The 57,671-nt window shown below is 50.3% G+C and carries 42 protein-coding genes (2 of these 42 running past the window's edge); 26 read left to right on the top strand and 16 right to left on the bottom strand.

The window, feature by feature from the left end; genetic code table 11:
• The 4 genes from EG028_RS05220 to EG028_RS05205 all read right to left on the bottom strand — a co-directional run.
• Positions 1-2,778, bottom strand: the 5' portion of a protein-coding gene (locus EG028_RS05220) for a TonB-dependent receptor (RefSeq protein WP_162946281.1). It extends 369 nt beyond the left edge of the window; 2,778 of the gene's 3,147 nt are visible here — the first part of the coding sequence; it begins with the start codon at positions 2,776-2,778; the stop codon falls past the left edge of the window.
• A gap of 137 nt (positions 2,779-2,915) precedes the next feature.
• A complete protein-coding gene (locus EG028_RS05215; protein WP_120515265.1) occupies positions 2,916-4,067 on the bottom strand; it encodes a FecR domain-containing protein in 1,152 nt (383 codons plus the stop codon).
• A 164-nt stretch (positions 4,068-4,231) separates the two neighbouring features.
• Positions 4,232-5,134: an alpha/beta hydrolase gene (locus tag EG028_RS05210; RefSeq protein WP_241559063.1), complete on the bottom strand. Its 903-nt coding sequence runs from the start codon at positions 5,132-5,134 to the stop codon at positions 4,232-4,234.
• 74 nt (positions 5,135-5,208) lie between these two features.
• Entirely contained in the window at positions 5,209-6,117 is a 909-nt protein-coding gene (locus EG028_RS05205; RefSeq protein WP_120515267.1) for a helix-turn-helix domain-containing protein, read from the bottom strand.
• 111 nt (positions 6,118-6,228) lie between these two features.
• Between EG028_RS05205 and EG028_RS05200 the strand changes: the two genes are divergently transcribed.
• Complete coding sequence (locus tag EG028_RS05200) at positions 6,229-8,382, top strand: GH92 family glycosyl hydrolase (protein WP_120515268.1); 2,154 nt, start codon at positions 6,229-6,231, stop codon at positions 8,380-8,382.
• A gap of 58 nt (positions 8,383-8,440) precedes the next feature.
• Here the strand turns inward: EG028_RS05200 and EG028_RS05195 are convergent, their stop codons facing one another.
• A complete protein-coding gene (locus tag EG028_RS05195; RefSeq protein WP_120515269.1) occupies positions 8,441-9,214 on the bottom strand; it encodes a bifunctional hydroxymethylpyrimidine kinase/phosphomethylpyrimidine kinase in 774 nt (257 codons plus the stop codon).
• Between the two features lie 452 nt (positions 9,215-9,666).
• Between EG028_RS05195 and EG028_RS05190 the strand changes: the two genes are divergently transcribed.
• From EG028_RS05190 to EG028_RS05175, 4 genes are read left to right on the top strand one after another with little or no spacing between them, the layout of a single operon-like run.
• Positions 9,667-12,765: a SusC/RagA family TonB-linked outer membrane protein gene (locus EG028_RS05190; protein WP_162946283.1), complete on the top strand. Its 3,099-nt coding sequence runs from the start codon at positions 9,667-9,669 to the stop codon at positions 12,763-12,765.
• Between the two features lie 18 nt (positions 12,766-12,783).
• Positions 12,784-14,334, top strand: a complete 1,551-nt coding sequence (locus tag EG028_RS05185) for a RagB/SusD family nutrient uptake outer membrane protein (RefSeq protein ID WP_120515271.1) — start codon at positions 12,784-12,786, stop codon at positions 14,332-14,334.
• Between the two features lie 59 nt (positions 14,335-14,393).
• Entirely contained in the window at positions 14,394-15,287 is an 894-nt protein-coding gene (locus EG028_RS05180; protein WP_120515272.1) for a sugar phosphate isomerase/epimerase family protein, read from the top strand.
• 11 nt (positions 15,288-15,298) lie between these two features.
• Complete coding sequence (locus EG028_RS05175; protein WP_123864567.1) at positions 15,299-16,177, top strand: DUF6528 family protein; 879 nt, start codon at positions 15,299-15,301, stop codon at positions 16,175-16,177.
• Between the two features lie 101 nt (positions 16,178-16,278).
• Here the strand turns inward: EG028_RS05175 and EG028_RS05170 are convergent, their stop codons facing one another.
• The 3 genes from EG028_RS05170 to EG028_RS05160 all read right to left on the bottom strand — a co-directional run bounded on the left by EG028_RS05170 (position 16,279) and on the right by EG028_RS05160 (position 18,408).
• Positions 16,279-17,526: an RNA polymerase sigma factor gene (locus EG028_RS05170; protein ID WP_120515274.1), complete on the bottom strand. Its 1,248-nt coding sequence runs from the start codon at positions 17,524-17,526 to the stop codon at positions 16,279-16,281.
• A gap of 5 nt (positions 17,527-17,531) precedes the next feature.
• Entirely contained in the window at positions 17,532-17,876 is a 345-nt protein-coding gene (locus EG028_RS05165) for a YciI family protein (protein WP_120515275.1), read from the bottom strand.
• Between the two features lie 85 nt (positions 17,877-17,961).
• Positions 17,962-18,408 (bottom strand): DUF6756 family protein, encoded by a 447-nt coding sequence (locus tag EG028_RS05160; RefSeq protein ID WP_120515276.1) that lies wholly within the window; start codon positions 18,406-18,408, stop codon positions 17,962-17,964.
• A 112-nt stretch (positions 18,409-18,520) separates the two neighbouring features.
• Here EG028_RS05160 and EG028_RS05155 point away from each other — a divergent pair, with 112 nt between their 5' ends.
• Positions 18,521-19,273 (top strand): MerR family transcriptional regulator, encoded by a 753-nt coding sequence (locus EG028_RS05155; RefSeq protein ID WP_120515277.1) that lies wholly within the window; start codon positions 18,521-18,523, stop codon positions 19,271-19,273.
• A gap of 43 nt (positions 19,274-19,316) precedes the next feature.
• Here EG028_RS05155 and EG028_RS05150 read toward each other — a convergent pair whose 3' ends face one another.
• The 3 genes from EG028_RS05150 to EG028_RS05140 form a co-directional block, all read right to left on the bottom strand.
• A complete protein-coding gene (locus EG028_RS05150) occupies positions 19,317-19,823 on the bottom strand; it encodes a PPC domain-containing DNA-binding protein (protein WP_120515278.1) in 507 nt (168 codons plus the stop codon).
• Between the two features lie 67 nt (positions 19,824-19,890).
• The gene (locus EG028_RS05145) at positions 19,891-21,813 is read right to left on the bottom strand and encodes a hypothetical protein (protein WP_221198096.1); all 1,923 of its coding nucleotides are present in this window, start codon (positions 21,811-21,813) and stop codon (positions 19,891-19,893) included.
• A gap of 243 nt (positions 21,814-22,056) precedes the next feature.
• A complete protein-coding gene (locus EG028_RS05140) occupies positions 22,057-23,058 on the bottom strand; it encodes a LacI family DNA-binding transcriptional regulator (RefSeq protein WP_120515280.1) in 1,002 nt (333 codons plus the stop codon).
• Between the two features lie 155 nt (positions 23,059-23,213).
• On the opposite strand from EG028_RS05140, the gene EG028_RS05135 reads away from it, so the two are divergent.
• The 3 genes from EG028_RS05135 (at position 23,214) to EG028_RS05125 (ending at position 27,285) form a co-directional block, all read left to right on the top strand.
• On the top strand, positions 23,214-24,107 hold the full coding sequence (locus EG028_RS05135; RefSeq protein ID WP_120515281.1) for an inositol oxygenase family protein: 894 nt from the start codon (positions 23,214-23,216) through the stop codon (positions 24,105-24,107).
• A gap of 118 nt (positions 24,108-24,225) precedes the next feature.
• Entirely contained in the window at positions 24,226-25,863 is a 1,638-nt protein-coding gene (locus EG028_RS05130) for a sodium/sugar symporter (protein WP_120515282.1), read from the top strand.
• 321 nt (positions 25,864-26,184) lie between these two features.
• Complete coding sequence (locus EG028_RS05125) at positions 26,185-27,285, top strand: Fic family protein (RefSeq protein WP_120515283.1); 1,101 nt, start codon at positions 26,185-26,187, stop codon at positions 27,283-27,285.
• Between the two features lie 7 nt (positions 27,286-27,292).
• On the opposite strand, the gene EG028_RS05120 is transcribed toward EG028_RS05125, so the two are convergent.
• Positions 27,293-27,580: a SelT/SelW/SelH family protein gene (locus EG028_RS05120; protein WP_120515284.1), complete on the bottom strand. Its 288-nt coding sequence runs from the start codon at positions 27,578-27,580 to the stop codon at positions 27,293-27,295.
• 231 nt (positions 27,581-27,811) lie between these two features.
• Here EG028_RS05120 and EG028_RS05115 point away from each other — a divergent pair, with 231 nt between their 5' ends.
• The 15 genes from EG028_RS05115 to dapA all read left to right on the top strand — a co-directional run bounded on the left by EG028_RS05115 (position 27,812) and on the right by dapA (position 50,038).
• The gene (locus EG028_RS05115) at positions 27,812-31,204 is read left to right on the top strand and encodes a SusC/RagA family TonB-linked outer membrane protein (protein WP_120515285.1); all 3,393 of its coding nucleotides are present in this window, start codon (positions 27,812-27,814) and stop codon (positions 31,202-31,204) included.
• Positions 31,205-31,214: 10 nt separating this feature from the next.
• Positions 31,215-32,669, top strand: a complete 1,455-nt coding sequence (locus EG028_RS05110) for a RagB/SusD family nutrient uptake outer membrane protein (RefSeq protein ID WP_120515286.1) — start codon at positions 31,215-31,217, stop codon at positions 32,667-32,669.
• Between the two features lie 35 nt (positions 32,670-32,704).
• Positions 32,705-33,610 (top strand): zinc-binding metallopeptidase, encoded by a 906-nt coding sequence (locus EG028_RS05105; protein ID WP_120515287.1) that lies wholly within the window; start codon positions 32,705-32,707, stop codon positions 33,608-33,610.
• 29 nt (positions 33,611-33,639) lie between these two features.
• Positions 33,640-34,959 carry a DUF4302 domain-containing protein gene (locus EG028_RS05100; protein ID WP_162946285.1) on the top strand — a complete coding sequence of 440 codons (1,320 nt, stop codon included), beginning with the start codon at positions 33,640-33,642 and terminating at the stop codon, positions 34,957-34,959.
• A gap of 53 nt (positions 34,960-35,012) precedes the next feature.
• A complete protein-coding gene (locus EG028_RS05095; RefSeq protein ID WP_120515289.1) occupies positions 35,013-35,594 on the top strand; it encodes a hypothetical protein in 582 nt (193 codons plus the stop codon).
• A gap of 105 nt (positions 35,595-35,699) precedes the next feature.
• Positions 35,700-36,959: a kynureninase gene (kynU, locus tag EG028_RS05090; protein WP_120515290.1), complete on the top strand. Its 1,260-nt coding sequence runs from the start codon at positions 35,700-35,702 to the stop codon at positions 36,957-36,959.
• Position 36,960: 1 nt separating this feature from the next.
• Positions 36,961-37,563 carry an SGNH/GDSL hydrolase family protein gene (locus EG028_RS05085; protein ID WP_206614385.1) on the top strand — a complete coding sequence of 201 codons (603 nt, stop codon included), beginning with the start codon at positions 36,961-36,963 and terminating at the stop codon, positions 37,561-37,563.
• 117 nt (positions 37,564-37,680) lie between these two features.
• The gene (locus tag EG028_RS05080; protein ID WP_120515291.1) at positions 37,681-40,617 is read left to right on the top strand and encodes an RHS repeat domain-containing protein; all 2,937 of its coding nucleotides are present in this window, start codon (positions 37,681-37,683) and stop codon (positions 40,615-40,617) included.
• A 195-nt stretch (positions 40,618-40,812) separates the two neighbouring features.
• On the top strand, positions 40,813-45,315 hold the full coding sequence (locus EG028_RS05075; RefSeq protein WP_123864565.1) for a DUF6443 domain-containing protein: 4,503 nt from the start codon (positions 40,813-40,815) through the stop codon (positions 45,313-45,315).
• Between the two features lie 10 nt (positions 45,316-45,325).
• The gene (locus tag EG028_RS05070) at positions 45,326-45,952 is read left to right on the top strand and encodes a hypothetical protein (protein ID WP_162946286.1); all 627 of its coding nucleotides are present in this window, start codon (positions 45,326-45,328) and stop codon (positions 45,950-45,952) included.
• A 122-nt stretch (positions 45,953-46,074) separates the two neighbouring features.
• The gene (locus EG028_RS05065; RefSeq protein ID WP_120515293.1) at positions 46,075-46,722 is read left to right on the top strand and encodes a hypothetical protein; all 648 of its coding nucleotides are present in this window, start codon (positions 46,075-46,077) and stop codon (positions 46,720-46,722) included.
• A gap of 215 nt (positions 46,723-46,937) precedes the next feature.
• Complete coding sequence (locus tag EG028_RS05060) at positions 46,938-47,498, top strand: DUF6934 family protein (protein WP_123864563.1); 561 nt, start codon at positions 46,938-46,940, stop codon at positions 47,496-47,498.
• Positions 47,495-47,656: a hypothetical protein gene (locus EG028_RS27630; protein ID WP_162946287.1), complete on the top strand. Its 162-nt coding sequence runs from the start codon at positions 47,495-47,497 to the stop codon at positions 47,654-47,656. The genes EG028_RS05060 and EG028_RS27630 overlap by 4 nt, the downstream gene beginning before the upstream one ends.
• 431 nt (positions 47,657-48,087) lie before the next feature.
• Positions 48,088-49,041: an acetyl-CoA carboxylase carboxyltransferase subunit alpha gene (locus tag EG028_RS05055; RefSeq protein WP_120515295.1), complete on the top strand. Its 954-nt coding sequence runs from the start codon at positions 48,088-48,090 to the stop codon at positions 49,039-49,041.
• Between the two features lie 94 nt (positions 49,042-49,135).
• Positions 49,136-50,038: a 4-hydroxy-tetrahydrodipicolinate synthase gene (dapA, locus tag EG028_RS05050; protein WP_120515296.1), complete on the top strand. Its 903-nt coding sequence runs from the start codon at positions 49,136-49,138 to the stop codon at positions 50,036-50,038.
• On the opposite strand, the gene EG028_RS05045 is transcribed toward dapA, so the two are convergent.
• The 4 genes from EG028_RS05045 to EG028_RS05030 all read right to left on the bottom strand — a co-directional run bounded on the left by EG028_RS05045 (position 50,039) and on the right by EG028_RS05030 (position 54,063).
• Positions 50,039-50,779: a hypothetical protein gene (locus tag EG028_RS05045; RefSeq protein ID WP_123864562.1), complete on the bottom strand. Its 741-nt coding sequence runs from the start codon at positions 50,777-50,779 to the stop codon at positions 50,039-50,041.
• Between the two features lie 729 nt (positions 50,780-51,508).
• The gene (locus EG028_RS05040) at positions 51,509-52,375 is read right to left on the bottom strand and encodes a DUF3575 domain-containing protein (RefSeq protein WP_120515299.1); all 867 of its coding nucleotides are present in this window, start codon (positions 52,373-52,375) and stop codon (positions 51,509-51,511) included.
• Positions 52,376-52,762: 387 nt separating this feature from the next.
• Complete coding sequence (locus EG028_RS05035) at positions 52,763-53,671, bottom strand: ribonuclease Z (RefSeq protein ID WP_120515300.1); 909 nt, start codon at positions 53,669-53,671, stop codon at positions 52,763-52,765.
• A 17-nt stretch (positions 53,672-53,688) separates the two neighbouring features.
• Positions 53,689-54,063: an STAS domain-containing protein gene (locus tag EG028_RS05030; protein WP_123864561.1), complete on the bottom strand. Its 375-nt coding sequence runs from the start codon at positions 54,061-54,063 to the stop codon at positions 53,689-53,691.
• Between the two features lie 268 nt (positions 54,064-54,331).
• Between EG028_RS05030 and EG028_RS05025 the strand changes: the two genes are divergently transcribed.
• Entirely contained in the window at positions 54,332-56,863 is a 2,532-nt protein-coding gene (locus EG028_RS05025; protein WP_120515302.1) for an ATP-dependent Clp protease ATP-binding subunit, read from the top strand.
• A gap of 490 nt (positions 56,864-57,353) precedes the next feature.
• Positions 57,354-57,671: the 5' portion of a hypothetical protein gene (locus EG028_RS05020; RefSeq protein WP_123864560.1), read on the top strand. Its footprint extends 1,443 nt past the window's final position; only the first 318 of its 1,761 coding nucleotides appear in the window; it begins with the start codon at positions 57,354-57,356; the stop codon falls past the right edge of the window.

Raw genomic sequence — 57,671 nt, 5'->3', positions numbered from 1 at the left:
ATATACGCCTCTCAGGAAAAAGGAAAGGTTAAAACGTTTGTAGGCGAATGAGTTGAAGATGCCGTAGGTAAAGCGTGGGAGGGCCTGACCGATGTAGGTGTAATCGAGGCTGTTGATCTCCCCGTCTTTATTCAGGTCTTCAAAGATGAATTTACCGTTTTCGTCCAGCCCGTTTGATTTCCAGCCGTAAAAAGTACCTACTTCCCGGCCTTCTTCTATGATGTGACTGGTAAGATTACCCGAACCGCGAAGGGCGATGCCGCCGGTTTTGATATTTTCTGTCTGGTACAGGTCGTTCGAGAGCCTGTTCACCACGTTTTTGTTCGTGGCAAAATTCACGGAGCTGGTCCAGCGGAAATCTTTTGTACGAATGTTTTCTGTATTAATAGCCAGTTCAAAACCGGTATTGGTCATATCGCCCACATTGGCAAGGGTAGTGGGGAACAGGTTGGGTGGCACGGGCACGTTGTAGACGTACAGCAGATCGCTGGTTTTTTTCACGTAATAATCAAGGGTGCCGGAAATACGGCTGTTGAGGATCGCAAAGTCGATACCGGCATTCAGGGTGGAGGTTTCTTCCCATTTCAGGTTGGGGTTGTCATTCTGTACGTAACGGTAAGTGTTCCTCCAGCGCCCGTTGTCGTAATATTCATCGCCTCTGCCGTACAGCGCAATGGAACTGTATGGGCCGATGCCTTCCTGGTTGCCCACTACGCCGTAACCCACTCTCAGTTTCAGGTCATTCACCAAGGGGTTTCCTTTCATGAATGTTTCTTCGGAAAGGATCCAAGCGGCGGAGGCGGAAGGGAAGATCCCCCATTTGTTGTTGTTGCCGAATTTGGAAGAGCCGTCGCGGCGGAGCGTGGCGCTCACCGTGTATTTGCTGTTGTAGCTGTAGTTCACTCTCCCGAAGAACGAGATCAGTTTGCTCAGTTCTTTGGCGGAGCCAACGTCGTTGGGGAAAAGGCTTTCACCGGCGGCGAGGTTGTTGTATTCAAACTGGTCTGTAATAAAACCGCGGTTCGAGGCTTTCATATATTGCATGAAGTTTTCTTCATAAGAATAACCACCCAGTACTTTCAGGTGGTGCTGCTCGAAGGTTTTGTCGTATTCGCCGGTAAGCTCCATCAGGTTTTTGTCCCATACGCTGTTTTCGCGCAGGGCATAACCATGGTCCGTTCTGCCTGCCTGTGTGGTAATGGCGTTGTAGCGGCTGCCATCCTGTGTGCTCCGTTGTTTGAAGAGGTTTACGCTGGCGGTGAACCCTTCGAACAGCGTCGCCCTGATATTACCATTGCCATACAGCTGGCTGGTTTTGGTAAGATTGCGGTTTTCTGTGAGGTTGTGTACGGGGTTCCCCTGTTCCCAATCGTATTTTTCAAACCAGCTGCCATCGGGATTTTTGATGGTGTATACGGGCAGCATGGTATAAGCCAGCACGGAATTATAACTATTGGTGGGGGAGAAGTCGCTTTGCACGGCGCCCGCTACCAGCGAGAGGTTCACTCTTCCGTCCAGTATTTTCTGGTTCACGGAAAACAAAGCGTTGAACCTTTTCATATCGTTGTCGCTCATGATGCCCTCACGGTTCAGATAGTTCAGCGACGCGCGGTAATTACCTTTATCGTTGCCACCGGATACGGACAGGTTGTTGTTGTAGGAAACGCCGGTACGCATGATCTCTTTGAACCAGTCCGTATCGCCGCCTACATCCAGCCCGGTCACGTCCATGCCGTTTTCTTTGGTGTATGCGCGCCAGTCGGAGGCGGAGAGCAGTTCTGGTTTGTTGGATACCTGGTCTATGGCAATGTAGTTGTTGAACTGCACTTTGGCCTGCCCGCTTTTACCCTTTTTGGTGGTGATGAGTATCACGCCGCTGGCCGAGCGGGAGCCGTAAATGGCGGTGGCTGCGGCATCTTTCAGCACGCTGATGGATTCGATGTCCTGCGGGGATACGGAATTCATATCCATGCCGGGCACGCCGTCTATCACCACAAAAGGCGCGCTGGACGCGGTGAGGGACGAAGAACCTCTCAGGCGGATGGTCTGCTTGGCGGTCACGTCGCCGGTTTCCGTGGTCACGGTGAGGCCGGCTACTTTGCCCTGTAGCAGGTCTGCCGCAGTTTGTGTAACGCCTTTGTTAAAATCTTTTTCGGACACTACGGCGATGGAGCCGGAGATATCCTTTTTCTGCTGTGTGCCATAACCTACTACCACTACTTCGTTCAGGCTGGTTTCGGAGCGGACCAGTTTTACGTTGATAGCGGTTTTGCCGGCGGTGGTTATTTCCTGCGGGGAAAAGCCGGTGTAACTAAATACCAATACGCCATGCTGCGGGATGCTGATGGTATACTTACCGTTTACATCCGTGCTGGTGCCGCTGGACGTGCCTTTCAGCTGGATAGTGACGCCCGGTAAAGGCACGCCGGTATCATCCGTCACCGTGCCGCTGATCTCAACGGCGGAGACGGCCAGCAGCGAAGTTGCCGGGGCGGCGGTTTCCCGGGGGACCACCACGATCGTCTTTTTTACGATCTGGTATGTAAGGGGCTGTTCCTTAAATGCAAGGTCCAGCACCTGCTCCAGCGAGGCGTTTTTGACGGAGATGCTTACGCTGCGGGTGTTTTCCAGTTGTTTGCTGCTGCAGATGAATAAATACCCGCTTTGTTTTTTGATTTCGGTAAAGATCTGTTCGAGCGATACGTTTTTGTAGGAGAACGTAAGCGACTGGCTGTAGGTTTTGGCGTGTACCTGCAGGCTGAACAGGATTAAGAACATATAAACAAGCTTCCGGAAAGGAAAGGAAGGGATACGCGGTATCAGCCGGCCACCTGGGCCGCCATAGCGTGAAATTTCTTTGTTCATAAAGATGGAATTACGTGTTAGCTCGTTAAATAGTCTGGCTGTAAAAGAAACTACCGGTAGGGAGATACGATGATGGTGCTGCCTTCTCTTTTGAAACTTATTTCCTTTGTCATTGATAACATATTCAGCACGGTTTCCAGGTCGTTGTTCCGGGATATGGACCCGGAGAAGCGCCTGCCTTCCATGCCGCTTTCTATTTGTATATCTACATCATACCACCGCTCCAGTTGTTGCATTACCGTATGTATGTCTGAATTATTCAGTTTGATCATCCCGCTTTTCCAGGCCATGACAGCTTCTATGTCCGGCGTTTTATCCAGCCGGATAGGCCCCGCGGTTGCCGCACCCGCCTGCTGGCCGGGTTTCAGCAGCTGTGCGGCGGATGTGTTGCTCACCTTTACCGCGCCTTCCAGCAGGGTCACAAAAATGCCGCGCTGTTTTTCGAAAGTGTTGACGTTGAAGTGTGTGCCCAGCACCTGCGTAATCACACCTTCCGCATTCACCTGGAACGGTTTTTCGGCGGACTGGCTTACTTCAAAATATGCTTCGCCTGAAATGGTTACCTGCCTGCTGTCCGCAAACGCAGCCTGGTATTGGAGTGAACTTTCGGCATTCAGCCATACTTTGCTGCCGTCGGCCAGCGTAACGGTAAGGATGGCTCCGCCCCTGGGTACCCTGAGTGTGTTGGGCATCGGCGTTTGTTCGCCCCCCTCGTTTTTGTACAGGATTCCGCCGTCGGGCAGTTTGTGAATGCTGGTAGGGCCTTGTTGCGCCAGGAGACCGTCTTTTGCATTGTCCAGGCGGATAATGGAACCATCCGCAAGGGTAAGTGTGGCGGTGGCCGATGCGGGAGCTGTGGTCACTTTGCCGGCACCGGCGGAAATGCCTTGATTTTGGTGATCGTTTTGGTTGCTGAAAAGATAAAATGCGGCGCCGCCCAGGATGAGCAATATGGCTGCGGCGGCGGAGAGCCTGCGTATCAGGGGTGTGCGGCGGATGACCGGCTGTTCCGTTTCCAGCTGGTGAATAATGGATTGGAAGATCCTTTTCTTTAAACCTTCTTCCGTATCGTCTTTCAGCCATTGCTGGTCAAAACCCGGCTGGCTGTTGTACCAGGCTTCAAATTGCTGCTTCTCTTCTTCTGTTATGGTGCCGTTCAGCCATTTTTCCGCCAGGGAATTGATGTCGTGTTCTTTTTTCATACCGGTGGATAGTTACGCTCTATGGATATAGAGTGGGATTTGAACCGGTACCCTTAGTCGGATGAAAAATATTTTTTCCGGGGCATGAAGCCGGGCTTCCACCAGGAATCAGCTTTTGGGAAAATTGAGTATTTCGGCATATCCCGGGCCGGCCGGGCATCTTTCTAAAAACCGTTTTCGTGCAGCCAGTTCAGGCACCAGTCGAACCATCTCACATCCGGGCCGGGATGATCGTACTGGAACCCGTGGTTGCCGGATTGGAGGATATGCATGGAAGTCCTGACGTTGGCATCCAGCAGGGCGTTAAAAAACAACAGGCTGTTTTTCACCGGCACGGTATCGTCATCCGCCGCATGTACCAGGAATGTGGGGGGAGTATTGACGGAAACATGTTTTTCGCTGCTGTAAAGATCCAGTAATTCCTGCGGGGCGTCTTTGCCCACGAGCCGCTCCCGTACTCCGCTGGCGATGGCCGTATCAAAAAGGATAACAGGATACACCAGCACCATAAAATCAGGGCGGAGGCTGATGTGCTCTTTGTTTTCGATCACCGGCCTGCCGAACTGCGTGCCGGCCGTGCTTGCCAGGTGTCCGCCCGCCGAAATACCCACAAAACCGATTTTGTCAGGGTTGATGTTCCACTCTTTTGCCCTTTTGCGCAGGGTGAGCACCGCCATTTGCCCGTCCTGCAAGGGAGCGATGCTTTTATCGGTCATCACGGCATCGTTGGGAAGGCGGTATTTTAATACAAAGGCGGCAATTCCAGCCTTATTGAATTCACGGGCGAGGGCGGCGCTTTTCACCGCCGGAGCCAGCACGGCATAACCGCCGCCGGGGCAGATGATCACCGCTGTGCCGGTGGCTTTGTCTTTAGGGGGCAGGTAAGCCGTCAGGCTGGGCCAGGTGACGTTCCTCGTCAACCCGGAACTGTCCACCTGCTCTACATAATCCGCAGGCGCGGGTGTTGAATTGGGCACTTCTTTTTCGTACAGCATGATGACGTTCTGCTGTGCATGGGAAAAACAGGTAACCGATAGAAAAACAGCGGTTATGATTACACTTTTCAATTGTCCGGGTTTTATGGTACGGCCCGAAATTAGCGTTTGGGAAGAAGGGGAAATGTGCGGAAATGCTCAATTTGTCAGCATTGTTTTCGGTAGCCGAGCGGCTGAACGGCATACTCCGACTTAAACGCGCGGCAAAAGGCGCTGGTATTTTCAAACCCGCAGAGCCAGGCTATTTCATGCACCGGTTTGCCGGTATGCCGCAGCAGCTCAGCCGCCCGTTGCAGCCTGATCCGGATAAGGTACTGGTGGGGAGTGGTGCGGAATACGGCTTTGAACTGCCTTACCAGCTGCGGTACGGACAGGCAGGTGATGCTGCTGAGGGCGTCCAGGCCGGGGCTGTCCATGTAAGAGGATTGCAATACGTCTTTGGCGATGCAGAGGCGTTTGTATATTTCGGTCTGTGTGCTGGTTTTAAGCGCGTTCACCTTCCGGGCGCGGCCTGCTTCCGATTTCCAGGTACGGACGAGGTAATGCAGTAAAAAGACAAGATATTCATCCGCCACAGCGCCGGAATACCCCTCGCCGTCCAGCGTAGCAACGAGCGCGGACAGCTGCCGCTGCAATTCCGGGGTAATGTCATTGAGCGTCTGGAAAAATTCAGGGCTTTGGCCGCTGGTTAAAGGGTTGTCCAGCATCATTTCCTCGCTGTGCAGCGAATCGTAAAAAACAGACGATGCAAACTCTTTTTTAAAAAAGACAGACAGGGTCTTCACTTTTTCTCCTTTTTCGATGTTGCAGGAGTAGGTCTGATCGTCGTTCAGGATGAGGAAACGCCCGGGCCTGATGGCCAGCCGGTGATTGTTGACGCCATACCATTCCTCGCCGCTGAGCACCGTTTTAAAGGAAAGACAACCCACGTGTTCATCACAATGGCTGTGGCTGCTCAGGGCGTTGAAGATGATATTGTGTTTTTTGAATCTGCTGAAATGCAACGCTTCATCGAACCCTGGCCTGGTATGGTCCGGCAGGCTGGTAAAATACATAGTCTGCTAATATACTGGTTTTTGAGATTAGCACACCCCGAACTATGAACTATATCGATTTAGTATTATTTTTAACTGATCAGGTTTAGCTCACGAAACTTCTACAGTAAAATGAATTATCAGTTTAAGACCCTGCCGGCTTTAGTATGGCTGATATTGGCCGCTGTTACGGCAAAAAGCCAGTCTTCCACGTCCTATACAAAGTACGTCAACACGTTTATCGGCACCGCACCGCTCACCGACCCGAAGATCCTCGGTTATGAACTGCCCGACGGCTGGCGCTCATGGGCAGGGCTCACTTTCCCCGGCAGCTCTTTGCCCAATGCCATGGTGCAGCTCAGCCCGATGACGGAATACGGTTCCGGCGCGGGATATGAATACGAAGACAGCGTTATTTTCGGCTTTACGCATACCAACAAGGGCCATTGGAACCTTTGTAATATCCCCGTGCTACCGGTGTCCAAACCTGGAGAGAAGTTCGGCTCAAGGTTTACGCATAAAAAAGAAAGCGCCGCCCCGGGGTTTTACCAGGTATTCCTGGATGATTACAACGTGAATGTAAAACTAACCTCTACTTTAAGATGCGGTTATCATCAATACGAATACAAGGACAATACGGCCATGCAAATACTGTTCGACCTGGCAAGGTCCAATAACAGGGTGTCCGGCTGGAGCATTGAACAGGTGGGCACTTCCGTTTTGCAGGGCTATCAGCAGACCGGAGAGCGGATCTATTTTTACGCAGAGCTGAACACTAATATCGAAAGGCTTGAAAAAAAAGAAGAAGGTCAACGCACGGGCCACGCCATCGTACACCTGGCAGATGGTTCCAAAGGCCCGGTGGAGATGAAGATCGGCTTGTCTTTTGTGAGCGTTGAAAATGCAAAACAGAATCTTGAGCAGGAGATCGGCGGCAAAACTTTCACACAGATACGCAACGAGGCGACGCAGAAATGGGAAACGTTGTTGTCATCCATCCAGGTAAAAGGCGGCACGCCCAAACAAAAGGAAATGTTCTATTCCTGTTTGTACCGCTCCTTCCTCTGGCCAGCCCTGCGCAGCGATGTGAACGGCGAGTTCACCGACGCGCAGCGCAAAGTGGCGAAAGCTGATTTTAACTATTATACGGAGCCTTCCCTCTGGGATACTTACCGGAACAAAGATGTACTGCTGGGACTTGTTTCCCCGGCTGTAGGGCTGGATGTGATCAAATCCATGAAAGATGTGGGAGATAAAAAAGGATTTATCCCTACTTTTTTTCACGGCGATCATGGCGCATCATCCATTGCGGGGGCTTACCTGAGAGGGATGGATGATTTTGATGTGAAAGGCACGTATGAAATTTTATTAAAAAACGCCAATGTACCCGGCGGCGCCCGCCCGCATATACAGGAATACATCGAAAAAGGTTTTATCTCCGACCCGGACATCCCGGACCCGAAGGTGGAAACCAAAGCAAAAGCAGGCGTATCCAAGACCCTGGAGTATTCCTATGACGATTATTCACTGGCGCAGATGGCTAAGAAGCTGGGAGATACCGCGAATTACAGGATACTGATGGCCCGGTCAAAGAACTACAAAAATATGTTCGACCCTTCCACGCGGTTTATGCGGGGGCGGCTGGAGAACGGTGACTGGATCAAAAATTTTAACCCGGAGTTCCCGTATTACGAATACATGTACCGCGAAGCCAATGCCTGGCAGGTATCATTTTTTGCGCCGCATGACATGAAAGGGCTGATTGAGCTGTATGGCGGCGATAAAGGTTTTGAATCAAAACTGGATTCGTTGTTTACAGTTCCCTGGAACCCCAGTTACATAGCCAGGAACGTTGAAACGATGATCGGGCAGTACTGCCACGGCAACCAGCCGGACCATGAGGCGCCTTTTGCGTATTATTTTATCGGCAAACCGGAGAAGTCACAAAAGATCATCGATACGATCCTGAACAGTCTTTACGGCATCGGTGAAGAGGGACTGGCGCTCTGCGGGATGGACGATGCGGGTGAAATGTCCGCCTGGTATGTGTTCAGCGCATTGGGCCTGTATACGTTCTCCGCCACCGATCCGGAGTATATTGTCACGGTTCCGCTGTTTGACGAAGTGAAATGGAAAACGGCCGGCGGCAAATTGCTCACGATCACAAGATCGGGCAGGAGCAGGGATATGAAAGCTATAAAAGTGAATGGGAAAGAGATCCGGGGATATTTTGTGCCGCACGACCTGTTCAGGGATGGTGGCAAGATTGAGATAGTGACGAAGTAGCCGTATCAATTCAAATAATTCAAAAGCCTGTGCATTATGCATGGGCTTTTATATTTCCCTAAAAATCCAATACCAGCTCATCCGCGTCCAGCGAAATGGAATGTGCGATGTATGCGGAAGTCTGTTGCGCTGCCTCGGTCAGGGCGGCTTCTTTGGGCATTTTGTTGTAAAAGAAGTGAAGGATGAACAGTGCCAGGAAAGTATCCCCGGAGCCGCCGAAATTCCTCGACAGGTAAGGATGATAGAACGAAAACCGCCTGTCCCCATACATCTCCACCCCGATCTCTTCGGTATTCAGTAACATGCTGGTCACCACCAGTTCAGCATCCGGGTAACGGGAGCGGAACTGCCGGATATACTCCTCCGGTCCGCCTTCCGCCGCGGGATCATTACCGGTCAGGATCTTTATTTCCGAAAGATTGGGAAAGACCATATCGGACACGCGGATGAGCGCGGGCCATTTCTCCGCGATCTCGACGGGCACGTACATCCGCCCATGGTCCCCGCAGACGGGGTCGGTTACGACGCATTGAATGTTCGGTTTGTATTTCTGTATCAGCGTGGTGAGGATGTCTGCCTGCTCCGGTTTGCCCAGGTAACCGATGTAAAGGATGAGTTTTTGCCGCCGGTACACGGAAAGTTCAAATACCTCCGTCAGCAGTTTTTCAAACGGTACATCCAGCTTGGTAACGCTTTTCATATTCGTTAACCCGCTCAGCACCACGCTCGGGACGGGCAATACCCTGGAGCCGAGTATCCTGATCATCGCTTTCAGGCTTGCCGTGCCGTGTACCGCAAAACTGCCCACCGCCAATACCTTCAGACTTTCCATAATTATTCCATGTTGCGCCTAAATGTATGAATTATACTGTTAACCCATGCTAACGGTCTGTTTAAGATTTCTTAACAATAAGCTAAAACGAAACGATGCTTTTGTTTTCTACTTTTGGGAATTCTTTAACGTTATTTAATATTTACAAAGTCCCGTAAAATTCCTTCTTATGAAGGAAGCAGGCTCGTTTTGTGTATGATCAGGCAACAAGCCTTCCATAAAAAATAACTCCGTAAATCCCCGGCAGATCAGGCGCCGGACCTTCAGGACATGAGAAAAAACATCGTGCGAAAGCAGGAGAGGGATTGCCATGCCCATACCGTAATCAGCAATTCAAAATATAACAGTACCAACTCAGAAAACAGTCAAAACAAAGCCCGGCGCAACATTCCGAAAGACGCCGGGGCAAGGGGTGAAAATTAATGAATGTTTCAGTCAAAAAAATTAACAGTATGAAAAAAATCAGTCAGTCAGGCAGGCAGGGGACACCTTATCCCAAAGTACCCGGATTGCCGCGTTTCAGCGTTTTGCCCGGCAAAATGCTGTTGCTTCTTATTTTATTATTTACCGCCGGTTTTCAATCGGTTGTTGCACAACAGGCTACTGTAACCGGTAAAGTGACCGCTGGCAATGGCGACCCGCTTCCCGGCGCTACCGTGCGTTTAAAAGGCACCAATACAGGCGCCGCCACCAATGTTGACGGTGTTTATTCGCTGGCTGTACCCAATGGCGCCAACGGCGTCCTGGTATTTTCTTTCGCCGGTTATACCACGCAGGAGCTGCCCGTATCCGGGCGTTCCGTGCTGAACGTAACGCTCCAGGAAAGCGAGACGGGCTTAAATGAAGTGGTAGTGGTGGGTTATGGTACACAGAAAAAAGTGAACCTCACCGGCGCTCTTTCCATATTGGATATGAAAACAAAAGAAAACACGCCCATTACCAATGCCAGCCAGGCGCTGCACGGCGTTTCCGGCCTCTGGGTGAACCAGGCGGGCTCAAGGCCCGGCGCGGACAATGCCACCATCCGCATCCGCGGTGTGGGCACTACGAACAACAGCAACCCGTTGGTGCTCGTAAACGGTATGGAGTATGATATGAACGAGATCAACCCGAATGATATCGAAAGCATTACCGTGCTGAAAGATGCGTCCGCAGCCATCTACGGTTCCAGGGGAGCCAATGGCGTTGTATTGGTTACCACCAAAACCGGCAAGGAAGGCAAGATGAAGATCAACTACAACTTTTCTTACGGCATTCAGAGCCCGACCATGATGCCCGATGTAGTATGGGACCCGATCGAATATATGCAACTCAAAAACCAGTCCCTGCGCAACGAAGGTAAAACCGTGGTGGATTACACCGATGCACAGATCCAGCAATACAAAGACGGTATGGCTGCCAATCCTTACGCCTACCCGAACCTTGACTGGTTTGACCTCGTGATGGACAACGGGCAGATGCAGCAGCATCACCTGCAGTTCTCCGGTGGCACCGATAAAGTGACTTACAGCCTCTCCCTCGGTTATATGGACCAGAAAGGCGTGCTGATTGCGAACGACGAAGCACAACGTTATTCCATCGACCTGAACGTATCCGCGCAGGTGGCTAAACCGCTGCGTGTAGGCGCCAACATCATCGGCAACTACCGTAAATCTACCGAGCCCGCGGATGGTACCGCTTCTTACTTCGGCTCGCTGATGCGTGTATTGCCCATCTTCACACCTTATCTCCAGGATGGCCGTTATGGCAACACGGTATTCCGTACCCCCGGCCGCAACTCCATCGAAAACCCGATGAAGCTGGTGAAAGAAGGTTACCGCAAACCAGAAGCGCAGCGCCTGTTCACCAAAGTGTACGCAGACCTCCAGCTGCCCTTTAACATCAAATACAATGTGAACCTGGGCATCGACAAACAGGATAACTATGACAGGCGTTTCAACAACAGGGTGACCACCTACGATCCGCTCACCCTTGCACCGATGACGTACGGCCAGACGGTTGCCTACAACGGCAATACCAGCAACCTGAACATGACCTTCTACCAGACTTTCAACTGGGACAAGACCTTTAACAGAGCACACAATGTATCGCTGATGATCGGTTCCAGCTATAGCAGCTTCGGTACGTCCAACTTCAGCGCCAGCATTGAGAACGTGTCAGGCAACTCATTGAGCGCAATTGATGCCGGCTCTCTTAATCCGGCTGTAACAGGGGTTACTAACCAGGACAGGCTTGCTTCTTACTTCGGTCGCGCTAATTACAATTACAAAGACAAGTACCTGTTGGAATTTATATTCCGTTATGATGGTTCTTCCCGTTTTGCCCGTGGAAACCGCTGGGGTACATATCCCGGTGTTTCTGCAGGCTGGCGTATAGACAAGGAAGGGTTCTTTAATGTAAAGAACATCGACCTGCTGAAGCTGCGCGTTTCTTACGGCAAGCTGGGTAACCAGCAGGTGCCGTTGTACAGCTACGCAAACACGGTGAAGCTGGGGTATGACTATTCGTTTGGCAATACCATTGCTCCCGGCGCTGCCATCACTGCTTACAGCGATCCGACCATTGAGTGGGAAAGGACCAGCACCTACGATGCAGGCCTGGACGTATCGGCATGGGGAGGCAAACTAACGGCTGAAGCCGATGTATTTAAAAGACGTACTTCCGGCATCCTGCGCCAGGTAGCCATTCCCGGACAGGTGGGTAACCTGGCGGGCCCGCAGCGCAACATCGGTGTGGTGGACAATATCGGTTTCGAACTGAACCTGGGGCACCGCAACCGCATCGGTGATTTTACCTATGAACTGGGTGGAGCTATCAGTTATGTTAAAAATGAAGTAGTGGACCTGAACGGCGAAACGTTGATCAACGGCAGAAGGATATTAAAAGCAGGATATCCTATCGATGCTTATTATGTGCTGGAAGCTACTGGCATTTACCAGTCGCAGGATGAGATCGACAAAAGCGCGAAAGTAAGCAACGCAGTAAAACCCGGTTACCTGAAATATAAAAATCAGAATGGCGACAATGTGATCAATGGGGACGACAGGATCATCACCGGCTCATCCATCCCGAAATGGAACTACAGCTTCACGATCAATCTCGGTTACAAACGTTTTAGCCTGAATACATACCTCCAGGGCGTGCAGGGGATCAATATCTATCCCACTGCAAACCTGGCCTACCCGGTGAACAACGGCGCGGGTTTAACCAAAGAATGGGCAACCGATTCCTGGACGCCCCAAAACACAGGTGCCCGCCTGCCGATTTTGTCTACGCCGCAAGGCGCCTCTGAGAACTACCAGAACTCCACTTTCTGGTTCCGCAGCGGCAACTACCTGCGTATACAGAATGTCCAGCTGAACTATGTGGTGCCCGAAAGACTGCTGGCAAAAGCCGGTATCAGCAAGCTGAACCTGTTCGCCAACTTGCAGAACTTCTTCACATTCTCCGAATATAAAGATTCTGATCCCGAGCGCAACATTACAGGCGATAACCTCTATGATTATCCCCTGCTGAAAACTGTGAGTTTTGGTCTAAATCTTAATTTCTAATCTTAATCCGAAGAATCTATGAAAAAGATACTTTATATTTTTATAGCTGGCGTGATGCTGACGAGTTGTGGAAATAAAATACTGGACACCGAACCCACCGACCGTTATACAGAAGGGATCTTCTGGACCACCGAAGCCAATGCAAACATGGGCTTGATAGGCTGTTACAATACACTTCGTTCCGAAGGCGCCTTTGGCGGTACCGCTACACCGCTCTGGGAAGAAACCGCCACGCCCAATGCTTATAATTACGACAACTCCGGTGGCTGGAACGTGATCGCTTCCGGCACACAGACCGGATCGAACTCCGCTATCGTAACCGCCCGCTGGAACGCTGCCTACGAAGGTATCGGCCGTTGCAATACCCTGCTGGCCAAGATAGACGGTGTGCCGATGGACCAGGGCGCGAAAGATAAAATGAAAGCGGAAGCTGCTTTCCTCCGCGCGTTGTATTATTCCCTGCTGGAAATGTACTACGGCGGCGTGCCCCTGATCCTCGATCAGCCGAACCCGGAAACGCAGTCCATGCTCCCGAGGAACAAAAGGGAAGAAGTGGTGGCCCAGGTGCTGAAAGACCTGGATGCCGCCGCGGCCGTGCTGCCCGTAAAATATACCGGCGCAAATGTAGGTCGTGCCACCAAAGGCGCCGCGCTGGCCCTGAAAGCCCGTGTGCTCCTGTTCGAAGCAAGCCCGCTGATCAATACCACCGGCGATAAAAACAAATGGAAACTGGCCGCGGATGCCGCTAAAGCCGTGATGGACCTCGCCGGTACAGGTTACGATCTGTACAGCGATTACCGCAGCCTCTTCCTGCCCGCGAACGACAACAGCATCGAATCCGTATTCGATGTACAATACACCGCGCCCACACAAGGCAGCTCCTTTGACCTGATCGGCCGCCAGTACAATACGAACGCGCCTGTGCAGGATATTGTATATGCTTACCAGATGAAAGACGGCCTGCCGCAGGCGCAGTCTCCCCTGTACAATCCCGCCAAACCCTACGAAAACCGTGACCCGCGTATGTACGCTACCATCGTATATCCCGGCGACCAGTTCCAGGGCGAGCTCGTAACGCCTACCAGGTTTGTGGTGACAGGGTATGGCACCAAAAAATACACCATTTACGATAAGGAAGCCAACCCGAACAACCTGCAGGGCGGCCGCTCCGAGATCAACTATATGGTGATCCGTTTTGCGGACGTGCTGCTGATGTACGCCGAAGCGCAGAACGAAGTACTGGCAGCGCCGGACGAATCCGTGCGCGAAGCGGTGAACAGGGTAAGAAGAAGGGCGAAAATGCCGGAGATCGGAATCGGGAAGAGCCAGGATGAAATGCGTACCATCGTTCGCAGTGAAAGAAGGATAGAACTGGCGTTTGAAGGATTTTATTACAATGATATCCGCCGCTGGAAAATTGCGGAAACAGTGATGAAAGGCGCCATTCTCACTTACGACAACAAACCGATCATGACCCGTACATTTGATCCCAAAAGAGATTATTGGTGGCCTATCCCTGACGTTCAGCGCGACAGGAACCCTAATCTTGAAAAAAATCCGGGTTATTAGTTATCTTAAAATGGCTGAATGTGATCAAACATTCAGCCATTTTATCTAAAATATCAACCATGAAACAGATCATTGCAGCGGTTTTCTACCTGGTTCTTTTTTCCGGTACAGCATTCTCCCAGTCAAAAGCCATTCCTCAAAGCTGGAAGTTGGGAACCTCCACCATCCTGCTCCCGGACATGACGCCCGCTACCCTCGCGGAGGTGAAACAAAGCGGTATCGATTACCTGGAGATAGGCTGGAAAGGGCCATTGGTGAGCGGCACACCGGCGGAGCGCCTCACGTTCGCCCGTACGGCATACCAGGACGCAACCCGGGCCGGGTTGGTATTGTGGTCCACGCATATTCCTTATGGCAAACGGCTTGACATTTCCGAAACAGACCCGGAAAAAAGGCCGGCCATTCTTGCGGCGGTAAAGGAGTACATAGACCTGGCCGTGGAGATGCATGTAAAACAGATCGTGATCCACCCCAGCACGGAGCCGATCGCCGATGAAGACCGGCCCAAAAGGATCGCGGCCTGCCGTGAATCGTTAAAGGAACTGGCCGCCTATTGTAAGGCAAAAAACGCCTCCCTGGCGCTGGAGGGCCTGCCACGTACCTGCCTGGCCAATACCAGCAAAGAGATATTGCAGATACTGGATGGCATCGATGGGGTAGGCGTCTGCTTTGACTCCAATCACCAGCTCCAGGAGAAACCCGAAGAATTTGCAAAAGCTGTCGGTCCCCTCATCCGCACCCTGCACATCTCCGATTATGACGCGGTGAACGAACGGCATTGGATGCCCGGCCGCGGCATTATCAACTGGAACAATGTGATCGCCGCGCTGATCGCCGCAAAATATGAAGGCGCTTTTATGTACGAGGTAGTGAAAAAAGAAGGCGATAATATTACTTTTAAGGACCTGGCGCCCAATTATGAAACACTGAAAAAAGCATGGGCCGCTCAATAAATAATATCATTATGCGTTTTAAAAACATTTTCTGCTTCGGCGCGATGCTGCTCTTTATGTCCGCCGCCAATGCGCAGACTGCCAAAAAATTCCTCGTTTGCGGGGACACCAAAGTGTTGCTGGTGGATTATAACAAATCCAAAGACAGCATTCCCGAGGTGATCTGGACCTGGGACGCCAGCCAGGCCACGGACCTTTCCGAGGACTACCGCAAAAAATTCCGGACCATGGACGACTGCAAAGCCATCAATGACGGCAAACAGATCCTGGTATCTTCTTCCTCCGGTGCTATCGCTGTCGTGAACCTGGAAGACAAAAAAGTAATGTTCGTATCCAGCGTCCCCAACTCGCATTCCATCGCCCTGCTGCCGGACAACAGGATAGCGGCCGCCGCTTCCACGAACAAAGCGGGCAACAAGATCATGTTGTTCGATATCGCCCATCCTGAAAAGGTGTTGTATACAGACAGCCTGTATTCCGCGCACGGCCTGGTATGGGACGCGAAAAGAAAAAGCCTTTTTGCGCTGGGTTATTCCGTTCTGCGCGAGTACAAGATCGTTTCAAAGGATGCTTTGCAGCTGAAAAATGAATGGAAGATCCCCGGCATTGGCGGTCATGAGCTGCAACCGTCTCCCGATGGCGGACATCTTTTTGTGACCGAACATAACGGCACATGGGTGTTTAATATCAAAGACCAAAAGTTCAGCAAACTGAAAGGCCTCCCGGACGCCGAGAACGTAAAGAGCCTCGGACAGATCAAAGCGGGACAGTACATCTACACCATCCCTGAGGAAAGCTGGTGGACATTCCATGTAAAATTCTCTTCACCGGAACGTGTTTTTGCGTTCCCCGGTCTGCATGTTTACAAAGCGCGGTGGTTTACGAACTGATCGCGGGATCTATAACTGTTACTTTTTGTTTGCCATCCCCATCCTGTACGGATGGGGATTTTTTTTTGCCCGCACCAGCGGGCACTGGCAAAGGGAAACCCTTATGGCGTAAGCATCAGCCGCTCTATCTCCTTTGTCAGCGTTTTCTTTTCAGACACGGATTTAGTTAGGGTCACGGCTTTCTGGTAATGTTTGATGGCTTTGCCGGTATCAATGCCGGTGTATAAATAACCCAGCAGGGAATGATAATAATTAATATCCTCCAGCGTCAGTTTCTCCGCCTCCTGTATGCCCTGCGTTTTCCCGTAAACCCTGGCAAACGCGAAGGTCCGGTTCAACGCGGTGATGGGCGAATATTCCAGGATGACGAGCTGGTTGTACAGCTGTAAGATATGTTCCCATTTATTGTCATCCGTGGGCGTGGTATGCCAGTAAGCGATGGCCGCTTCCAGGTGGTATTTGGAAACCTCATTTCCGGAGCAGGCGTTGATGAGATAATAATTCCCCTTTTCGATCAGTTCCCTGCTCCACAGGTGTTTATCCTGCTGTTCGAATAACACAGCCTCCCCTGTATGATCTTCCCGGGCATCCAGCCTTGAGCTTTGAAAACATATTAAAGCCAGCAGCGCATTGGCTTTTGCCGTACTGGTGAGTTTGTTTTCGGTTAAGATAAGCGCCAGCCGCATGGCTTCCGAACAGAGGTCTTTCCGTATCAGGTGATTGCCGGAGCTGGAAGCATATCCTTCGTTGAACAACAGGTAGATAGTCCGTAATACCGTATCCAGCCGGGACTGTATCGTTTCCGCCTGCAATTGCCTGATCTGGAAATTATCATTCCGCAGGTTCGCCCTTGCCCGGGCCAGCCTTTTTTTAATGGTTTCCGTTTTGGAAAGGAACGCTGCGGCTATTTCTTCCACGCTGAATCCGCACAGTATTTGCAGCGCCAGGCAGATCTGGGCTTCGGTGGAATTGGCCGGGTTGCAGACGGCAAAGATCATGGCCAGCTGGCTGTCCGTGATGGTTTGTAGCGTGAAATCAACCTCCTGTTCCGCCTGTAATTCACCTGTTCCCAAAGCGGTTTTGATCTGCGTCTCGAACAACGTATGGCGTTTCAGGTAATCTTTCGTGCTGTTTTTCGCAACGGTGTAAAGCCAGGCGGTCGGGTTAGGAGGGATGCCCTGGCTGCTCCACAGCTCGGTTGCCTTTAAGAAGGTATCGCTCACGATGTCTTCAGCTATCTCGATATTTTGCAGGCCAAAATGACGGCTTAATACAGCCGTCATTTTGACGTACTCCTGCCTGAACAGGTGCGGCAACAACGGGTGATGCTGTGCAACAGGATCTTCCATCGGCCTTATCCTTTTTCTTCCGGCGTTAAAATGGCCCTGACTTCAATATTGCCGCCCATTTTAAGAATAGGATTCTTTTGGGCAATATCCACCGCTTCTTCGATAGTGGCGGTTTTTACGATCACGTAACCCAGGATGAACTCTTTGATTTCCGTGTAGGGCCCGTCTGTTACGACGTCATCAGGCCGTACGGTTTTCGCGATACTGCCGGACAGCCTGTTTCCCTTGTCCACCAGTTTGTTCTGTGCGGCAATGCCCGCCATCCAGTTCAGCCTTTCCTGCAGCTGCTCGGGTGAGGGTGCGGGATGGGACGTATCGCTGTTTCTGAAGATCAATAAGAACTCTCTCATCGGTAATAATTTTTGGTTTCGTAATCATAACGATTAGAAATGGAGGACGGGGACAAAGGGGGCGGATTTTTATTTTAGATATATTTTATTGGAAGGGAGAATCGCTGCCGGAATAAACATTGATCTTGCCCGTTTCCTTTTCCAGGCTGAAGTATACGAGCCATGCATATTTTTTATCAACGATATAAAAATCCCCATTACAAAGGCTAGCCAATGTTGTAAGTGGCTTTATCCCGCAATCATATAGGTAGTATTTCCCGTTTATATCATTGCCCTGAACAACAACCATCCAGTAATTGGCTGTAGACGGAAGCTTCGATAGGTAGTCAACAAGTTCGCCGCGCCCGATTCCTCCCAGCTTGGTTTTCCCGCGAATGTTTTCCGCCCAGTTGCGGAACGGCCCGGAGTGAGCCCTGATGATAAATTTCCGCTCAATTTCCTTACTGATGGCCACCCATTGTGTGAAAGGTACACTGAATTCAGACGGGGCATATTGTTGTTTCAGTAAATCGATCTTTTCTTCCCAGTACATACGCTTAAAATAATCCCTACGAAAATAATTCAAAAAAACTTCCCTCAACCCTTGACCCTAACCCTACGTCATACCCTACCTTTGTTCCGTAATCAAAAACAGGCACCCAGGTATGGCACAATATGCGGTGAAAAAACTGGCTGAAATGGCTGGTGTAAGCGTGCGCACGCTTCATCACTACGACAGGATCGGTTTGTTGCAGCCCTCCGTGCGCACGGAGGTGGGTTACCGGCTGTATGGCGAAAAAGAGCTGCTGCGGCTCCAGCAGATACTTTTCTACAAGGAAATGGACTTTGAGCTGAAGACCATCGCCGAACTGCTCGATGATCCGGATTTTGATATGGTAAAGGCCCTCCTGGACCATAAAAAAAATCTGCTGCAAAAAAAAGAACGCATCCGGACGCTGCTGGAAACGCTTGACAAAACAATTGATCACCTCAAAAACAAACACACAATGAACCACGAAGATCTATATAAAGGCCTGCCCAAAGAACAGGCGCAGGCCTGGCGCAAGGAGGCGCAGGAACGCTGGCCGGACCAGGTGAAACATTCCGAGGAACAGCTGCTGAAAATGAGCCCGGAGGAGTTTGAAACCCTTAAGGCCAATTTCAGCGCCAACGGGCAGCAGCTCGTATCCATGGCGGACAAAGACCCGCATAGCCCGGAAGTACAACGGCTGATAGCAGACCATTACCATTTTATCCTGCAATTCTGGGGCAAACCCGGCTCGCCCATAGAGGCATACAAGGGCTTGGGTGACCTCTACGCCTCCGATGAAAGGTACACCGCCGCAAACGGTACGCCGAACCCGGCATTCGGGCAGTTTATGCAAAAGGCCATGCATTATTTTGCGGATAACTGTTAGCAACAAAAGGCCCGGAACATTCCTGGCCTTTTGTATATCAGTATTATTCGGACAATTGCAGCACATTCGCTCCAGGCGGATCTTCCATCTTCCTTTCCAGTGTTTTATCATGCACTGTCACAAGTATCTCCACAGAGCCAGTGCCGACGGTAGCGCCCAGCATATGTCCGCCCCAGGCTTTGAACTCCCTGTCCGTCACCACTCCATGTGCATGGATGGACACCTTGCCCTTTTGCCAGGCGATGGACCCGCGCATACTGGCCAGTTCCACATTGTTGAACTCTTTCGGTTCGTATTCTTTTGTGTCAAAATTAAAGAAGCCGAACCGGGCGTTCACAAACCCCATCCCCGCAAAGTTCGCGGAAGGAATCTTTTCTCTCACGGCCAGCGATTCGATCTGAGCAAGCACATCGTCCCCCTGCCGCAATACCATCAGGTAACCCGCAGGCACTTTGATGTAACGGGTGGTGGTGTCCATAACATTGGTTTGTGCGTGAGCCTGCCTGGCGGTAAACAGACAGGTGAATAATATGAGATAGACCGTCTTCATATAAAAGAGCTTGATTCCCTTTTACACCACATTTGCCATGCCAGAATAACAACTGCAACAGAAGCAGCTAATGGAGGATGAGATTGATCACGAAACCAGTACAGATAATGCCCATGGTATAGATAAAAAGTACCCAGATCGTTGCGATGTTCCTCTTGAGATGGAATTTGCTCCCATCCATCCGCAGTCCGAAGAAGATAAAACCGGTGTAAATAAAACTCAGCAGCATGGTAGATGCATAGTACCAGGCAAATATCCCCGTTTTCCGGAAGGCTGAGCCAATGCTGTTTTTTGTCCGCGTTATCCATTTGCCGGCTTTTTTACCGGTCACGGGAGCCGGGGGAATTCCAGCCAGGCGGATATGTTTTAGTTTCTTATGGACGCGCAGCTGTTTGGATATGTTTTCTATCGCATATACCTTGTTCGACAGGAAATATAACCTCCGCCAGTTTAGCAACGAAAAGGCTGCAAAGAAAAATACGATCCAAAGGAAGATCCTGCTTTTTTTATAACCGAAATCCCACCATAGTTTGCCGGCATAATAACTGAGGGTATTGTACCAGCCGGGATCAAATTCCAGCAGCATAAATTTCCTGTATTCCATATCAAGTTTCGCATAGCTCTTCGAGTTATTTTCTTCCTTGAATTTCAGCAGCATCGAATTGTACAGGTTCTCCTTTCTCACCAGCCCCCCGGGCGTTCCCCGCCATGCACTGTCCGGGAAGGGCGGGAGCATGCCCGCCTGTTCCACTACGCCAAGTGTTATGAAATCGGCGTCATCCATTGATGGAGCGCTGCTGCTGTCCAGGAAGCGGAGTTTTAAAAATTCGGTCAGTTCGAATGATAGTTCCTTTGTCTTATTTTCTACAGTCGGATCATAAAAAATAGAGGCCAATTTAAAATCCCTGTAATCGAAAAGTATCTTATTTAAGGATGTTTTATCAAGGTAGATATAACAATCCCGGTTCCGTTGCGAAAAGTCAATGGTGGAATCGAGGCCCAGGTCGGTTGGATCAAGAATTGCCATGTTTCGGAGGTCTACAGTTCCGGTATCACTGATGGTTGTATTGGACAAGTCTATCAGGTATGGATATGTAGTGGTGGTCACTTCCAGGCTATTGATGGAACTGTGTGTCAATAAAAGCGCAGAAGAATCTTTTTTGAAGAACGAGTTATGGATCTTGAGATGCTGAATGTCTGAGGCATCGAAGTTCAATATCTTTGAGAAGTGGCATCGATAGATCAGGCCGTCCTCAGGGGACTTTTCCCCGGCTTTTTTCCTGTTTATCCCGCATTTGGCCAGCGAAAGATTTTGAGAAAACCATGAATTGGTGATCCTGAAACTGGATTGAAATTTACAGTTCCAGAAACCAAAATCCCTAAAGCATCTCACAGAAAAAATCTTTGCATGTCCCTGTATTTTGTCGCTCAGGCTACGAAAGGTTTTGTGAAAAATACAGCCCGTAATTTCTATCTGGTTAAAAAGATTGTTGTAGAAATAGATGTCATCCTTAAACCCGGATTGCAATGCCATAAAGGACTTCATAAACACATTCTGCCGAAGTGAAAATTCTTTCGAAAATTCAGTGATGGCCGAAAGGTCAAGCTTATCAGTGTCTGGTGTGCCTAGCCGGAAATTATCGTCAAAAATGTTTCGGTAGAACTCGATTTTTTTGTTGAAATGACCAAGGATGTAAACAGGTTGTTCAAAATAGCAGTACCTGAATTCAATCTCTCTATTTAATTCGTCACCCAGAATTATGACCCGCTTGGTAAAATGAAGCTTTTGAAAAATGATTTTTGACGTATCACCCCTCTTCGAAGTGTTGATCAGGAGGGTGTCATTTATAATTAGAGAATCGACACCAAAAAGGAGATTGCATGGCCGGCCATCAATGGTGGCCCTCTGAAAATAGTCGTTTGCCTGCTCTGGTAGCGTTCCTGGAATAGCCAGCTCCCTTATCAGAAAGGCGTTCAGGGAATCGGTCACCGCATCCAGCTGCTTGTACGGAATGGTGCGGTCCGCATGCTGGCTGTAACAAGGGAACGCGATAATGCCCATAAGGACCGCCAGGAGAAGGGATTTCAGCATGTGGATCTGATTTGTGGTTAGATATCGGGATAAGCACCGCAAAAGCGCTCATTCTGCGCCAATGATAGCCCCTAATTTACACAATACTATCCTAATGCCCGATACCAGGCATCCAGAATTAACACCAACAAATAAGAGCAGTTACAACGAAGACCCCCTCCTGATCAGCTCAGACGGTATCACCATATCCAGCCCGGACGGATCGGTATGTTTTTTCTCCAGCAGTTTCAGCAATGTGGCCGCAGCGGCTTTGCCCATCTCAAACGCCGGTTGGGTAACGGTAGTAAGTGAAGGATAGAGCATGGCGGCGATGCCCAGGTTGGAAAAACATACCAGCTTCACATCGGCGGGCATGCTGAGCTGCAATTCCGCGCAGGCCTGGTAAACGGATGTGGCCAGTTTTTCCACGGAAGCCAGGATGCCGTCCGGCCTGCCGTGCTGCCGCAGCAGGTCCGTGACAAGGGTATGATTGTCCTCCGGGGAGGAAGAGCAGTATACTTCCCGGAAGGGCAGTCCTTTTTCCTCCATCGCTTTGCGGTAACCCGCCATGCGGTCGTTGCTGATGGACAGTTGGCTGGACACGCCCAGGAAAGCGATGTTCCGGCAACCCTGTTCTATAAGGTGAGCGGTGGCATTGTAACCGCTCTGGAAATCGTCCGTTACGATGCGGGCGGCCGCTACGCCGTTCAGTGCGCGGTCAAAAAAAACAACGGGCACCTCTTTGGCGATCAGCTCCTGGATATGCCCGCCGCTGGCCGTTTCACTGGATACGGACATCAGCACCCCGTCCACCCGGCCGCTCTGGAACTCTTTCAGGATGGCCTGCTCGTGCTCGTAATTTTCGTGCGTGAGGCAAATGAGCACATGATATCCCTTTCCTTTGGCCACACTCTCAATACCGTTGATGGCCTGCGAAAAAAAGCTGTCCGCCACTTCGGGAATCACGATGGCGATATTCCTGCTTTTTTTGCCACGCAAACTACTGGCGTAAGGATTGGGCGTATAATTCAGTTTGGCGGCCAGCTCCAGCACACGGTGTTTCGTTTCATCACTGATCTCGTAACTGTCCCGAAGGGCTTTCGAGATGGTGGAAACGGAAAGGTTCAGTTCCTGCGCCAGCGCCTTGATATTGATCTGTTTCATTGGTTGATAAGTCCTTACGATGCTAAATTAGCCCTAAATACCGGTATTCCAGCGAAACCGGTTTCGTAAATAAAGCGGTGGCGTGATATGAAAATCCTCAAAAATGACCGAAATTATAGTGTTCAACTAATCACTTAATTTACAAAATACTTGCCATGGCAACAATTCAAAATTCATCATTTACCGCTAAGGAGATTAACCCGCTCAACAGCCTCGATGAATGGGAAGACGCCGTACTGGAACGTTATCCTGACCCGGATAGCATTGCCACCGATAAATCCACGGATGAATACAGGAACTATGATTCCCCCCAGAGAGACACCGTTAAAGAATTTTACCGCCTCAATCACACGTATCAAACCTACGAGTTTGTTCAGCAGAAAAGAGCGGACTACCTGAAATTTGACAAAAAGGAAATGCCCGTCTGGCAGGCCTTCGACTTCCTGAACCAGCTCGTGGATGACTCAGACCCTGATACGGACCTGGACCAGTTCCAGCACCTCCTCCAGACCTCCGAAGCCATCCGCAGGGACGGCCACCCGGACTGGATGGTGCTCGTGGGCCTCATGCACGACATGGGCAAGGTACTCTGCCTCTTCGGTGAACCGCAATGGGCCGTAGTGGGCGATACCTTCCCTGTAGGCGTTCAATATTCAGATAAAGTTGTGTACCCGGAGTTCTTCAAAAACAACCCCGATTACAACAACCCCGAGTACCAGACGCCCACCGGCGTGTACAAGGAAGGTTGCGGCCTGCGGAACGTGGATATGTCCTGGGGCCACGACGAATACGTATACCAGATGCTGAAGGGCCGTATCCCCGAGCAGGGCCTCTACATGCTTCGTTACCATTCCTTTTATGCCTGGCACCGCGAAGGCGCCTACAGCCAGCTGCTGGACGATCATGACCGCGAAATGCTGCACTGGGTAAAACTCTTCAACCCTTACGACCTTTATTCCAAAAATCCCACACCCCCGGATTGGAAAGTGCTCAGGCCTTATTATGAGGACCTGGTGGCCAAATACCTCCCGTCTACGTTAAAATTCTAATACTTCATTTGATACTTCAGCGAAGTACGCTCCAACTTCAGTAATTTCCCGCAGAGAAACGCTCATGTGAAGCCCTCTGCGGGAAATCTTTTACTAACCTAACCTTCTGATTCCACACATGAACAAACTGCATCTCGCTGACTACATCGTCTTTTTCATTTATTTTATCTCTGTTGCAGCCTACGGGTATTACGTTTATCACAAAAAGAAATCCGCCACCACGGACTCCAAGGATTTTTTCCTGGCGGAAGGTTCGCTCACCTGGTGGGCCATCGGGGCCTCGCTGATCGCATCCAATATCTCCGCGGAACATTTTATCGGCATGTCCGGCTCAGGCTTCGCCCTGGGGCTGGCCATTTCCACCTACGAATGGATGGCCGCCGCCACGCTCATTATCGTGGCCGTCGTGTTTATCCCCCTGTACCTGAAGAACAAGATCTACACCATGCCGCAGTTCCTCGCCAAACGTTACAACGACAAGGTGAGCACCGTCATGGCCGTTTTCTGGCTGCTGGTGTATGTATTTGTGAACCTCACGTCCATTATCTACCTCGGCGCGCTGGCCATCGCTTCCATTTCCACTATTTCTTTTGAATGGTGTATTGCGGGGCTGAGCGTCTTTGCCGTGCTGGTCACGCTGGGAGGCATGAAAGTGATCGGTTATACGGATGTGGTGCAGGTACTGGTGCTCATCCTCGGCGGGCTGGTCACCACTTATCTCGCGCTGGACCTGCTCGCGGACCGTTTCGGATACGACGGCGATATCTGGAAAGGGTTGGGAGTGTTGAGAAAAGAAGCGCCAGAGCATTTTCACATGATATTCGATAAAAGCAATCCTTATTATAAAGACCTCCCCGGCCTGTCTGTACTGATCGGCGGCATGTGGATCAACAACCTGGCCTATTGGGGCTGCAACCAGTATATCACGCAGCGCGCGCTGGGCGCGGACCTGAAGACGGCCCGCAACGGCATTTTGTTCGCTGCTTTCCTGAAGCTGCTGGTGCCGGTGATAGCCGTTTTGCCGGGCATCGTAATGTTTGTACTGCACAAAAACGGCATGTTCCAGGAAGAAATGATGGGGGTAGTGGACGGTGTGAAAAAAGTAAAACCGGATCATGCTTATCCCACCCTCATGAACCTGCTGCCGCCCGGCCTGAAAGGGGTCGCCTTCGCCGCACTCACGGCGGCTATTGTGGCTTCGCTGGCGGGTAAGGCGAACAGTATTTCCACGATCTTTTCGCTGGATATCTACAAGAAGTTCTTTAATAAAAACGCTTCCGAAAAACAACTGGTGAGCGTAGGGAAATACGCGGTGATCATTGCGATGCTGATCGCTGCGATCGTGACGCCCGCCCTCAAATCGCTGGACCAGGCGTACCAGTTCATACAGGAATATGTAGGATTCATTTCCCCGGGCGTACTGGCTATTTTCCTGATGGGTTTTTTCTGGAAACGCACCACCGCGGGAGCGGCGCTTACCGGCGCTTTGCTCACCATCCCGATCTCGACGGTGCTCAAATTCCTGCCTGTATGGACGGGAGGCTGGTTCCCGGACTTTCCTTTCCTGGACCGTATGTCCATCACCTTTGGGCTTATCCTGGGCGTAATGATCGTGATCAGCCTGATGAAGCCGAAGTCGGAGGAAGCGTCGCCGATCGAGATAGACAAGTCGCTGTTCCGCGTATCGCCTTCTTTTGTGGTGATGTCCGTGATCATCTGCGGGATATTGACGGCGCTGTATACGGTGTTTTGGTAAAAGTGCGTAGAATAAACCCTCTAATCTCCGCAATATAAGCGGAGATTATCTTGCCAGTCCACAATCATATGGCTTAATCTTCTGTATTTCCCACTATTTACGGTTATTGTGATCGGATTAATTACTTGGTTATCAATGGTATAATGCTTCATTTTGTAAATCCAAAGGTTGCCTTTATAGTTTCAATGGCGCCCAAGGAGAAATATTGTTGTTTTTTATAACTTATGCGGAGAATAACCCCCTTAATCTACGCATAAGATGCGTAGATTAACTTGCCAATGCGGAGAATAAGGTGTATATTCGACGCATAAAGTGCGAAGAATGTACATCCATCAATTAAAGAGCTGGCCGGATTTTCAATGGGATATTGAACAAATAACTCTCCTTTTAGCGAATGTCCGGCATCGTCAGGGACGACTTTTAGGCCGCATGGAAAGCCTGGGTTTCCAATTACAGGAACTGGCAACGCTTAAAACCCTGACAATGGATGTCGTGAAATCCAGCGAGATCGAAGGTGAAATATTAGATACTGCTCAGGTTCGTTCTTCCATCGCGCAACGTTTAGGCATTGAGATAGGAGGACTTGTCCCCATCGACAGAAATGTTGAAGGCATTGTTGAAATGATGCTCGATGCTACACAACAATATAAAGCTATCCTGACAGACAATCGTCTTTTCGGATGGCATGCTTCGTTATTTCCGGTAGGCGGTAACAGGATACATAAGTTCATTTCCGGAGCGTGGCGAAATAATAGTAAAAGCAATCCAATGCAGGTTGTTTCCGGTGTCCTGGGGCGGGAGAAAGTACATTTTCAGGCGCCGGATTCTGATAAGCTCAAAAATGAAATGGAGAAATTCCTGCAATGGTTCAATTCACATGAAGTTATCGATCCGGTATTAAAAGCAGCTATCGCCCATCTATGGTTTATTACGATACATCCGTTTAGTGACGGTAATGGGCGCATTGCACGTGCAATTACGGATATGCAGTTGGCTCGTGCTGATGGGAGTCCGCACCGTTTTTACAGCATGTCCGCACAGATCAGAACAGAGCGTCATCGTTATTATGATATTCTGGAAGAAACACAAAAAGGTACGCTCGATATAACGGCCTGGATTATATGGTTCCTCGAATGTTTGGATCGTGCCGTGAGTGCGACAGATATAACGCTTGGCGCAGTAATAAAAAAGGCGAGGTTATGGGAAAGCCCGTTAACGCAGGCAGTAAATGACCGGCAGAAACTTATGCTCAATAAATTACTTGACGGATTTACCGGCAAACTTACTTCTTCCAAATGGGCTGTCATTACCAAGACCTCCCAGGATACAGCGATACGTGATATCCAGGATTTGATCGGACGAGGGCTTTTACGCAAAGAAGATGCAGGGGGAAGAAGCACAAGTTATGTCCTGAGCGAATAAGAAAATCCTACCCCTCCACCTTCCTGTCCGCGTGCCCGAGGCTTTTGCCCGGGTTCACCAGGTCGCGCACACGCTGTTTCAGTTCCTTCACTTCGGGAAAATGCCCGTCCCGTTTACGGTCGAAAATGATCTGGTCATTCAGGGATACTTGATAACTTCCGGCTATTTCGGAAGGGCGCAGCGTAACCCCGCTCAGGTCCTCTTCAAAAGTGGTCAGTAATTCCTGCGCCATATAGGCCGCGCGCAGCAGCCAGCCGCATTTTGGGCAATAAGAAATGGTAACTCCCGGTTTCATATCCGTAAATGTACGCCTGTTCGCGTTTGTTTGCTTCCCGGCCAGAAAAAACGTTACAAAAAAGTTAAATCACGCATTTATTTATGTATCTTTTGTACGGATAAGATACCCAAATAGAACTGAAATTCTGCTGATTGTCTGTTTAACTCAAAAGAGAGCATGCTTGTGTAGTAAAGCATTTGAGAGCCGACGGCCTATCAACCAAAATGTACCAAAATCAAATATGCGCTCATGCAATTAAAGGTTTACGCCTGTGATGCCGGGAAGCGGCGCCGAAAGCTCCCGGTCTTGTTTATCCTGTTACTGTTCGCAGCCTTTACACCTGCCTACACCTTTGGATCGGAAACCACGGCTTTTCAGGACTCAGTGCCCAGCTCCCAGATCAGGGGACGGGTTATGGACGCGGAAGAAAAAATCGCACTCCCCGGAGTTACCGTAGAAAATCTCGTCAACCGCAAAGGCATCCTCACCGATGCCAACGGCAATTTTGTGTTGGCAGGCCGCATGGGGGACAGCATTCGTTTTTCCTACATTGGCAAAAGGGTACAGGTAGCCATCTACCGCGGCCAGCCGATCAATATCCAGCTCGCTTCGCTGGGCGGAGTGCTCTCCGAAGTGGTAGTGACCGGCTTCCAGGACCTGGACAAACGGAAATTCTCCGGGGCCGCCACCACCCTCAAAGGCGATGAAGTGAAAATAGACGGCCTGGCAGACGTGAGCCGTATGCTGGAAGGCCGTGCCGCCGGCGTGTCCGTACAGAACGTTTCCAGCGCATTCGGCGCCGCTCCAAAGCTCCGCATCAGGGGCGCCACTTCCATCCACGGGGACAATAAACCGCTGTGGGTGGTAGACGGTGTGGTGCTGGAAGAGATCATCAACATTTCGAACGACCAGCTTTCCAGCGGCGATCCTACCACTTTGCTGGGCTCCGCGGTAGCCGGCCTGAACGCCAACGATATTGAATCTTTCGCGATATTAAAAGACGCCGCCGCCACCGCCCTTTACGGCGCAAGGGCCATGAACGGCGTAGTGGTGATCACCACCAAAAAAGGCCGGGTGGGCAAACCCCTCGTGTCTTACACCGGCAACTTCAGCACCCAGCTGAAACCTTCCTACGCGGATTACAGCATCATGAACTCCTCGCAGCAAATGTCCGTACTGGCCGAACTGGAAAGAAAAGGTTCCCTGGAGCCGAATATCCTGGACCGCGCTGATTACGGCGTGTACGGAAAAATGTATGATCTTTTCACGCAGGTGGACGCCAACGGCAATTTTATCCTGCCGAACACACCTGAAAGCAAAGCCGCTTTCCTGAAAAGGTACGCCGCCGCCAATACGGACTGGTACGACCTGCTCTTCAATAACAGTTTTATACAGGAACATTCCCTGAGCATTTCTTTCGGTACGGATAAATCCCAGTCTTATTTCTCCACCAGTTATTATGGGGACAATGGCTGGACCGTGGCGGACCGTGTGAGCCGCTACACGCTCAACTTCCGCAACAACTACAATTTTTCGGACCGCCTCAGCGTAGGTTTCTCCACGCTCGCTTCCGTAAGGCAGCAAAGAGCCCCCGGCTCGCTCAGCCGGCAGGAGAACCCCGTAGAAGGACAGTTCGACCGTGACTTCGACATCAACCCTTTCAGCTACGCCCTCAACGCCAGCCGCACCCTTACGGCCTACGACGAAAACGGCGACCGTGAATATTTCCGCCGCAACTTTGCGCCCTTTAATATCCTCACCGAGCTGGAGAACAATTATCTGAATATCAACGTGGCGGACCTCCGCCTGCAGGGCGACCTGAAATACAAGATCACTCCCGCGCTCACCTTTGAATTTGTAGGGGCGCTGCGGTATGTGAAGTCCAGCATGGAACACCAGATCACGGAAAGGGCCAATATGGCCAACGCTTACCGTGCGGATGGCAATTCCACCATCCGGCAGAATAACCGCTTCCTTTACCGCGACCCGGAGAACCCGGAAGCGGAGCCGATTGTAGTGTTGCCCTACGGCGGTTTTTATAACAGGACGGAAGACCAGCTGGTGAGCTACGATTTCAGGAACAGCCTCAACTACATAAAAACATTCAATAACCTGCACGCCGTGAACCTCCTGGCCGGTATGCAGGTAAAATCCGCTGACCGCCAGCAGGCCAGCAATACCGGTTTTGGTTACCAGTACGACAATGGCGGCATACCGTTCGTGGATTACCGCATCGTGAAGCAAACCATCGAGAGCAATTTCCCGTATTATGGTATGAGCAAGGACTACGACCGGTTTGTGGCGTTCTACGGCTCCGCCGGCTATACTTTCAAACAGCGCTACAACTTCACCGGTACGGTCCGCTACGACGGTTCCAACAGGCTGGGGAAAAGCACCACCGCCCGCTGGCTGCCCACCTGGAGCCTTGCCGCTTCCTGGAATGCGGACAGGGAACCGTTCATACAGAACCTGACGTGGATAGATTACCTCACCGTGAGAGCTTCTTACGGCCTCACCGCGAGTATGGGCCCAGCTACCAATTCAAGCATCGTGCTGCGTAATATCAATACCACCCGGCCTTTCTTTACAGAAGTGGAATCCGTGATCAGGCTTGCCAACCTGGAGAACTCGGAGCTTACCTGGGAAAAGGCCTACACTGCGAACGCAGGGCTGGACCTGGGCCTGTTCAAAAACAAGCTGAACATCACCATGGATGGATATTACCGCCAGAGCTTCGACCTGATCAGCATCATCCGTACCTCCGGCATCGGCGGCGAGTCCGAAAAAGCAGCCAACTATGCGGATATGGAATCATGGGGCGCCGAACTGATGGTAGGCGGGCCGGTGATCACCCGCAGGGACTGGGGCTGGAAAACCAACTTCACTTTCGGGTACAACGAAAACCAGATCACCAACGACCGAAGCCGTCCGCAGATATTTAATATGGTACAGGCCGAAGGCGGCAACCGCCAGGGTTACCCGGCGCGCAGCCTCTTCTCCCTCGAGTTCAAAGGACTGGACCCGCGCAGGGGCGACCCGCTGTTCACCAACGAAAAAGGAGAGACCGGCAGCGGCGTATACCTGCAGGACAGGGATATCAGCCACCTCGTATACCAGGGCCCCGTGGATCCTATCGTAACCGGCGGCTGGTCCAACACTTTTAATTACAAAAGTTTTTCGCTGAACGTCTTCGTGACCGCCCAGGGCGGCAACAAGATCCGGCTGTATGAAGCGTTCAAAACCTCTTATACGGACCTGGATGCCGCTCCCAAGGAATTCCTGAACCGCTGGCTGTTGCCGGGCGATGAAAAGGTGACCAATGTGCCTTCCATCCTGGGCGCCCTGGAGCAATCCACCCTCAATGGAGAATATCCTTACAACAACTATAACTATTCCACCGAAAGGGTGGCCAGCGGCGCATTTGTGCGGCTGAAAACCGTATCGCTCACGTACAATTTCCAGCCCGCGTTGCTCAACAGGATCGGGCTGAACAGCGCGAGCGTGGCGGGGGCGGCCATCAATCCCTGGCTGATCTATTCGGACAAAAAGCTGAGAGGGCAGGACCCGGAGTTCTTCAACTCCGGCGGTGTGGCGCTGCCTGTACAGAAACAATTCACCCTCACCCTCAAAGTGGGCATTTAATTGTACCAACATGAAAAGACTGCTGATATATACAAGTGTTTTTCTCGCGTTCACTGCCGCCGGTTGTAAAAAGTACCTGGAGCAGCCGCCGGACATGCGGGCGGAACTGAATACGCCCGAACAGGTGAGCCGACTGCTGGGCACCGCTTACCCCCAGGCGAATTACATGGCCTTCACCGAAGGCTCCTCAGATAACGTGGCGGACAAAAGAAGCGGCACTATCGAAAATACCAATACGGATCCCTTCCAGTTCCGCGACGTAAGAGATGACCAGGAAGACTCCCCCGAGTATTACTGGAATGCCTGCTACGCGGCCATCGCGGCGGCAAACCTCGCTATCCAGGCCTGCGACAAAGCGCCCGACCCGGAGAATTACCGCTCGCAGAAAGGCGAAGCCCTGGTGGCAAGAGCGTACGCGCATTTTATGCTGGTCACTTTTTTCTCTGAAACCTACGATCCCGCCACCGCAGCCACCAGCCCGGGCATTCCTTATGTGACCGAGCCGGAGAACGTGGTGATCAAACAATACGAGCGCAAAACCGTGGCATATGTATATGAAATGATCGAAAATGATCTGCTCATGGGCATGCCGATGCTGGACAACAACCGTTACTCCGTGCCCGCGTACCACTTTACCACCACGGCCGCTTATGCCTTTGCTTCCCGCTTTTACCTCTTCAAACAGGACTGGACAAAAGCGGTGACATACGCCACCCTCGTATTCCCGGACAACAACATCACTCCTATGCTGCGCCCCTGGAACACCCGGTATATGACCATCACTTACCTGGAGCTGTTCTCCATCTATGCCAAAGCCACCGAACCGGCAAACCTGCTGCTGGTGGAAACGCCTTCGGTATATGGCCGTTATTATTTCAATTTCCGTTATGCCATGAATCCCGCGAAACGCAATGAAATCCTGTCGGACAACGTAACCGGAGGAGAATGGGCTTTCTGGAACCAGTCCTATTCCTCAGGAAGTACGGAAAACCAGCTGATCCCGAAAGTGAATGAATATTTCGTGCGCTCCACCGTAAATGCGGGCATTGGCACGGCTTACGTGATGGTGCCGCTGTTCACCGCGGAAGAAGTATTGTTCAATCGCGCGGAAGCTTATACTTACCTGAACAATACGGGAGCTGCTATTGAGGATCTGAACACCTATGCAGCCACGCGCATCAGCAGTTATAATGCAGGCGCGCATGGCATCACACCATCAAGGGTCCGCAACTTTTATGGTACGAATAACCTGCAAACCGCGCTGATACGCACCATCCTTGATTTTAAACGCGCCGAATATGTGCAGGAAGGCATGCGCTGGTTCGATATACTCCGTTACCGCATCCCCGTTTCCCATACGGTGGTGGGCGGCGGCACCTTCAACCTCACGGGCAACGACCCGCGCAGGCTGTTCCAGATACCGTCTTCCGCCGCTATTTCAGGGGTGCAGGGCAACCCGCGTTAACACAGGACAAAAACTTTAAAAGCACAATCATGCATATGAAGCATTCTACAATATTGATCTTCCTCTTCTCATGCTGCATCATGGCCGCCTGCAGGAGAGACGATGCGCTGGATGATGTGAACGACATCCCCGGCCTCGGCGGAGATACCTGGGTGCCCGGCCCCATAGACGTGTGGATCAAAGACAGTCTTACCACACCGCTGAACGTAGCCGTGAAATACAAATGGGACCAGGGCGAGCTGGACTTTACCCACACCCTGGTGCCGCCCAAAGAAGAAAAGATCATTCCCGTGCTGAGCACCATCCGCCAGGCCTGGCTTAAACCTTATGAAGCCGAAGCCGGCGCGCTGTTCCTGAAAAGATATGTGCCCAAACATTTTGTGCTGGTAGGAAGCGCCAGTTATAATACGGATGGTACCATCACCCTGGGTACCGCGGAAGGCGGCCGTAAAATTGTGCTGTATGTTTTAAATGACTTCCGCACCAAGGCCATGGCAGGTTATGTGCCCAGTGATTCTTTCAACGTCAAACAAATGTTCCATACCATCGAACATGAGTTCGGGCATATCCTGCACCAGAATATACTTTACCCGCAGGAATTCAAAAGGATATCGGTGGGCATGTACACGTCCAACTGGAACAACGTATCCGAAGCGAACGCACGGGCAGACGGATTTGTGACAGCCTACGCCATGAGCGCACCGGACGAAGACTTCGTGGAAATGATCGCTACGATGCTGGTGGAAGGCAAACAGGGTTTTGATGACCTGGTGAACGGTATTACCAACCCCGGCCCGAACGGTACCACGCCCGAGCAGGCAAAGGCAAAACTGCGGCAGAAAGAAGCCATCGTCGTGAAATATTTCGCGGAAGCATGGAAGATCAATTTCTATAGCCTCCAGGCACGTACCAGGACCGCCATAGACGGATTGACACGGTAATTATCCCATTTCGGACCAACATGAATCAGATGAAACGAGTTCTATCATATCTCTTACTGGCATTACTGGCGTTCTCTTCCTGCCGTAAGGACAATAATGACTCCGTGTTTTCCGGCACTACGGACGAGCGGATCAACAAAGTGCTTGGCGACTACCAGGCCGCCCTTGCCGGCGCCCAGTACGGCTGGAATGCCCGGCTCGAAACGGCTGCCGGCAGTGTCTATAATTTTCACTTCAGCTTCAACGATGCGAACCGCGTGCTGATGTACGGCGATATAGACACACTCACCGCCTCCGAGCGCAAAGAAAGCAGCTATCGCCTCAAGGCGCTGCAGCAGCCCGCGCTGCTCTTCGATACCTATTCCTATATCCACATCCTCGCGGACCCGGACGGTGGGGTGAACGGCGGTGAATATGGCGAAGGCCTGCACTCCGATTTCGAGTTTTCACTGGATTCCCTCGCGGCGGACAGCATCAAACTCACCGGCCGTTTCAAGGGCAGCAAAATGGTGCTGAAAAGGGCCAGCCAGCAGGATTTACAGATGTGGCAAAACGGGCAGTGGAAAAATGTGCTGCTGTTTGAAGACCTCGGCTCCCGCATCCTCAATTATTTCAAACGGCTCAACTACGGCGGCACACAATACGAGATACAGGTGAACGGTGTGGAAAGAACGGTCACCTTTACCTGGAAAGACGCAGGCGGAGCCGCGCACCAGCATACCACCGGTTATATTGTGAACGGTACCGGCATCCAGCTCACCACCCCGCTGGTGGACGGCGCGAACACCATCAGTTCTTTCTCGAACTTCAGCTGGAATACCGGCACCTCCTCCTTCACCATGAACGTGAACGGCACTACGCCATCCGCCATCGTAGGCGCTATCGCTCCCGTGGTGGTGGACCTGGAAGGCCCCCGCCGCTGGTGGAACTTTATGGCGCAGCAGGATGGTTATTGGGCTACGGTCAACGGCTTCCATGTGAACGGGGTGGATGACGCCTTTGGCCTGCGCGGTATTCCCGATTTTATGTTCCTCGTTTTCTGGCCCCGCTTTGGGACCGATGCCGGTGTTACATACGACCTTGCCGGATGGGTGCACAATCTGGGTGGGACGCCTACCATTATGTTCGGCGCGGCATTTGAACCGCCGCAGTTCTCCACGAACGGCAGGGTAGTGTTCCCCTATTACGGCACACTGGGCGAAGTGCCCCCGGAGGCGGAAGACCCGTACGTGAATACGGCCGTCCAGTTCATAGACCCCCTGGGATATTACCTGGTACAAACCAGCGCAAGCACTTACGACATGGTGAGCGTAAGGGACGCCAAAGCCTGGATCACCTGGGAATATTAATACGACAACTGTTATGCGAAATATCAATTATTAATAACTAAAATCAACTTTGTATGAAAAGGATAACGCCCCGGATAGTATATGTCCTTATGCTGTTTGTATCTGTTTTTGCAGCCTCCTGTTCCAAAGACGGCTCCGCCGGTCCCGCAGGCCCTGCCGGCCCCGCAGGCCCCGCTGGTCCCGCTGGCCCGAACGGTGCAAACGGTCAGCCCGGTTCCGCCAATGTGATCTACTCCGCGTGGCTCGACGTGGCGTTTCTCCCTGAAAAAGACCCGGACACCGGCGACACGCTCGCTTTTACCGCCACCATTCCCGCAGCTAAACTCACGAAAGAGATCCTGAACGGGGGCGAAATAAAAGTATACTTCAACTGGGGTACCGCCGTTGAGCCTGAAGTGGATCCGCTGCCGCTGTTCGACATCTACATCGGCGGAGGCCTGAGCTGCACCACCACTTTCTACGAAGGAGAGATATTCATGATCTCGAACTTCGACCTCAGTAGCCGCCTGAACCAGGCAAACGCCAAGGTATTCCAGTTCCGGTACATCCTGATACCCGGCGGCACCACCGCGCGCCAGGCCATCAACTGGAACGATTACAAGGCCGTCAAAGCCTTCCTGGGCCTGAAGGACTAAATATTCTTTTCAGCAAGCCATTATAACAACCCGGCGGAAGATACACACCGTATCTTCCCCGGGTTCTTTTTTGTTACACAGCCCCGGGAATAGTATCTTTCCGTTATGAACACTGCTTTTGAGACCAGTGCATCCTTCGCGCAAAACCGGGATGCGGCTGACGTATTGAATGGATTTAAATCCCGCTTTCATTTCCCGCAGCATGAGGGGAAAGACACTATCTATTTCTGCGGCAACTCACTCGGATTACAGGCGCGCTCGGTGGCCGGCGCTATGCAGCAGGAGTTGGAAGACTGGCAGAACATGGCCGTGGAAGGGTATTTCCGCGCGCGTAACCCCTGGTTGTATTACCAGTACAATTTCAGCGAAACATTATCCGCCATGATGGGCTGCGGCGAAGAAGAAGTAACGGTGATGAATACACTTACCGTAAACCTTCACCTGATCCTTCAGAGCTTTTACCGCCCGGACAAACAACGTTACCGCATCCTGATGGAAGCCGGGGCTTTCCCTTCCGATCAGTATGCTTTGGAAACGCTCGTACGACTGCACGGCTTCAACCCGGACGATGCGATTATCGAAGTGCATCCCAGGGAAGGAGAGAAGTTGTTGCATACGGAAGATATCCTCGCCGCCATTCATCAGCACCGCGATTCTCTTGCTGTGGTACTGATGGGCGGCATCAACTATTACACCGGCCAGTTTTATGATATGCCCGTTATCACTGCCGCAGCGCACGAAGCCGGCGCCTATGCCGGCTGGGACCTGGCGCATGTGGCCGGCAACATCCCGCTGGAGCTGCACAAGTGGGACGTGGATTTTGCGGTATGGTGCTCCTACAAATACCTGAACGGCGGCCCCGGTGCGGCAGGCGGGCTGTACGTGCATGAGCGTTTTGGTAATGATCCGCAGTTCCCCCGCCTCGGCGGCTGGTGGGGCAATGATGAGAAGACCCGTTTCAAAATGGAAAAAGGTTTTATCCCCCGCAACGGCGCGGCCGGCTGGCAGATCAGCACGGCACAGGTGTTTAACATGGTGGCGCTCAAAGCCTCCCTGGAGCTGTTCCGCGAAGCGGGCACTCAGCGCCTGCGCGAAAAAAGCGTACAGCTTACAGCTTATCTTGAATACCTGCTGGGGCAAACCAAACTTCCTTTCGAAGTGATCACCCCGAAAGACCCGCAGCAGCGCGGTGCACAGTTGTCGTTATATTTTCCGCAGAATGGTAAAGCCATCCAGACGCGGATGATGGAAAACGGCATCATCTGCGATTACCGCGAGCCCGGTGTGATCCGCCTGGCGCCCGCACCGCTGTACTGTTCTTATTCGGATGTATTCCGCTTTTACGAAGTATTGCAAACTTTCTGATATGCCCAACGAACAAACCAAAACCTGGCTGGCCCTCGGCGATTCCTATACCATCGGCGAAGGCGTGCCCCTGCATGAGAGTTATCCCTACCAGGCCCTTCAGCTGTTAAGGGCAAACGGTCACCGGTTCCATGCCCCGGAGATCATCGCCAAAACAGGCTGGACAACAGACGAACTGATCAGTCACCTGCTGCACAATACCCGGCTGTTGCCCGCTTACGATTACGTAACACTGCTCATCGGGGTGAACAATCAATACCGGGGCATGAGCGAAACAGACTATGCCGTTACGTTTGAATGGCTGGCCAAAAAAGCGCTGGAACTGACGGTTGCGAAAAACATCACCGTGCTCAGCATCCCGGACTGGGGCGTGACGCCTTTCGCCAAAGAGCGCGATGCCGCGGCTATTCACGATGCCATCGACCGGTTTAATGCCATCAATAAAAAGATCAGCGCGGATTTGGGATTTAATTACGTGGACATCACAGCGGTATACAGGGAAACGGGCGGCAGGCCGGAAAGCGTAGTGGAGGACCAGTTGCATCCTTCTGGGCGGGTGTATGCTTATTGGGCGGAGCAGGTGAGCGGGTATTTGAGGGGATAAAATACTGTTTGTCCCGGAAGCCGGACCGCCGACCCGAAAAAATTGATTTAGAATTAACATTCTGAGCCAAAGCGCATATATTGCTAATATCTATTTTTGACCAAATCCCTGACACCGATGAAAAAGATCGTGCTTATCCTTTTTTTGTTTTCCTTGACCCAACTGTTCAATAATGCATGCGTATTTTCACAAGGGCCGGCTCCTGTGGTACCCGAATTACAAAAAATGATCCCTCCATCATCCGCAGCCATGAGTTTTATACGGTATGGAAATTATCCCGTTGACCTGACGACCGGGGTGCCGGCCATAAGCATTCCCGTATATGAAATCAAGACGCCCAGGACACGCATCCCAATCACGGTAAACTATCATGCCGGAGGTTTTAAACCGGCAAAATACATGGGTATTCTGGGCCTGGGGTGGTCGCTCAGTGCCAACTATATGATATCAAGGGTTGTTCAGGGAGACGCGGACGAAACCGCGCCATTCCCTGATCCGTTCAAATTGGCGAGTGCCATTCAGCCATGGGTTCAATCTGACTATGATTATCTCAATAATATCAATCTTCCGGCGAATTACTTAGGAGCCAAAGACGCTGAGTATGACATATTTTACTACAATCTGCCTTCCGGATCGGGGAAATTTATTTTAAAGAATATTGGCAATAACAAAAAAGCGCCTGTTACAATTCCTTACAGGCCAATACGTATTACGTCTAACGCTCCGGACTTTAACGCTGATTTCCATACCTTTGAAATTACCGACGAAGATGGTGTTACTTACAGGTTCGGGAAGTCGATCGATGGCTTGTACGATCATTATGAAGAAACAAGAACCCCAAGGGGGCCGGGTACATTTAAGACAGGATGGTTTATGACCTCCATCATTTCCGCGGACCGTTCTGATACAGTTCAGTTTAAATATACCGGTACTTTTCAGCAGAAACAACCTGCCGAAGATACCTACACGCTGGAAGACGAATTTAACCAGATACCGCAAAACCCTATAGTTTGCTCGGGCTGTAGTGTTCCGCAAGGCACGCAGACCAGCCTCCGGAGACTGGGTGCAAGCACGAGCTATTATTCAGCAACCATCAGTGAAATTTTATACCGACATGGCCGTATTGTTTTCTCGTATATAACCCCTTCGGGCAGCAATGACGAACAGCTTTCAGCGGTGAGGGTTTACAACGGCAGCAATGAGATATTACAGGAAATAATCCCTGTAATTTCATTTTATCCGCAAAATGCGCCTTATTTCAAACTTGATGAACTACAGTTTAAATCACAAGGGGAAACTCAAAAATACGGGTTCACTTACAATACCTCACACACCCCGCCATCTTACGGCCCGCTTATTACTGCGCTTGATCATTGGGGGTTCTACAATGGCCGCACAAGCAACCAGACCCTCCTGGTCGATCATGAGCTGGTGTCCAACGGGGTTGTTTATCATACCGGTTCCGCAAACAGGGAATCTGATGAGGAGATGATGAAAGTATACATGTTGAATAAAATTACCTATCCAACAGGGGGAACAACGGAATTTGAATTCGAGGCAAACAGGATAGAGGACGGCGTCCTGTCAAATGGCCGGATTGTCGGTGGTTTGAGGATACGGCAAATTATCAATAACAGCGGAGCGGGAAACATAAACAAAAAATATTACAAATATGGCCTTAACGAGTCAGGCAAAGGCAACCTGGTACTTAACCCTGAATTGTCAAGGCTGATAAGATATACTACCAATTCCGTGAATTGCGGTGAATGCCCGAACTATACGTCACTCGTTCGGTCCGTAAGTTCTGAATTCACGGACGGCTCGGGATTGTTTGAAACAGGCCCCGTATTCTATCCGCATGTTACTGAGTACATCGGTGAAGGAAACGAAGTATTAGGCAAAACCGCTTACTTTTTTGAAGAGCCTTCAAATGCATATTCCGGCAACCCCTTTTTCAACTATCTTTCGGTTGTGCACAGCTGGACCGGTAACAATTTGCTTGAAAAGACAGTATTTAAAAAAGATGAGAACGGATTCACACCGGTTGAGAAAGAGATCAACGTATATGTAAAGCGGCAAACTGAGGCGCTGAAGGGCCTTAAAGTCATTCCCGATCTGATGTACCCTGCTTCTGTCTTCGATGTATGGACACATGCCTATCAATTCGGCAAGCAGGCATCGATATTCAGGTATAGCGAGTACACGATCACATCAGGAGTCGCATTGCTACAGGAACGTAAAATGATCAACTACACGGAAGGCGCCACGTTGGAAAGTACCCAATTGTACACTTATGGTACCAGCCATAATAACCCTTTGGAAATATCTACCTTAACCAGCAAGGGTGATAAAAAAATCAACATCGCGAAATATCCGGCGGATTATCCGTTGTTGACGGGCGCAAATGATTTCAGCAAAGGAGTTAAGCTGTTGAAGGATAGGAATATTATAAACCCTTTGATTGAAAACATCCAGTTTACATATCATGGTACGGCTACTAATCCGTCAGCAGTAGAAGCTGTATTATATGGTTATAAACCACAGGTGCCCCAGCTGGATGGTGTTTGGAGCGCGCGGGCATCGAGCTCATCCGTTTCCTTTGTTCCCAGCTTTGTAAGTGCGGATAAAATTGAAACAGACGCCAGTTACCAACAAGAATTGTATTATCCCCGGTACGACACGAAATCGAATATCCTGGAAAGAAAAAACAGAAACGGGATTATGGAGGTTTTTGTATGGGGGTATGAATCTTCATTCCCTGTTGCAAGGCTTCAGAATACAACTTTCGATATCGTAAGCTCACTCATTAACGTTAGTAGTCTTCAATTTCTCACTGGCGAACCGTTAAAACAACAACTGGATATACTTAGAACAATTCCTGGTTGCCTGGCTGAGATTTATACTTATACGCCCAATCTGGGCATTACCAGCGAAACAAACCCATCCGGCAACGTTACCCGTTACGAATATGATAATTTCCAGCGGTTAAAAGTAGTGAGAGACAAGGACGACAAAATACTTAAAGTAATCAATTATAAATATTTCGGGCAGTAGGAGATTCCTTCTTATTCCTGATAAAGTATAAAAAGGTGAATTTGGAGATACAAGTGCTCAAGTCTATATTGTGTTATGTAATCCTGGCTAAATAAAATGACTTTGATGCAGGATACTTCGATTGGCCGTTTGTCTATATTCAGATGACAACGAGTTTGTTAGCATCGCTTTTGGAAATCAAATAAACGAATTTGCATGTCTTATTTTTATTCCCTGACCTCCCGGATTGTTTGTTGCTGTCTTTTGTTGTTATGCGGTTTAAGCGTAGCCGCCCAGAATGCCCCCAATACCAGCACCAGGCCAGCCGCCACCGCAGCTACTTTGCCGGTACCATATTCCAACCCGGCACTAAATTATATCCGTACATGGGAGCCCAGTATGCCTGCAACGGACCCGGCAGTGGTGACCGCCACGGCACGGACGGTTAAGGAAGTAAAACAAACCACGCAATATTTTGACGGCCTGGGCCGCCCCATCCAGCAGGTATCCAAAGGCATGAGCGGTGGTATACTGGTAGACGCCACCGGGGGCAAAGACCTGGTGAGCATGAACGTATATGACGCCTTTGGCCGGGAAACCCGGCAATTCTTGCCCTATATAGAGCAAGGCAGCGGCATTTCTAACAATGGTAATTTTAAAACAAGCCCTTTTACCGGCCAGCGGGATTTTTACCAGAACTCCGGGTTGAATCCCGGGGCAGTGGGAGAATCCATCTACTATAGCCGTACAGATTTTGAAACCTCACCTTTAAACCGCGTATTGCGGACGTACGCACCCGGCAACAGCTGGGCCCTGGAAGGAGGCAACCGGCCGGTCAGCCTGCAATACCTGGTAAATGCGGCCACGGATGCTGTGCGGATCTGGAACATGCCGGCCAGTGGCACGATCCCGACCAGCGCGGCCGGCCGTGTATATGGCGCGGGAGAGCTGTATAAAAATGTATCGCAGGATGAAGCCGGTAACCAGCTGGTGGAATACAAAGATAAAGAAGGCCGCATCATCCTGAGAAAAGTGCAGTCGGCAACTACTCCGGGTGCGGACCATACCGGTTGGCTGTGTACCTATTACGTGTACGATGACCTCAGCAATCTCCGTTTTGTGATCCCGCCGCGGGCGGTGGAGTTGATCAGCAGCAGCTGGGTGATCAGTACCGCTATTGCTACTGATCTTTGTTTCCAATACCAATACGACGAACGCCGGCGTATGACTGAAAAACAGGCCCCGGGCGCGGGCATTGTGCAGATGGTCTATGACCTTCGCGACCGGCTGGTATTCACCCAGGATGCTGTGCAAGGGGGCAAAACACCCACCCGCGAATGGCTGGTCATATTTTATGATGCGCTGAACCGCCCGGTGATGACAGCGCTATATCCTTCCAACTCCACGCGTGCGCAGCTGCAAACGGCGATGAACAGTGCTACGGCCGGTGGTTCATTGAGTTACACCGCACCAGGCATTGCGGACCTGGTGCTGGGCAACAGGAAAGTGGGACTGACAGGGTATAAAGCCACGAACAGCATCACCTTCCAGGATGGTTTTGAAAGCGAGACAGCCGCAGAGTTTGTGGCTGAGATTGACCCAAGCCTGCTGGGACTGACCACGCAGGTGGCAGTGACCAATCCGCTGCCAAGCATTACCGGCTATCAGCCACTAACCTACACTTTTTACGATAATTACAATTATACCGGTAGCCACGGCCTTGAAACGGCGGACCTTTCCAAACCCCAGGCCGGCACCAATCCCTACGCAGAGACAGCTGCCGCCAGCACCATGACGCAGGGACTGACAACCGGTACCAGGGTAAAGGTGCTGGGTACCACGGACCAATGGCTCACCACTACGATACGGTATGATAACAAAGGCCGTGTCATTCAAACGATCAGCGATAATGCCGGTGGTGGGAAGGAAATTACCACGAGCCTCTACGACTTTAACGGCAAAGTGTTGAGCACTTACCTGCGTCATACCAACCCACGCAGTGGGGCTACGCCGCAGACCACTGTACTGACGATGAACCTTTATGACGCTACCGGGCGGCTGCGCTCCGTGAAGAAAAAACTCAATGACAATGCCGCACTGGAAAGAACGGTGGCCATGATAGACTACGACGAACTGGGCCAGCTGAAAGAAAAGAAACTGGGTGTAACGAGCGCTTCGGCACAGCTGGAGAAGCTTGCCTATGAATATAACATCCGCGGCTGGCTCAAAGGGATCAACAAAGCCTACGTCACCACCTCCGGGAGCACTGCGAACTGGTTCGGCCAGGAGCTGAGCTACGATTACGGGTTTGCGGTGAATCAGTATAACGCTAATGTTGCCGGTACCCAATGGAAAAGCGGGGGCGATAACATTCAGCGGGCCTACGGGTTCGGGTATGATAAAAGCAACCGGCTGACCTCCGCGGACTTCAACCAGGTAAATGCGAGTACGACCATCTGGCAGAAGAATCTCGTTGACTTCAGCGTGAGCAACCTGGCTTATGATGCCAGCGGCAATATTATGTCTATGACACAGAAAGGCTTAAAAGCCGGGGCGATCGCCACGATAGACCAGCTCAGTTATGCCTACTACAACACTAATAACGCCAGCAACCGGCTACGGTTTGTGCGTGATAATGTCAATGACGTCACGGGCGCGCTGGGTGACTTTAAAGAACCCGTGGCCAATAACAGTTCCAACCAGAGCGCCGCTACCACAGACTTCGACTATAGCTACGATCTGAACGGCAACCTGACGGCGGATAAAAACAAAGAGATCACAGCCATCGTATACAATCACCTGAACCTTCCGCAGACGATCACGCTTACGGGTAAGGGCACCATTGCGTACCAGTATGATGCAACAGGGAACAAACTGAAAAAGACGGTCACCGACAATACGGCCAACCCCGTCAAAGTGACAACTACGGATTACATAAGCGGCATGGTCTACGAAGATGATGTACTGCAACTGTTGGGTCACGAGGAAGGCCGCATCCGGACGGTGATGGAACAGGGCCAGCCTGTGCAGTATGAATATGACTATTTTGTAAAGGACCACCTGGGCAACATCCGGGTAGTACTTACTGAACAGGACGACTTCTCTATGTACATGGCAAGTATGGAACCGGAAAGTGCGGCCAAAGAAAATGCGTTGTTCAGTAACATTGATGTTTCCCGGACCTCTAAACCGGTGGGTTACCCGCAGGACGCGACCACGGAGGAAAATGGGTTTGTAGCCAAACTGAACGGGCAGCAGCCTGATAAAAAGATCGGGCCGAGCCTGGTACTGAAAGTAATGACGGGCGATACGATCCAGATCGGGGCCAAAGCCTTTTATAAATCCGGCCCCGTACAGAAGACCAAAAACGTGGTACCGCAGGATATGCTGGCCGCCCTGGTCAGTGCCTTCGGCAACGGCAGCAGCACGGCAGAGCCTGGCCACGGCGCTACGGCAAGGGCGGTGAACAATACACCATTTAATAACGACTTTAACGATATCTATCAGCGGCTGAAAGAAAAAGACAAAGACGCCTCCAACCCGCAGCGGCCGAAAGCCTACCTGAATTTTGTGTTATTCGACGAACAGTTTAACTTGGTGGAAGATAACAGCGGGGTGAAACAGGTGCAGGCTACCCCGGATGAACTGCAAACGCTGGCGCAGGATAAGATGGTAATGAAGAAGAGCGGCTTCCTGTATGTGTATACGAGCAATGAAAGCCCACAGGACGTGTATTTTGATAATGTGATGGTACTGGCCCTCCCGGGTCCTATGCTGGAGGAGACGCATTATTACCCTTACGGCCTCACCATGGCGGGGATCAGTACGGATGCTACGCATGCCAGGCTGAGGAATAAGTACCGCTACAACGGGAAGGAATTACAGCATAAGGAGTTCAGTAACGGCAGTGGGCTGGAATGGTATGATTATGGGGCCAGGATGTATGATCAGCAGATCGGCAGATGGCATGTGATCGATCCATTGGCGGACTTGATGAGAAGACATTCACCTTATAACTATGGATTTGATAATCCAATACGGTTTATCGATCCGGATGGCATGGGGCCTGATGATATAATACTCGCCGGAAGCTCAGCGTTCGTGCAGAAAACGTTACACGATATGCGGCGTGCGACAGGGCTGGATCTTGTCCTTCTAACGGATGGCAGGGTCGTTGAATCCGGAAGGACTTCCGCAATAATAAAAAATAGATCTGCTGACCTTGTAAGCACACTAATTAACTCATCTCATACGGCGACTATTTCGGAAGCTTCAGTGCCTGGAGATAACTTCACGGATGTGGCCAGGCCGGAAGATGGCATAAACGCAGCATCAGTATTGGATGGTGGCACAGGTAAAGGGGCTGATGCTGTAGTTGAATACGATCCAAATGCTAAAGGCGAAAATATCCAAAATGAGGATGGTTCCACCGGAAGACCTGGATATATTGGCTTGATGCATGAATTAATACATGTAAGGAATATGTTCAATGGGAATGTGGATACAAGAGAAGCAAAAAACGTAAAAGATCCGGATCATCCTGAGCTTAGGGATCTTACCAATGAAGAAATAAAAGTACGTACCCTCGAGAATGAAATTAGAAAGGAGCATAATATTCCGCTCAGGAAAATACCGACAGTTAGATTTAATCATGAGCCTGAGAAACCTAAAATTGATCCTAAGAAATTACCTCAAATGGGAAGACCACCTTTTAATTAGAATTTTAGATATGAATATTATAAATCTGTATTGCTGGTTTGCCAGTTTATTCATTCCAATTCATCAACCGGATATTGATTCTGTTTATTTATCCTGGAATGATGTTACCTTATATGCACTTAATAATCGCATGATCAGGGCTACAGACAGCCCGTCAGACCGGCAATTCTATACAGATCAGATGGAATCACTGGCTAAAAGGAGACAATTGGTGCCGGGTGAAATAATTAAATCATCCGCCAGGTACGTGTTTTTAAGACATCTTAAACAGGATTTACCCGATTTTTCCGAGAGCTTTTTTATTGTAGAACTGGAAAGAAGAGGGGAAGTGAATATCTCCTATAAATTTGTACTGGATTGCATTGATACAACGCATTCATTGTTATACGGATTCAAAGAGAATAATGGGAAATGGGAGAAGATCTTCAGTAAAGATGTGAAACTGCATATTAATAAGGATTTGAATCAGCAGCATATAAAACGTTTTCAGGGCATCAACAGGGACGAAATAATTGCTACTTACTTTGAAAAAGGTAAAGCGGTATCTGCCGAGTATTTCCGGGATCGTACTATTTCGGGAAACAGCTTTCTGATTGAATTAATAGCTAATTATTTCCCATCTTACAGTAAGAAATAATTCCCCGGGTATATCAGAAAATGAGGGAACATTGACCATCCGGAGAGATGGGGCCGGTAAACGGAACTCTTTCACGCCCGCTTCGAACGTGGTTTTCTTCATTACCTTATTAAAATTAAAGTATGTTGAAGTTGTTGACGTTATTGTATCTGACGGGTTTGAAGACTGTGTTTGTGCCGCAAAATAATGATTCGCTGCTAAATAAAACCTTCCTCCTTTGGAATCATGTTACGTTGAAATCCCTCGAAGGGCAATATGCGGTGGCTGCCAAGGATAGGCAAAAAAAAGATTATGACAACAGGATATTCGGATTTAAAGCATTGATGGAACTGGATGATGCCAAAAGTGTGAACAAAAACTCTCTTCGTTATCTTTTCCTCCAGCAGGTACTCCCACGGATAAAAAGCAAGAATGTATTCATTGTGGAAGCGAATATGATGGCTAGTGTTCACGTGCTTCGAAATTTTTTGATCTATAAAGCTGATAATGATACCTCTATGGTAGAATTGTATATTTATTTGAGAGAGAAAGGATGGTATAAAAAAGGATCAACCAGGATTCATGGGTTAAAGTTTGATACTCCCTTAAGCCAATATCTGGTAAGTTTCGGAAAGGGTTTCACATATGAAGATGTAATTATTAGCCATTTTGGAACCGACAATGAAATTACAATTACCTCTGAGTATTATCTGTTTACAACATTGTCCGCAGAAAGTGACGTAAAGAAACTGTTGGATATGTATGATCAAAACGCTTTTGACAGTCACTAATTATTAACTAGAGGTCTGGCTGGAAGAGACGCATTATTATCCGTATGGCCTCACTATGGCAGGAATCAGTACGGATGTTACATATGAGAGCGTAGTAGAGGACCAGCTGCATCCTTCGGGGTGGGTGTATGCTTATTGGGCGGAGCAGGTGAGTGGGTATTTGAGGGGGTAAGTATTTTCAGGCATTGATTTTTGTTAACCTAACCACCAAAACAGTGAATAATAACGGGAAGATTTACGACACTACAGAAGTAAGAGGTAAAAGGAACATTCAATACTTTTTTATAAGTAAGGGAAATGTTGATATCATCAAAGTGATTGACTTGTCTTATGTGGAAACTATTAATGGTGAGGATATTTATAATTTTGGCTTTGGTGATTATAATATTACGGAAGATGAAATTATTGATGATGTAAGTACCAACAATGGTGATGTGTATACAGTATTTAATACAGTACTCAGTGTAATTCCTAAGTTTTTTGAGCTCAATGTTACAGCTACTTTGATGGTGCAGGGAAGCGATAGCAGATCTCGATACAAGGAGGCATGCCGGCAGAATTGCAGAAAAAAATGCGGGGAGCGATGTAAAGACCTTCATAGGAGAATCGGAGTTTACAGGAATTACGTTGAGAAGAATTTTAAGGTACTAAGTAAAGAGTATGTGTTTTGGGGTGGAATAGAGGTGGCTGGTAATCAAATAATTAGAGAGTTTTATGCACCGGGCGTAGATTATGATATTGTTTTTGTAGCTAAAAAAGTTAACTTAGTAATATGAAAACTAAAGAAAATAATTCCAAAAATTTGGTAAGCATACCAGAGAATTCTCTTTTGGCTTTAGTTGCTTTTAAGTTGAAAGACCGCGTACTGTTTCCGGAAAAGATCGAGGAAGCAAAGAAGTACCTCAAAAACATGAAGGTAGTTGCCAGATATTAAAATCTTTATAAAAGCTATTGCTTTATCTTAATAGAAGGGCCTCCAGATTTGGAGGCCCTTCTTAGTTTTAGTCCGGATTCCAAACATCCGCACTGAAAGTGCAGAGAATTTTAGTTATCGTCTGTCATGTCCTAAGATTTGATCAGGCTGGTTTCCGTTTGTTAATGGATACGCAAAGAAAATACTGGAAAGTGGCGCTTAGCAACCGCCTATATTATTGATAAGTAATAATTTATACCAATTTCCTGTTCCATATATTTCGCAAATCCACCCCCCATTTTGATATCCTCCAAAATATCCTACATTTGCACTCCTGTCCGGGCCGCCCCGGGCATTATTTTAATGCAGGTCCCTGTACTGAACGCGTCCTTTGGCCTGAAATACAGGGTTTACTATCTTTATGGAGTGCTATAACCTTTTAAAACTGTATAATGCAATTTCTGGATTTTGAAAAACCAATTGCTGATCTGTACGATCAACTGGCGAAACTGAGAGAGAGCGGCGATAAGTCTGGTGTGGACGTTTCCGCTACAGTAAAGGAGTACGAACAAAAAATCACCGACACTCAACAGCAGATCTATAACAATCTTTCCAGCTGGCAGAAAGTGCAGCTGAGCCGTCATCCGGACCGTCCTTACACACTGGAATATATCGAACGCATGACCACCAATTTCGTGGAATTGCACGGTGACCGGAACGTAAAGGACGACAAAGCCATGGTAGGCGGATTTGCAGACCTGGACGGCGAAACCTGCATGTTCATCGGGCAGCAGAAAGGCATCAACACCAAAATGCGCCAGATACGCAACTTTGGTATGGCCAATCCCGAGGGTTACCGCAAAGCCCTCCGCCTCATGAAACTCGCGGAAAGGTTTAACAAACCGATCATCACCCTCATCGATACCCCCGGCGCATATCCCGGTCTTGAAGCGGAAGAACGCGGCCAGGGCGAAGCCATTGCCCGCAACCTCTTTGAAATGGTAAAGCTCCGCGTGCCCGTGATCTGCGTGATCATCGGCGAAGGCGCTTCCGGCGGCGCACTCGGCATCGGTATCGGCGACAGGATATTTATGCTGGAAAACAGCTGGTACACCGTTATTTCCCCGGAAAACTGCTCCACCATCCTCTGGAGAAGCTGGAACTTCAAGGAAAAAGCGGCGGAAGAGCTGAAGCTCACCTCCGGCTACATGAGCCAGTTCGGCCTCGTGGACGGGGTGATCAAAGAACCCATCGGCGGCGCACATGCCAATCATGAAGAAATGGCCGTGCTCCTGAAGGAAAAACTGAAAGCCACGCTGAAAGAACTGAAGCAGATAGAACCGGATACCCGCATCGAGCAACGGATTGAGAAATTCTCGAATATGGGCTTTTATGAAGAGCGTTGAATAAAATAACGGCCTTTTATTGCGCGAACCGGATCTAATTTCAATCTTTGCAATTATTTCCAGGCCGCAAAAAGGCTATTGATACAGATTTGATATGTTACAGGACCAATTGAGGGGCACCGGCGTCGCGCTGGTCACACCTTTTACTACGCAGGAAACGATCGACTGGCACAGTCTTGAAAGACTGATAGACCACGTGATCAAAGGCGGTGTGGATTATGTAGTTACATTAGGCACCACCGGGGAGACACCTACGCTTTCATCAGAAGAAAAGCTGGACCTTATCAACTTCACATTTGAAAAGGTAAACAAGCGGGTGCCTGTAGTAGTAGGAATTGGAGACTATAACACCTACGATGTCGTAAAGCGCCTCGAAACCTGTCCGCTGGACGAAGCCGCCGCTGTACTCAGCGTTGCGCCTTATTACAGCAAACCCACACAGGAAGGCATTTACCAGCACTATAAGGCCATTGCCGCCGCTTCTCCCAAACCCATCATTCTCTACAACGTTCCCGGCCGCACCGGTCGCAATATGACCGCGGAAACCACCCTGCGCATCGCGAAAGAAGTAGAGAACGTGATCGCGATGAAAGAAGCATCCGGCGATATGATACAGTGCATGGAGATCATCGCCCGCAAACCGAAAGGATTCCTGGTGATCAGCGGGGACGATGCCGTGGCATTCCCGCAGCTGGCCTGTGGTATGGACGGTGTCATATCCGTTGCCGCGAACTATTTCGCAAAGGATTTTTCCTCCATGGTAAGGGCCGCGCTGGAAGAGAACTATACCGAAGCCCGCCGCCTGCATTACAAAATGCTGGAAGGTTTCGACCTGATGTTCGCGGAAAACAACCCCGCCGGCATCAAAGCATTCCTGCACTACGACAAGCTCGTGGAAAACGTGTTCCGCCTGCCGGTAGTGCCCGTTACCGAAAGCCTGCAAAGCAGGATCAGCGCCTACCTGAAAGCATACAACAAAGCGGGCTCGCTCGTTTAATCATTCGTTCTTCACGGGGACCAGTAAATGGATTTCCCGTAAAAATAACTGCAAGCCGGATGTGGGGTTTTCCTCCTCCGGCTTTTGTTTTTCCAGCCGGCCCTGCGCGTTTACAACGACAGGATGTGGGGCGGGCATTATTCTTACCGCAAACGGATGGCTCTGGCTGGCATCTGCCGTTTCCTGCAAAGCTGCTTCCACGGCTCCTCCGGGGATTGCCGCTGTGATCATTTTTTCCTGCATTTCCTGCGGAGCGCCTGTCTCTCTTCGTTTTGTTTCCGCCGGGTCCGGCGCTGCGATTGGTTCATCCGCTGCCACACTTCTTTCCATTTCCTGCGGCGCAGTTGGTTCGCCGGCTGTCACCTTTTTTTCCTTTTCCTGCGGAACAACAGATATCTGCTGTGTTATTATCTCCGGCTGGAACATCGCCTTCAGTTCCGCTTCCAGCCGCTCTTCCGCGCATCCGGTCTTCAGCAGCCGCAGCCCCGTGCTCACCATTTTGCGGAAAAAGGTCACGTCCTGTTCCTTCACACGCAGCGTACGGTAAATACGCCCTGCCGCCGCGGAAGCCAGGCCCATCCTGCGGGAATACATTCTTGTCCGCTCAAACCGCCAGTCCGTTTTGACTCGTTTGCCGCTCAGCGAGCTTTTGCCGCGGGCGTAATATTGCCCGTTCATTTCGTAAAAAGTAATGTTGCCGATAGTACCGACAATCGGGATCACTCCCATTTGTTTAGCCATAAAAATTGTTTTGGTTTAAAAAATCTTGTTGTCTCCGGGCAATATACCGGTGTACCGCGTCCCCTCCAAATCAACTGACCGTTTTGACCGGTTTTTACCGGTTTTTGCAGGTTTTTGCACCCCTGGTTTCCGTTATTCCGGTGGTTTTTCAGGCAAAGCAGAAGGGACGTAGTTCCCGGGAATACCTCGTTCCCCGAAAATATCATTTCACCGGTAATTCTTTTCCTGGAGCAGATCAGGGCTTTGTACCGGCCGCTTCCTGCCTCTTGCCGGCCTCCTGGCTGCTTCATCACCGCTTCTTCACCGCCCCTTGATGGCCGGTAAACCGCAGCAATTCCCCCGGTAATGGTCGCGGTAACAATATCCTTAAAGGGAGGTAAAAGTGTTCCGGTACCGGACTGCAACAGTAGTCAAACAGTACTGTAACAGTATTAAAACAGTACTGTAACAGTATTCAAACTGTAATGATACAGTAATGGTATAGTAGTGATACAGTAGGGTAAAAGCGTTCACGAAGCAGGGTAAAAGCGTTCCTGAGGTAGGGTAAAAGCGTTCGTGGTGTATGCCCGGGGTAGGGGAGAAGTATTCCCGGGAAAGTAGAAAAGTATACACAGGTCACGGCAAAAACTATTCCGGTTGCCGCCATCCGGTGGCCTTTGAATAAAAAAGGCCGCCCCGGATAAAGGGCGGCCGCTATTGTAGTATGGGGAGTGGAATAAAAGGCCGGTCCTAAAAAGCAAAACCCACGGTAAGGCCCAGGCCGCGTAAGCCCAGGAAAGGCAGTTTGATGTCCGCACGCACGCCGTCATCCCGCACTTCCGCCTTGATGCCGTTGTCGCCGCCAAGGTCCACCAGGCCTTCCAGGTCGTCCTTCAAGGCAGCGCGGTCCGCCTCGTCGAAGTCGCTCATGTCCGTAAGGCCCTCCAGCTTGCCCGTCATTTTGCCATAATGGCCGCCGATGATGAACAGGTCCACCACCACTCTTTTGGCGATCATGAACTGCCCGCCCAGGATCACCCCGCCGCCGATACCTTTGGAATTGCCTTTCAGGGGCACCAGCGTGTTGCCGGAAGGTTTTTCAAAGTCATATGGGTAATCGTACTTAAAAGCGGCGTAACGGCCGTAAACGCCCGCATAAAAGCCTTTGGCGCCCGGTCTTTTGCCGGTGTATACGCGGAATTCCAGCGTCACGGCATTACCGCTCATCTTCAGCTTGTCCAGCTGCTGGCTGATATCGTCCCCTTCTTCCGCCACAATATCCATTACCTGCTCGCCCAGCGGGCTTTTGGTAATGTTCGTGGATGGCATGAACCGGTACCCGACGGAAGCGGAGATCTTGCGGGTGAGCATCCGCTCGTAAGTAAGGCCGTAATTGGCCAGCGCAATGGTGGACAGGTTGGTCTTGACAATGTTCTTGTAATAGGGGCCGTTGCGTCTGGAAGTTTTTTCCGAAGGGGTGGATGGCTCGTTTTCCGGTGCCTGTTGTTTCTCATCCCGTACCGGCGATGTGGCAACTGAGTCAATAACGGCCTCCTGCGCGCGCAGGCTCATGCTCATGCATAGCGCTGCCGCGGCAAACAGTAAAGTGCGGTTCATAGTTATAGGAATATTTTAATGCGTAAATATAATATTGTGAATTATATTACACAATAATACGATTAGAAATATTTAAGATGTGTAACCGGGTCCGGCACAGCGGCTGAGTGGAGTGTTTATGGAAAACGGGCCGGGATCACATCCTGTATAAAAGGGGCGAAAGGCTCCGCCGGACCGTCGCTGACGGCCTGGTTTCTTTGAACAGGCGGTTTTAGAAGGGTTTGGTGGAACGGGTTGCCATCGCGGCAACAGGAGCGGTGACGCATTGTTTCAGGCAGGGCAACCCATGGGAAAGCCCATGCGTATTGACTCAGACCGGTAATGTCAAAAAGGTAACAAACTCCCGGGAAAGGCGATATACTGAAAGGAAAACGAAGGCAGGAATCCTTACAAAAGGTAAGTAGTGCCCTCCAGTGCCAGGTCTGTGTTCTCAAACACCGGCCGGCTCTCGTCCAGGAAAGGCTGCAACTCTGTGTATTTGGAGCTGAAGTGCCCGATCAGCAGGCGTTTGGCGCCCGCGCGGGCAGCCAGCCCGGCGGCCTGCACCGTGGTGCTGTGGTATCTTTCGGCGGCGCGCTGATGAAGGTCCGCCAGGTAGGTGGTCTCATGATACACCAGGTCCGCATCCTGCATGTAGGGGATCAGGTCTTCGTCGTAGATGCTGTCCGCACAGTACACGTACCGTTTCGGGCGGGGCGGGGGCAGGGTGACCCAGTCGTTTTTGACGATGCTGCCGGTCTTGCTCTCATAGTCTTCCCCATCCTGGAGTTTGGAATAAAACGCGGAAGGTATCTCGTAGGCGCGGGCCTGCTCGGGTATCACCCGGCGTTTGCGGCGCTGCATACTGAAGGAAAAACCGTAGCAGGGAATGCGGTGTTTCACCGGGAAATAACTCACTTCCATGTCTTTGTCGCGGAACAGCAGGCCGGTGGCCTCCGGCAGCAGGGCGTGGAAATGTAGTTCGAAACGCAGGGTAGTAGCGGCTACGCGCAGCTGCATCATCAGGATCTCTTCCAGCTCGGGCGGACCATAAACGGCGAGCGGCTCGGTACGGCCCAGGAGGCTCATGCTGTTGATCAGGCCGATGAGGCCGAAGTAATGGTCGCCATGCAGGTGGCTGATGAAGATGTACCTGATCCTGCTGCGGCGGACTTTATACCGGGTGAGCTGCATCTGGGTGCCTTCCCCGCAGTCTACCAGCATGAGCTGCTCATTGTACGTCACTACCTGTGCTGTGGGATGCCGGTCTGGCGTGGGAATGGCTGAATTGTTACCTAATATCGTTACCGCGAACATATGGCGAAAATAGACATTTATTCATCATCGAGGTTCAGCTCGCGCTCCAGGTCTTCCATCATAACCATGTCGGTGGCTTCAGATTCAGTAGGCACGATATTGAGCATTTCGGGGTACGCAGCGGAGAGATTTTGCGTTAAAGTACTGTTAAGGCCCGTTACAGCCGCACTCAGGCCACGATCGTACTGGCGCATGTATACTGTAAAAATGGCTTTCAGGCCCGCATCGTCCGCGGATTGCAGGGAACGCAGGTCCAGTATAAGGTTTTTCTCTTCCAGCTCACTTATAGCGGCAGCGGAGCTTACAAACGTATCTGACATTTTAGCATCCAGCGTTTCTTCCTCCAGCCGTAATAACACTATTTTTTCTTTGGTATCAATTTTGAATTGCATATTGCCGGATGTTATATTTTTAACATTATAAAAAAAGGACACGCCAAAAAGGAAACCGGTCCGATAAAGATCCTTGCAGAAGTAATCCGAACGAATCAAAAACATCCCTCTTCTCGTAAGTATATTTACCACTCAAGGCCCTTCACCGCAAAAGTAAATCTTAACCAAGAATGTACAAGTATAAAAACTAAATCCAAAGTAAATCCGAAATTTATTTGGTAATATTGTATAAGCGAGCCCCCGTAAGGGTTTAACAAAATCATCTACAATGGATCAGAATTTTTCACCGCAAGTAAAGGAGATCATTTCGTTTAGCAGGGAAGAAGCTTTACGCCTGGGAAATGATTTCATCGGTACGGAACACCTGCTATTGGGTATTATTCGTGAAGGTGAGGGAACGGCTGTAAAAATATTACAGGCTCTGAACGTTGATCTTTATGAATTAAGAAAAGAAGTGGAGTTGGCCATTAAAGATAAGACCGGTAAAAATATCGCGAATATCAACAGCCTCCCGCTTACCCGACAGGCAGAGAAAGTGATCCGTGTAACCGTACTGGAAGCCAAGGCGCTTAAAAGTCCCACCGTGGAAACAGAGCACCTGATGCTGTCCATCCTGAAGAATAAAGAAAACGTATGTACTCAAATCCTTCAACAATTTGACGTGGACTACGATACTTTTAAAAATGAATTGGGCTTCGTAAAATCCGCAGATCCCAAAGCGGAATTCGATGACCCCGGAGAAGAGGAGTTTGAAGACGAACGGAAGAGTTATGCCTCCAAAGCAAAACAAACCAACACCAAGTCTAAAACGCCTGTACTCGACAATTTTGGCCGGGACATTACCAAGCTGGCCGAATCAGGCAGCCTTGACCCGATCGTGGGACGCGAGCAGGAAATCGAACGCGTTTCCCAGATACTCTCACGCCGTAAGAAAAACAATCCCATCCTCATCGGGGAGCCCGGTGTAGGTAAAACCGCCATCGTGGAAGGCCTCGCCCTCCGCATCGTGCAGCGCAAGGTTTCCCGCGTGCTGTTCGACAAAAGGGTGGTAAGCCTCGACCTTGCAGCCCTGGTAGCCGGTACCAAATACCGCGGCCAGTTCGAGGAAAGGATGAAAGCCATCATGAATGAGCTCGAAAAGAACCGGGACGTGATCCTGTTCATCGACGAGATCCATACCATCGTTGGCGCAGGCGGCGCATCAGGTTCCCTGGACGCTTCGAACATCTTCAAGCCCGCCCTCGCAAGAGGTGAGCTCCAGTGCATCGGCGCCTCCACCCTCGATGAGTACCGCATGTACATCGAGAAAGACGGCGCGCTGGACAGACGATTCCAGAAAGTAATGGTAGACCCCCCTTCCGTGGAAGAAACCATCCTCATCCTCAACAACATCAAACAACGTTACGAGGAATACCACAACGTATCCTACACCGATGACGCCATTGACGCCTGCGTAAAACTCAGCGACCGTTACATGACGGACCGCCTGCTGCCGGACAAGGCCATCGACGTACTGGATGAAGTTGGCGCACGCGTCCACCTCAAGAACATCAACGTTCCGCAGAATATCCTCGACCTGGAAAAACAGATCGAAGACATCAAGCAGGAAAAAAATAAGGTCGTGAAGAGCCAGCGCTTTGAAGAAGCCGCCGCCCTCCGCGATACAGAAAAGAAACTCGGCGAAGACCTCGAAAAGGCCAAAGCCGTGTGGGAAGAAGAAGTGAAACACAAACGTTATCCCATCGATGAAGAAGCGATAGCGGAAGTGGTAAGCATGATGACCGGCATCCCCGTAAAACGGATGGTGCAGGCCGAAAACGAGAAGCTGCGCCGTATGGGTGAAGACCTGAAAGGCGCGGTAGTAGGGCAGGACGAGGCCATCTCCAAGGTGACCAAAGCCATCCAGCGTAACCGCGTGGGCCTGAAAGATCCGAAGAAGCCGATCGGTACGTTTATCTTCCTCGGCCCCACCGGTGTCGGTAAAACCGAGCTGGCCAAAGCGCTCGCCAAATACATGTTCGACTCCGAAGATGCCCTTATCCGCATCGACATGAGCGAATACATGGAAAAATTCTCCGTAAGCCGCCTCATCGGCGCGCCTCCGGGATATGTAGGCTACGAAGAAGGCGGTCAGCTCACCGAAAAGGTGCGCCGCAAACCTTACTCCGTGATCCTGCTGGACGAGATCGAGAAAGCACACCCGGATATCTATAATATCCTGCTGCAGGTGCTGGACGATGGTATCCTTACAGACGGCCTGGGCCGCAAGGTGGACTTCAAGAACACCCTGATCATCATGACCTCGAACATTGGCGTTCGCCAGCTGAAAGACTTCGGCGCGGGCGTGGGCTTCACTACCAGCACAAGGGCGGTGAGCGAAGAAGACAATACCAAGGCCGTGATCGAAAAGGCGCTGAAACGCACCTTCTCCCCGGAGTTCCTCAACCGTATAGACGATGTGATCATCTTCAACTCCCTTTCCAGGGACCATATCAAAACCATTATTGATATCACGATGAAAGGAGTGCTGGTAAGGTTGCAGAACCTTGGTTTCAGCCTTGAACTGACAGACGAAGCGAAAGACTTCCTGGCGGAGAAAGGGTACGACCAGCAGTTTGGCGCCCGCCCGCTGCACAGGGCCATCCAGAAATACCTGGAAGATCCCCTGGCGGAAGAGATCCTCAATATGAACATTCATAACGGGGACATCCTGATCGCGGACCTGGATAAGGAAAACCAGAAACTGGTCTTCTCTCTGAAAAATCCTTCGAAGAGTAAGTCAGAGAAATCAGAGGCATAATTTTAAGTATCGATAAAACTTGAGGCTGTCCCGGGTAAAACCGGGGCAGCTTTTTTTTATGCGGGTTCCCCCGGATGGGGGATGAAAAAGCGTCCCAAATACATCCTGAAAAAGGCATCAGAATGACGGTTCTGATGCCTTTTTTATGGCCGGAATATTGTAAAAAATACCCCATTTCCGACTGTTAGTTTTCTTTGTATCTGTTTGGTAACCAGTGCTATGACTGCCACAACGCATTGTTTATATATACCCTAAACATTAAATTAAATAAAAACATTATCGAAATAACGTATTAATCAAAATATATATGTAATATTGTATCAGCATTGTTACCCTGTACTCGGAAGAAGAAAATAATCAGACAAAAAACCGGACTTGGGCCTTCCTGTGTACAATGGTCAGAACAGGCATTATAACATGAGAAATCAACAAACAATCAAATCATATAATCTCTAAAAACTAACAAGTCATATTTTTTAACCTATTACCTATGAGAAAGTCGTTACGCATTGCCAGCCTCATAATGGCATCACTGTTGTTTTTTTCTTACAACAAACTGAAAGCACAGGTCAAAATCGGGGGTGATCCCGCATTTGTGAACCCTGATGCGATCCTCGAACTGGAAAGCAACCGTAAAGGTTTCCTGCTTCCCCGTTTAAACGCCACAGGCTATACCTTTTTGAAAACAAGGAACGTTACGCCGGGTATGGTGATCTACCTGACCGACGCCAGTTCCCACCCGAATGGAAAGGGCTTCTACTTTAAAACCGGTACCGGCAACACGGATGCGGACTGGACCAAGATGCAG

Source organism: Chitinophaga barathri (assembly GCF_003807585.1).
GTDB classification, from domain to species: domain Bacteria; phylum Bacteroidota; class Bacteroidia; order Chitinophagales; family Chitinophagaceae; genus Chitinophaga; species Chitinophaga barathri.
This window is presented reverse-complemented; position numbering and strand designations above follow the sequence as displayed.

What these genes read in the sequence shown, in the direction of transcription:
- EG028_RS05215 (WP_120515265.1), bottom strand. Translation starts at nt 4,067, where the DNA reads ATGAAAAAAGAACACGACATCAATTCCCTGGCGGAAAAATGGCTGAAC.
- EG028_RS05205 (WP_120515267.1), bottom strand. Translation starts at nt 6,117, where the DNA reads ATGTATTTTACCAGCCTGCCGGACCATACCAGGCCAGGGTTCGATGAA.
- EG028_RS05200 (WP_120515268.1), top strand. Translation starts at nt 6,229, where the DNA reads ATGAATTATCAGTTTAAGACCCTGCCGGCTTTAGTATGGCTGATATTG.
- EG028_RS05195 (WP_120515269.1), bottom strand. Translation starts at nt 9,214, where the DNA reads ATGGAAAGTCTGAAGGTATTGGCGGTGGGCAGTTTTGCGGTACACGGC.
- EG028_RS05190 (WP_162946283.1), top strand. Translation starts at nt 9,667, where the DNA reads ATGAAAAAAATCAGTCAGTCAGGCAGGCAGGGGACACCTTATCCCAAA.
- EG028_RS05185 (WP_120515271.1), top strand. Translation starts at nt 12,784, where the DNA reads ATGAAAAAGATACTTTATATTTTTATAGCTGGCGTGATGCTGACGAGT.
- EG028_RS05180 (WP_120515272.1), top strand. Translation starts at nt 14,394, where the DNA reads ATGAAACAGATCATTGCAGCGGTTTTCTACCTGGTTCTTTTTTCCGGT.
- EG028_RS05175 (WP_123864567.1), top strand. Translation starts at nt 15,299, where the DNA reads ATGCGTTTTAAAAACATTTTCTGCTTCGGCGCGATGCTGCTCTTTATG.
- EG028_RS05170 (WP_120515274.1), bottom strand. Translation starts at nt 17,526, where the DNA reads ATGGAAGATCCTGTTGCACAGCATCACCCGTTGTTGCCGCACCTGTTC.
- EG028_RS05165 (WP_120515275.1), bottom strand. Translation starts at nt 17,876, where the DNA reads ATGAGAGAGTTCTTATTGATCTTCAGAAACAGCGATACGTCCCATCCC.
- EG028_RS05160 (WP_120515276.1), bottom strand. Translation starts at nt 18,408, where the DNA reads ATGTACTGGGAAGAAAAGATCGATTTACTGAAACAACAATATGCCCCG.
- EG028_RS05155 (WP_120515277.1), top strand. Translation starts at nt 18,521, where the DNA reads ATGGCACAATATGCGGTGAAAAAACTGGCTGAAATGGCTGGTGTAAGC.
- EG028_RS05150 (WP_120515278.1), bottom strand. Translation starts at nt 19,823, where the DNA reads ATGAAGACGGTCTATCTCATATTATTCACCTGTCTGTTTACCGCCAGG.
- EG028_RS05140 (WP_120515280.1), bottom strand. Translation starts at nt 23,058, where the DNA reads ATGAAACAGATCAATATCAAGGCGCTGGCGCAGGAACTGAACCTTTCC.
- EG028_RS05135 (WP_120515281.1), top strand. Translation starts at nt 23,214, where the DNA reads ATGGCAACAATTCAAAATTCATCATTTACCGCTAAGGAGATTAACCCG.
- EG028_RS05130 (WP_120515282.1), top strand. Translation starts at nt 24,226, where the DNA reads ATGAACAAACTGCATCTCGCTGACTACATCGTCTTTTTCATTTATTTT.
- EG028_RS05125 (WP_120515283.1), top strand. Translation starts at nt 26,185, where the DNA reads ATGTACATCCATCAATTAAAGAGCTGGCCGGATTTTCAATGGGATATT.
- EG028_RS05120 (WP_120515284.1), bottom strand. Translation starts at nt 27,580, where the DNA reads ATGAAACCGGGAGTTACCATTTCTTATTGCCCAAAATGCGGCTGGCTG.
- EG028_RS05115 (WP_120515285.1), top strand. Translation starts at nt 27,812, where the DNA reads ATGCAATTAAAGGTTTACGCCTGTGATGCCGGGAAGCGGCGCCGAAAG.
- EG028_RS05110 (WP_120515286.1), top strand. Translation starts at nt 31,215, where the DNA reads ATGAAAAGACTGCTGATATATACAAGTGTTTTTCTCGCGTTCACTGCC.
- EG028_RS05105 (WP_120515287.1), top strand. Translation starts at nt 32,705, where the DNA reads ATGAAGCATTCTACAATATTGATCTTCCTCTTCTCATGCTGCATCATG.
- EG028_RS05100 (WP_162946285.1), top strand. Translation starts at nt 33,640, where the DNA reads ATGAAACGAGTTCTATCATATCTCTTACTGGCATTACTGGCGTTCTCT.
- EG028_RS05095 (WP_120515289.1), top strand. Translation starts at nt 35,013, where the DNA reads ATGAAAAGGATAACGCCCCGGATAGTATATGTCCTTATGCTGTTTGTA.
- kynU (WP_120515290.1), top strand. Translation starts at nt 35,700, where the DNA reads ATGAACACTGCTTTTGAGACCAGTGCATCCTTCGCGCAAAACCGGGAT.
- EG028_RS05085 (WP_206614385.1), top strand. Translation starts at nt 36,961, where the DNA reads ATGCCCAACGAACAAACCAAAACCTGGCTGGCCCTCGGCGATTCCTAT.
- EG028_RS05080 (WP_120515291.1), top strand. Translation starts at nt 37,681, where the DNA reads ATGAAAAAGATCGTGCTTATCCTTTTTTTGTTTTCCTTGACCCAACTG.
- EG028_RS05075 (WP_123864565.1), top strand. Translation starts at nt 40,813, where the DNA reads ATGTCTTATTTTTATTCCCTGACCTCCCGGATTGTTTGTTGCTGTCTT.
- EG028_RS05070 (WP_162946286.1), top strand. Translation starts at nt 45,326, where the DNA reads ATGAATATTATAAATCTGTATTGCTGGTTTGCCAGTTTATTCATTCCA.
- EG028_RS05065 (WP_120515293.1), top strand. Translation starts at nt 46,075, where the DNA reads ATGTTGAAGTTGTTGACGTTATTGTATCTGACGGGTTTGAAGACTGTG.
- EG028_RS27630 (WP_162946287.1), top strand. Translation starts at nt 47,495, where the DNA reads ATGAAAACTAAAGAAAATAATTCCAAAAATTTGGTAAGCATACCAGAG.
- EG028_RS05055 (WP_120515295.1), top strand. Translation starts at nt 48,088, where the DNA reads ATGCAATTTCTGGATTTTGAAAAACCAATTGCTGATCTGTACGATCAA.
- dapA (WP_120515296.1), top strand. Translation starts at nt 49,136, where the DNA reads ATGTTACAGGACCAATTGAGGGGCACCGGCGTCGCGCTGGTCACACCT.
- EG028_RS05045 (WP_123864562.1), bottom strand. Translation starts at nt 50,779, where the DNA reads ATGGCTAAACAAATGGGAGTGATCCCGATTGTCGGTACTATCGGCAAC.
- EG028_RS05040 (WP_120515299.1), bottom strand. Translation starts at nt 52,375, where the DNA reads ATGAACCGCACTTTACTGTTTGCCGCGGCAGCGCTATGCATGAGCATG.
- EG028_RS05035 (WP_120515300.1), bottom strand. Translation starts at nt 53,671, where the DNA reads ATGTTCGCGGTAACGATATTAGGTAACAATTCAGCCATTCCCACGCCA.
- EG028_RS05030 (WP_123864561.1), bottom strand. Translation starts at nt 54,063, where the DNA reads ATGCAATTCAAAATTGATACCAAAGAAAAAATAGTGTTATTACGGCTG.
- EG028_RS05025 (WP_120515302.1), top strand. Translation starts at nt 54,332, where the DNA reads ATGGATCAGAATTTTTCACCGCAAGTAAAGGAGATCATTTCGTTTAGC.